This is a genomic window from Methylobacterium jeotgali, from assembly GCF_022179345.1.
Lineage (GTDB): Bacteria > Pseudomonadota > Alphaproteobacteria > Rhizobiales > Beijerinckiaceae > Methylobacterium > Methylobacterium jeotgali.
The window spans coordinates 1-42,452 of record NZ_BPQR01000051.1 but is presented as its reverse complement, the minus strand read 5'-3'; the positions used below and the strand labels follow the sequence as shown (position 1 = coordinate 42,452).

At 72.8% G+C, this 42,452-nt stretch carries 44 protein-coding genes and 1 pseudogene; 29 read left to right on the top strand and 16 right to left on the bottom strand.

The genetic code is table 11. From position 1 onward, the window contains the following. A partial coding sequence (locus tag MFF04_RS15360) for a terminase large subunit domain-containing protein (protein ID WP_238277064.1) occupies window positions 1-708 on the bottom strand: 708 nt, incomplete at its 3' end. After that, a complete protein-coding gene (locus MFF04_RS15355) occupies window positions 653-1,249 on the bottom strand; it encodes a hypothetical protein (RefSeq protein ID WP_238277062.1) in 597 nt (198 codons plus the stop codon). The genes MFF04_RS15355 and MFF04_RS15360, both read right to left, overlap by 56 nt. 248 nt (window positions 1,250-1,497) lie before the next feature. Here MFF04_RS15355 and MFF04_RS15350 point away from each other — a divergent pair, with 248 nt between their 5' ends. Beyond that, window positions 1,498-2,541, top strand: coding sequence for a sensor histidine kinase (locus MFF04_RS15350; RefSeq protein WP_238277060.1), 1,044 nt, complete (start codon window positions 1,498-1,500; stop codon window positions 2,539-2,541). Between the two features lie 70 nt (window positions 2,542-2,611). After that, complete coding sequence (locus MFF04_RS15345; RefSeq protein ID WP_238277058.1) at window positions 2,612-3,034, top strand: SufE family protein; 423 nt, start codon at window positions 2,612-2,614, stop codon at window positions 3,032-3,034. 3 nt (window positions 3,035-3,037) lie between these two features. On the opposite strand, the gene MFF04_RS15340 is transcribed toward MFF04_RS15345, so the two are convergent. The 3 genes from MFF04_RS15340 to MFF04_RS15330 all read right to left on the bottom strand — a co-directional run bounded on the left by MFF04_RS15340 (window position 3,038) and on the right by MFF04_RS15330 (window position 4,739). Beyond that, entirely contained in the window at window positions 3,038-3,904 is an 867-nt protein-coding gene (locus MFF04_RS15340) for a DUF6456 domain-containing protein (RefSeq protein WP_238277056.1), read from the bottom strand. 127 nt (window positions 3,905-4,031) lie between these two features. Further along, window positions 4,032-4,226, bottom strand: coding sequence for a hypothetical protein (locus tag MFF04_RS15335; RefSeq protein ID WP_238277054.1), 195 nt, complete (start codon window positions 4,224-4,226; stop codon window positions 4,032-4,034). A gap of 78 nt (window positions 4,227-4,304) precedes the next feature. Then, a complete protein-coding gene (locus MFF04_RS15330; RefSeq protein ID WP_238277052.1) occupies window positions 4,305-4,739 on the bottom strand; it encodes a Ros/MucR family transcriptional regulator in 435 nt (144 codons plus the stop codon). A gap of 402 nt (window positions 4,740-5,141) precedes the next feature. Here MFF04_RS15330 and MFF04_RS15325 point away from each other — a divergent pair, with 402 nt between their 5' ends. The 3 genes from MFF04_RS15325 to MFF04_RS15315 are packed head-to-tail and all read left to right on the top strand — an operon-like array spanning window position 5,142 to window position 9,400. After that, complete coding sequence (locus MFF04_RS15325) at window positions 5,142-7,313, top strand: S9 family peptidase (protein WP_373320075.1); 2,172 nt, start codon at window positions 5,142-5,144, stop codon at window positions 7,311-7,313. Beyond that, complete coding sequence (locus MFF04_RS15320; RefSeq protein WP_238277049.1) at window positions 7,310-7,750, top strand: thiol-disulfide oxidoreductase DCC family protein; 441 nt, start codon at window positions 7,310-7,312, stop codon at window positions 7,748-7,750. The genes MFF04_RS15325 and MFF04_RS15320 overlap by 4 nt, the downstream gene beginning before the upstream one ends. Window positions 7,751-7,753: 3 nt before the next feature. Further along, window positions 7,754-9,400, top strand: a complete 1,647-nt coding sequence (locus MFF04_RS15315) for a saccharopine dehydrogenase family protein (protein WP_238277048.1) — start codon at window positions 7,754-7,756, stop codon at window positions 9,398-9,400. A gap of 142 nt (window positions 9,401-9,542) precedes the next feature. Here MFF04_RS15315 and MFF04_RS15310 read toward each other — a convergent pair whose 3' ends face one another. Beyond that, entirely contained in the window at window positions 9,543-10,145 is a 603-nt protein-coding gene (locus tag MFF04_RS15310; protein ID WP_238277047.1) for a TetR/AcrR family transcriptional regulator, read from the bottom strand. 170 nt (window positions 10,146-10,315) lie between these two features. Here MFF04_RS15310 and MFF04_RS15305 point away from each other — a divergent pair, with 170 nt between their 5' ends. Together MFF04_RS15305 and MFF04_RS15300 are read left to right on the top strand one after the other, a co-directional pair. Further along, complete coding sequence (locus MFF04_RS15305) at window positions 10,316-10,717, top strand: RidA family protein (protein WP_238277046.1); 402 nt, start codon at window positions 10,316-10,318, stop codon at window positions 10,715-10,717. 284 nt (window positions 10,718-11,001) lie between these two features. Continuing rightward, window positions 11,002-14,451: an SbcC/MukB-like Walker B domain-containing protein gene (locus tag MFF04_RS15300; protein ID WP_238277045.1), complete on the top strand. Its 3,450-nt coding sequence runs from the start codon at window positions 11,002-11,004 to the stop codon at window positions 14,449-14,451. A 117-nt stretch (window positions 14,452-14,568) separates the two neighbouring features. On the opposite strand, the gene MFF04_RS15295 is transcribed toward MFF04_RS15300, so the two are convergent. Further along, on the bottom strand, window positions 14,569-14,784 hold the full coding sequence (locus MFF04_RS15295) for a hypothetical protein (protein ID WP_132254593.1): 216 nt from the start codon (window positions 14,782-14,784) through the stop codon (window positions 14,569-14,571). 443 nt (window positions 14,785-15,227) lie between these two features. On the opposite strand from MFF04_RS15295, the gene MFF04_RS15290 reads away from it, so the two are divergent. Both MFF04_RS15290 and MFF04_RS15285 read left to right on the top strand, forming a co-directional pair. Then, window positions 15,228-15,485 carry a hypothetical protein gene (locus MFF04_RS15290; RefSeq protein WP_238277044.1) on the top strand — a complete coding sequence of 86 codons (258 nt, stop codon included), beginning with the start codon at window positions 15,228-15,230 and terminating at the stop codon, window positions 15,483-15,485. A 5-nt stretch (window positions 15,486-15,490) separates the two neighbouring features. Then, complete coding sequence (locus tag MFF04_RS15285; protein ID WP_238277043.1) at window positions 15,491-16,180, top strand: J domain-containing protein; 690 nt, start codon at window positions 15,491-15,493, stop codon at window positions 16,178-16,180. Between the two features lie 138 nt (window positions 16,181-16,318). Here MFF04_RS15285 and MFF04_RS15280 read toward each other — a convergent pair whose 3' ends face one another. Continuing rightward, window positions 16,319-17,827, bottom strand: a complete 1,509-nt coding sequence (locus MFF04_RS15280; RefSeq protein ID WP_238277041.1) for a serine hydrolase — start codon at window positions 17,825-17,827, stop codon at window positions 16,319-16,321. A gap of 500 nt (window positions 17,828-18,327) precedes the next feature. On the opposite strand from MFF04_RS15280, the gene clpS reads away from it, so the two are divergent. The 4 genes from clpS to MFF04_RS15260 all read left to right on the top strand — a co-directional run bounded on the left by clpS (window position 18,328) and on the right by MFF04_RS15260 (window position 22,142). Then, the gene (gene clpS, locus MFF04_RS15275; RefSeq protein WP_238277039.1) at window positions 18,328-18,687 is read left to right on the top strand and encodes an ATP-dependent Clp protease adapter ClpS; all 360 of its coding nucleotides are present in this window, start codon (window positions 18,328-18,330) and stop codon (window positions 18,685-18,687) included. Window positions 18,688-18,758: 71 nt separating this feature from the next. Then, window positions 18,759-21,251: an ATP-dependent Clp protease ATP-binding subunit ClpA gene (clpA, locus tag MFF04_RS15270; RefSeq protein WP_238277037.1), complete on the top strand. Its 2,493-nt coding sequence runs from the start codon at window positions 18,759-18,761 to the stop codon at window positions 21,249-21,251. A 182-nt stretch (window positions 21,252-21,433) separates the two neighbouring features. Further along, window positions 21,434-21,694 carry a hypothetical protein gene (locus tag MFF04_RS15265; protein WP_238277034.1) on the top strand — a complete coding sequence of 87 codons (261 nt, stop codon included), beginning with the start codon at window positions 21,434-21,436 and terminating at the stop codon, window positions 21,692-21,694. 91 nt (window positions 21,695-21,785) lie between these two features. After that, the gene (locus MFF04_RS15260) at window positions 21,786-22,142 is read left to right on the top strand and encodes a hypothetical protein (protein WP_238277032.1); all 357 of its coding nucleotides are present in this window, start codon (window positions 21,786-21,788) and stop codon (window positions 22,140-22,142) included. Window positions 22,143-22,224: 82 nt separating this feature from the next. Here MFF04_RS15260 and MFF04_RS15255 read toward each other — a convergent pair whose 3' ends face one another. Both MFF04_RS15255 and nhaA read right to left on the bottom strand, forming a co-directional pair. Next, the gene (locus MFF04_RS15255; protein ID WP_238277030.1) at window positions 22,225-24,006 is read right to left on the bottom strand and encodes a carbamoyltransferase family protein; all 1,782 of its coding nucleotides are present in this window, start codon (window positions 24,004-24,006) and stop codon (window positions 22,225-22,227) included. A gap of 13 nt (window positions 24,007-24,019) precedes the next feature. Then, window positions 24,020-25,213 carry a Na+/H+ antiporter NhaA gene (gene nhaA, locus MFF04_RS15250; RefSeq protein ID WP_238277028.1) on the bottom strand — a complete coding sequence of 398 codons (1,194 nt, stop codon included), beginning with the start codon at window positions 25,211-25,213 and terminating at the stop codon, window positions 24,020-24,022. Window positions 25,214-25,307: 94 nt separating this feature from the next. On the opposite strand from nhaA, the gene MFF04_RS15245 reads away from it, so the two are divergent. Further along, window positions 25,308-25,661 (top strand): DUF1428 domain-containing protein, encoded by a 354-nt coding sequence (locus MFF04_RS15245; protein ID WP_238277027.1) that lies wholly within the window; start codon window positions 25,308-25,310, stop codon window positions 25,659-25,661. A gap of 7 nt (window positions 25,662-25,668) precedes the next feature. Here the strand turns inward: MFF04_RS15245 and tlpA are convergent, their stop codons facing one another. After that, the gene (gene tlpA, locus MFF04_RS15240) at window positions 25,669-26,298 is read right to left on the bottom strand and encodes a thiol:disulfide interchange protein TlpA (RefSeq protein WP_238277025.1); all 630 of its coding nucleotides are present in this window, start codon (window positions 26,296-26,298) and stop codon (window positions 25,669-25,671) included. A gap of 45 nt (window positions 26,299-26,343) precedes the next feature. On the opposite strand from tlpA, the gene argH reads away from it, so the two are divergent. The 3 genes from argH to MFF04_RS15225 all read left to right on the top strand — a co-directional run bounded on the left by argH (window position 26,344) and on the right by MFF04_RS15225 (window position 28,957). Further along, window positions 26,344-27,735: an argininosuccinate lyase gene (gene argH, locus MFF04_RS15235; protein WP_238277023.1), complete on the top strand. Its 1,392-nt coding sequence runs from the start codon at window positions 26,344-26,346 to the stop codon at window positions 27,733-27,735. 119 nt (window positions 27,736-27,854) lie between these two features. After that, window positions 27,855-28,151, top strand: a complete 297-nt coding sequence (locus tag MFF04_RS15230; protein ID WP_238277021.1) for a hypothetical protein — start codon at window positions 27,855-27,857, stop codon at window positions 28,149-28,151. Between the two features lie 116 nt (window positions 28,152-28,267). After that, a complete protein-coding gene (locus tag MFF04_RS15225; RefSeq protein ID WP_238277019.1) occupies window positions 28,268-28,957 on the top strand; it encodes an invasion associated locus b family protein in 690 nt (229 codons plus the stop codon). A 92-nt stretch (window positions 28,958-29,049) separates the two neighbouring features. On the opposite strand, the gene MFF04_RS15220 is transcribed toward MFF04_RS15225, so the two are convergent. Then, window positions 29,050-29,352 carry a hypothetical protein gene (locus MFF04_RS15220; protein WP_238277017.1) on the bottom strand — a complete coding sequence of 101 codons (303 nt, stop codon included), beginning with the start codon at window positions 29,350-29,352 and terminating at the stop codon, window positions 29,050-29,052. A 441-nt stretch (window positions 29,353-29,793) separates the two neighbouring features. Beyond that, window positions 29,794-30,540 (bottom strand): HAD family hydrolase, encoded by a 747-nt coding sequence (locus MFF04_RS15215; RefSeq protein WP_238277015.1) that lies wholly within the window; start codon window positions 30,538-30,540, stop codon window positions 29,794-29,796. A gap of 123 nt (window positions 30,541-30,663) precedes the next feature. Here MFF04_RS15215 and MFF04_RS15210 point away from each other — a divergent pair, with 123 nt between their 5' ends. Both MFF04_RS15210 and msrA read left to right on the top strand, forming a co-directional pair. Then, window positions 30,664-30,984, top strand: coding sequence for a PetM family of cytochrome b6f complex subunit 7 (locus tag MFF04_RS15210; RefSeq protein ID WP_238277014.1), 321 nt, complete (start codon window positions 30,664-30,666; stop codon window positions 30,982-30,984). 71 nt (window positions 30,985-31,055) lie between these two features. Beyond that, window positions 31,056-31,712, top strand: coding sequence for a peptide-methionine (S)-S-oxide reductase MsrA (gene msrA, locus MFF04_RS15205; RefSeq protein WP_238277012.1), 657 nt, complete (start codon window positions 31,056-31,058; stop codon window positions 31,710-31,712). A gap of 42 nt (window positions 31,713-31,754) precedes the next feature. Here the strand turns inward: msrA and MFF04_RS15200 are convergent, their stop codons facing one another. After that, window positions 31,755-32,180: an organic hydroperoxide resistance protein gene (locus MFF04_RS15200; RefSeq protein ID WP_238277010.1), complete on the bottom strand. Its 426-nt coding sequence runs from the start codon at window positions 32,178-32,180 to the stop codon at window positions 31,755-31,757. A gap of 227 nt (window positions 32,181-32,407) precedes the next feature. On the opposite strand from MFF04_RS15200, the gene MFF04_RS15195 reads away from it, so the two are divergent. The 4 genes from MFF04_RS15195 (at window position 32,408) to MFF04_RS15180 (ending at window position 36,184) form a co-directional block, all read left to right on the top strand. Then, window positions 32,408-34,276, top strand: a complete 1,869-nt coding sequence (locus tag MFF04_RS15195) for an MHYT domain-containing protein (protein WP_238277066.1) — start codon at window positions 32,408-32,410, stop codon at window positions 34,274-34,276. Window positions 34,277-34,303: 27 nt separating this feature from the next. Continuing rightward, window positions 34,304-34,738, top strand: coding sequence for a response regulator (locus MFF04_RS15190; protein ID WP_238277008.1), 435 nt, complete (start codon window positions 34,304-34,306; stop codon window positions 34,736-34,738). A gap of 13 nt (window positions 34,739-34,751) precedes the next feature. Beyond that, window positions 34,752-35,795, top strand: coding sequence for a sensor histidine kinase (locus tag MFF04_RS15185; protein WP_238277006.1), 1,044 nt, complete (start codon window positions 34,752-34,754; stop codon window positions 35,793-35,795). 230 nt (window positions 35,796-36,025) lie between these two features. Continuing rightward, window positions 36,026-36,184 (top strand): hypothetical protein, encoded by a 159-nt coding sequence (locus MFF04_RS15180; RefSeq protein WP_238277004.1) that lies wholly within the window; start codon window positions 36,026-36,028, stop codon window positions 36,182-36,184. A gap of 7 nt (window positions 36,185-36,191) precedes the next feature. On the opposite strand, the gene MFF04_RS15175 is transcribed toward MFF04_RS15180, so the two are convergent. Continuing rightward, window positions 36,192-37,142 carry a metallophosphoesterase family protein gene (locus MFF04_RS15175; protein WP_238277065.1) on the bottom strand — a complete coding sequence of 317 codons (951 nt, stop codon included), beginning with the start codon at window positions 37,140-37,142 and terminating at the stop codon, window positions 36,192-36,194. Between the two features lie 277 nt (window positions 37,143-37,419). Here MFF04_RS15175 and MFF04_RS15170 point away from each other — a divergent pair, with 277 nt between their 5' ends. Genes MFF04_RS15170 through lpxK form a run of 3 tightly spaced genes read left to right on the top strand, consistent with a single transcriptional unit; the run spans window position 37,420 to window position 40,488 of the window. Continuing rightward, complete coding sequence (locus MFF04_RS15170; protein WP_238277002.1) at window positions 37,420-38,160, top strand: lysophospholipid acyltransferase family protein; 741 nt, start codon at window positions 37,420-37,422, stop codon at window positions 38,158-38,160. Then, window positions 38,157-39,485 (top strand): 3-deoxy-D-manno-octulosonic acid transferase, encoded by a 1,329-nt coding sequence (locus tag MFF04_RS15165; RefSeq protein ID WP_238277000.1) that lies wholly within the window; start codon window positions 38,157-38,159, stop codon window positions 39,483-39,485. Before MFF04_RS15170 ends, MFF04_RS15165 begins: the two co-directional genes overlap by 4 nt. Window positions 39,486-39,504: 19 nt before the next feature. Continuing rightward, window positions 39,505-40,488 carry a tetraacyldisaccharide 4'-kinase gene (gene lpxK / locus MFF04_RS15160; protein WP_238276999.1) on the top strand — a complete coding sequence of 328 codons (984 nt, stop codon included), beginning with the start codon at window positions 39,505-39,507 and terminating at the stop codon, window positions 40,486-40,488. Here lpxK and MFF04_RS15155 read toward each other — a convergent pair. Further along, the gene (locus MFF04_RS15155; protein WP_238276996.1) at window positions 40,463-40,681 is read right to left on the bottom strand and encodes a DUF2093 domain-containing protein; all 219 of its coding nucleotides are present in this window, start codon (window positions 40,679-40,681) and stop codon (window positions 40,463-40,465) included. The two genes, lpxK and MFF04_RS15155, sit on opposite strands and share 26 nt — an antisense overlap. A 140-nt stretch (window positions 40,682-40,821) precedes the next feature. On the opposite strand from MFF04_RS15155, the gene MFF04_RS15150 reads away from it, so the two are divergent. From MFF04_RS15150 to MFF04_RS15140, 3 genes and pseudogenes are all read left to right on the top strand, one after another. Beyond that, on the top strand, window positions 40,822-41,229 hold the full coding sequence (locus MFF04_RS15150) for a cytidine deaminase (RefSeq protein WP_238276994.1): 408 nt from the start codon (window positions 40,822-40,824) through the stop codon (window positions 41,227-41,229). Next, entirely contained in the window at window positions 41,222-42,049 is an 828-nt protein-coding gene (locus MFF04_RS15145) for a purine-nucleoside phosphorylase (protein ID WP_238276992.1), read from the top strand. The genes MFF04_RS15150 and MFF04_RS15145 overlap by 8 nt, the downstream gene beginning before the upstream one ends. A gap of 2 nt (window positions 42,050-42,051) precedes the next feature. After that, window positions 42,052-42,452: pseudogene (locus MFF04_RS15140) on the top strand (deoxyribose-phosphate aldolase); the annotation flags it as partial.

The following is a 42,452-nucleotide window of genomic DNA, read 5'->3' as shown; positions in this document are numbered from 1 at the left end:
CTCGACGATCTCGCCGTCGAGCTCCTGGCGCCCGAGGCGGGTGCCGCCGTAGCGCGCCTGGACCTCGGCCAGGAACGAGGGCGCGAGGTTCTCCGCGTTGTCCCAGGTGCGCGCCCGGCCGACGCGGGTGCGCGGATCGGCGAGCAGCCGCCGCAGGACCGGGATCGGCCGGGGCGTCGTGGTGACGAGCGCCCGCGGGTGCGTCCCGAGCCGCAGGCCGAACTGAAGCATGTCCCAGGCGGCCTCGGGCCTGCGCCACTTGGCGAGCTCGTCGCACCAGGCGGCCCCGAACTGCGGTCCGCGCAAGCCGTCGGGCTCCTCCGCCGAGAAGGCCTGGGCGAGAGCCCCGTTCGGCCACTCGACCCGGCGGCGGGCGGGCGACCAGTGCGGGCGCCCGCTCCGGCCGCTCAGGCCGAGCAGCCCCGAGGGGCCTTCGATCATCACGTCGCGCACGTCGGCGAAGGTCTCGCCCACCAGGGCGATCCGGCCGACGGGCGCGGCCGTGAAGGCCGGATCGCCGAGCGCCAGGGCGCTCACCCATTCGGCTCCGGTGCGGGTCTTGCCGCTGCCGCGTCCGCCGACCACCGCCCAGGTCGACCACTCCTCGTGGGGACAGGGCGGAAGCTGGTCGGCGCGGGCGCGATGCAGCCAGTCACGATCGATCGCCCGCAGCAGCGGGGCCGGAAGGCTCTCCAGGAAGGCCGGCATCCGTCCGCTCGCCAGCGAACGCCGCATAGCGCCGCGCGATCTCCGCGCGCAGGGCGGGCAGATCGTCGGGGAACGCGTCGCCGGCATCCGCAGCCCCATCCCCGTCATCCCTCGCCGAATGGTCCTTCGCCGACTGCTCGGCGGCCCGCTCGCAGGCGGCCAGCTCGTCGAGCAGCCGCTTGAGGCCGCCGAGGTCCCGCAGCACCCGCGCCGAATCCGGCAGGCTGTCCGAATCCTCGAGCGCCGCGTCGAAGCGGGCGATCTGCCGTGCGACGTGCCGGCGAAGCGACGCCCGCAGGGCCGCCCCGTCGAGGGGCGCGTCCCCGGCCGCGGTGCGCAGGACCGGGCGGGGCTTGGCGCGCGCCTTTCGCGGCACCGGCTCTCCGGGCCTCCCCCGCCAGCGGCCCTTGCGGCTCCAGCGCTGCACCGTGGTGCGGGGCAGGCCCGTCTCGGCGGCGATCGCCGCCAGCGAGCGGCCGCTGCCGCGGACCAGGGCCTCAACCGCGTCGCGCAGGTCCCGGTGGTGGGCCACGCTCGTCATCCCGCCGCGCCCTCACACGTCTCGAGCCTGTCCCTTTGATACCCGAGGAGCGTCACGGCGTCAAGCATATATTCCTATAATAGGACTTTGTTCTGAGCGGCATTGAGTATGCAGTGGGCGCCGTCCGCCGACAGGATGCGGATGGCCTGCAACGGATGGCCGCGAACCGGAACGGCGTGTCGGACAGCACGTTGACCGGCGCCGAGCGAGCGCACAACACGCGAGGGCAACCGCGAATCGGGAGTGTCATGTCAGCGGACCTAGCAGCCGGCGGCGCCGGCCAGAACCGCGGCGGCCTGGAGGACGCGTTCCGGCGTTTCGCGGATTACGTGCCGCTGATGATGTGGCGCTCGGACGCGGAGGGACGCGCCGTCCACCACAACGAGCGCTGGCTCGCCTTCACCGGGCGCAGCGCCGAGGACGAGATCGGCGAGGGCTGGCGCCGCGGCCTGCATCCGGACGATTTCGAGCGCCACGCCGCGCTCGTGGCCGAGGCCTTCCGCGCCCGGGAGCCATTCTCCGTCGAGTTCAGGCTGCGCCGGCACGACGGTGCCTATCGCTGGCTCCTTGAGACCGGGCGTCCGCTCTCCGAGAACGGCGCCTTCCAGGGCTATCTCGGCACCTGCTTCGACATCACCGACCGCAAGCACGCCGAGGAGCATATCGAGCACGCGCTCGCCGAGAAGGAGGCGCTGCTCGCGGAGGTCTATCACCGGGTCCGCAACAACCTCCAGGTGATGGTCAGCCTGATCGGCCTCTACGGCCGGGCCGCGCCCGAACCCTGCCGGGGCAGCTTCGAGGCCCTGGGCCAGCGGGTGCGGGCGATCGCGCTCGTCCAGCACCATCTCCACGAGGCCCCCCACATCGCCTCGATCGACCTGCGCGACTACCTCCACCGCCTCGCCTCGGGCCTCGGCCAGCTGCGCCGGGCCGGCCGGATCGGGGTGACGGTCGACGGCACCGGCACCGGGCTCGTGGAGCCGCGCACCGCCAACGCGCTTGGCATGATCGTCGCCGAGGTGGTCGCCGAGTGCCTCGACGCCACCGCCGAGAGCGCCGCCTGCGGCATCCAGATCACCATCAACGCGCCGGCGGGCTCGCCGGTGCGCCTGAGCATCGTCTCCGCGAACGGGGACGCCGCCGAGGCCGGCCGGCCCGACGTGCCGAAGCTCGGGCCGCGCCTCATCGCGGCCTACGCCGCGCAGGCCGAGATCGCCGTCCACGGCACCGCCCGCCCCTCCGACCCGCTGGAGCTTCAGCTCCCCGAGACGCGGGCTGCGGAGCGGGCCTGAGTGCCCCGGTCGCGCCGAGCGGCGCCAGCCCCTATATGGCGCCTTCGACGTCCGACACCGACGAGATCGCATGCTGCCCGACATCGCCACCATCGAGGAGAACTTCGCCTTCATCGACGACTGGGAGGAGCGCTACCGCTACGTGATCGAGCTCGGCCGCATGCTGCCGCCGGCCGACGCCGCGCTGCATGCCGAGGCGAACCGGGTCCATGGCTGCGCGAGCCAGGTCTGGCTGGAGATGGCGGTCGAGGAGGCCGGCGGGACCCCGGTGCTGCGCCTGCGCGGGGACAGCGACGCGCATATCGTGCGCGGCCTCGTCGCGCTGATGGTCGCGCTCTTCGACGGCAGGACCCCGCGCGAGGCGGCGGAGACCGACGCCTTCGCGCTCTACACGAGGCTCGGCCTCGCCGAGCACCTCACGCCGCAGCGCTCGAACGGCGTGCGCGCCATGGCAGACCGCATCCACCGGGACGCGACGGCGCTCGCGGCCTGATCCTCAAAGGCCGTCGTCGCGCCACAGGCGCATGCGGCCGCTCTCCCGGCCCCGCGCCTCCCGCTCCAGCCCGTAATGCTCGGCGAGCCGCGAGAGGGCGATGCGGATCACGACCTTGGCGGAGCGCGCCGGCCAGCGGCGCTCCGCCTCGATCCGCTCAAGCCCCTTCAGGAAGCCGCACAGGTCGATCAAGAGGCCGGAGAGGTCGTCGCCGACCGCGGCGAGCGCCTGCCGGACCCGCTGCCGCGCCGCGACGATGGCATCCGATGCCGCCGCGGGATCGCGGGGGCCGCCGCCGTCGACCCGCGCCTCGCCGAACCGCGCTCCGAGCCGCGGGACCAGGGCAGCGGTTGTCAGGTCGCGCCGCAGCCGCTCTCCTGCCTCGAAGCAGGCGGCGTCGATCAGCGGCTCGCCGTCCCGGCCGCGGCGGCGGGCCATCCAGGCGAGCGGGCTCTCGGAGGCGTCCCGCAGGGGCCGATCCTCGCCCTCGCGCCCCTCGATGTCGGTGTGCTGGGCGAGGAAGCGCAGATTGCTGTGATGGCCGCCCCCGGAGGCCTCCTGGCGCCGCAGCCGCGCCCGGCCGGCGGCCGAGAGGGTCAGGCGCGCCCGCGGCCCGCCCCCGGCCTCGGCGAGATCGGCGGCCAGCAGCGCTTCTCCCGCCATCGCCGGAAAGCGGCCCGCGCCGAGCGAGACGCCGGAGCCGCCGGTGCGTGCCACGAGGCAGGTCTCGTCCAGTGGATCCCGGATCGCGTAGGCGCCCGCCTGGCCGAGGATGCGCAGCAGGCGCGCGGCATCGGCATCGAGGGTCGCGGCGCGGGCATGAAACACCGGCGGACGAATCGGGCTGGACGTCGCAGATTGTTTGTTCATGATATGTTCCATGCGTGGTTGCAGGCCCCGCGCCAGGAACGACAGCTATACGAATAAATTCCTATTACAAGACTTGACCCGGACTCTGCACAGCAGCGTCACGGTGCGTCGCGGACGGGTTCGGAGGCTAGGCCGGTGGACGCGTCGGCGGATGGCGGAGCGCCTCGGCAATCTCGTCCTCGGACTTGCCGCGCAGGGCGTAGCCCATCGCCTCCAGCCGCTCGACGAGCGCCTCGCTGTCGACGGCCGAGCGGGCGGCCCATGCGGCGAGGCGGGCATTGGCCTTCTCGAGATCGTCGGTGGGAATCTTCGGATCGCTCATCGGTCCGCTCTCCCTTCGAGGCTCCGGGGCGGGCGGCGGGCCGGTCGCCCGGCGCCCCGGTCCCCGGAGCCGATGGCCTCAGGCGGCCTCGTCGTAGTCTCCGCCGCGGGTCTGGCCGAGGCCGATCGCCTTGGCGAGGTCGGAGCGGGCCTTGGCGTAGTTCGGGGCGACCATCGGATAGTCCGGCGGCAGACCCCACTTGGCACGGTACTGCTCGGGGGTGAGGTCGTACTTGGCGCGCAGGTGCCGCTTCAGCGACTTGAAGGTGCGGCCGTCCTCGAGGCAGACGATGTGATCCGGCGTCACCGACTTCTTGATCGGCACGGCCGGCTGCTGCGGGGCGGACGGCACCGCCGCCTCGGCCGGACCGCCGGCGATCTGCAGCAGCGCGGCATGAACCCGCGCGATGAGCTGCGCGAGCTCCCCCGGCGGCACGGGATTGTTGCTCACATAGGCCGACACGATCCCGGCCGCGAGTTCGACACGATCGATCGACGTTTCTATTTCGTTCATGATTGCGACATGCCCCTTGACGCATTGCGGGCAGAAACGGCCGGACCGGAAAATTCTCCCGATGCCGCGGCGCGATTCAGATGGTTGAACTCGGGCAGCTTACGCAGCCCGGCCCGCAAGTCCTCTTCGATAAGCGGCGGCCCCTCACGCCGCGACATCGCTTTAGGACATCCGAAATCCACTCGCAAGACATCCGAGGCATGCACGGATACGTGAGATCATCTTTCGTGCAAAATATTTCACCCTTCTCGTTTATCTCGGCGGAGGTGCCTTCTTAGGACCGTCGCAGACCGCCCCGAGCCCGGAGCCTTGCCACCGCGGCGGCGGCGCGTCACATCCCTCGCCGGGCCGGGGGCGTCGCGCCGCCTGTCCCGCCTCACGATCGAAGGGTCTTCCCACGCGATGGCGCCTGCCCGTTCCTTGTTCCCGTCCCTCCCCGACGCCCCCCGGGCGGCGGTGCGGCCCCGAGAGACCACGGTTCACGGCCGCACCCTGAGCGATCCCTATGCCTGGCTGAAGGACCCGAACTGGCGGGAGGTCCTGAAGGATCCGGCGGCCCTCGACCCGGAGATCGCCGCGCATCTGAAGGCGGAGAACGCCTACGCGGAGGCGGGGTTGGCGGGCACCGCCGACCTACGCACCCGGCTCGTGGCCGAGATGCGCGGGCGCATCCGCGAGGACGATGCCGGCGTGCCGGAGCCCGACGGGCCCTTCGCCTACTACACCCGCCACCGGCAGGGCGGGCAGCACCCCCTCGTCTGCCGGCGCCCGCGCAACCTCTCCGTGGTGACGGGGATGCCGGTCGAGGCCGCCTCGGACGGCGGCAGCGACCTCTCCGAGGAGATCCTGGTCGACGGCGACCGGGAGGGCGAGGGCCTGCCCTTCTTCGAGCTGTCCGCGGCGGTTCACTCGGACGATCACGCCCGCCTCGCCTGGGCGGCCGACACCAAGGGCTCGGAGCTCCACACCATTCGCGTGCGCGACCTCGCCAGCGGCGCCGACCTCGAAGACCGGGTCGAGAACACCTCCGGCGAGGCGGTCTGGAACGCCGACGCGACGGCCTTCTGGTACGTGGCGCTCGACGCCAACCACCGCCCGGCCCGCGTCATGCGCCACGTCGTCGGCGAATCGCAGGACCGCGACGCGACGGTCTACGAGGAGGCGGACGCCGGCTACTTCGTCCATATCGGCACGACTCAGTCGCGCGACTACCTGACGATCACCGCGAGCGATCACGAGACCTCGGAGGTCCGCCTGATCGACCGGCGTGAGCCTGGCGCCGAGCCGGTGTTGATCCAGCCGCGCACGCCGCTGCTGATCTACTCGGTGGAGAACTGGGGGCCGCACCTCTTCATCCTCACCAACGCAGGCGGCGCCGAGGATTTCAAGATCGTCTCGACCAGGCTCGAAGCGCCGGGTCTCGAGACCTGGACCGACGTGGTGCCCTACCGGCAGGGCGTGATGATCCGGCATCTCCACGTCATCGGCCGGCACATCGTACGGCTGGAGATCGAGGATGCGCGCCCGCGCATCGTGGTGCGCGACACCACCGGCACCGACCACGCGGTCGCCTTCGCCGAGGAGGCCTACTCGCTCTCCCTGCATCCGGGCCACGAGTTCGAGACCTCGCTGATCCGCTTCACCTACTCGTCGATGACGACGCCGGCCGAGACCTACGACTACGACTGCGTCACCCGCGCCCGGCAGCTGCGCAAGCGCCAGGAGGTGCCGAGCGGGCACGATCCGGCGGCCTACGTGACGCGCCGCCTCTTCGCGACCGCGCCGGATGGCGAGCAGGTGCCGATCTCGCTGCTGCACCGGCGCGACACGCCGGTCGACGGCACGGCGCCGCTGCTGCTCTACGGCTACGGCTCCTACGGCACGCTGATGCCGGCGAACTTCCGCACCAACCTGCTCTCGCTCGTCGACCGGGGCTTCGTCTACGCCATCGCCCATGTCCGAGGCGGCACCGAGAAGGGCTGGCGCTGGTATCTCGACGGCAAGCGCGAGAAGAAGCCCAACACCTTCACCGACTTCATCGCCTGTGGACACGCGCTCGCCGAGGCCGGCTACACGGCCCCCGGCCGCATCGTCGCCCATGGCGGCAGCGCCGGCGGCATGCTGATGGGCGCGGTCGCCAACCGCGCGCCGGAGCTCTTCGCGGGCATCGTCGCCGACGTGCCCTTCGTCGACGTGATGAACACCATGCTCGACGCCGAGCTTCCCCTGACGCCGCCGGAATGGCCCGAATGGGGCAACCCCGCCGAGAGCGAGGCCGCTTTCGAGACGATCCTCGCCTACTCGCCCTACGACACGGTCTCCGCGCAGGACTATCCGGCGATCCTGGCGCTCGGCGGCCTCACCGACCCCCGCGTGACCTACTGGGAACCGGCGAAGTGGGTCGCGAAGCTGCGCGCCACCATGACCGGGGGCGGGCCGGTGCTGATGCGCATCAACATGGAGGCCGGCCACGGGGGCGCCGCCGGGCGCTTCGACCGGCTGGAGGAGGTGGCGCTGATCTACGCCTTCGCGCTCCTCGCCGTCGGCCGGGCGGAAGGCACCGGGGCGGCGTGAGCGGCGCGCCGGCCCCGGACCTGCCGGACGCCCTCGTCGTGTTCGACGGGGCCTGCGCGTTCTGCTCCGGATGGGTGCGCCTGCTGCTGCGCCTCGACCGCGAGGGGATCTTGCGCTTCGCGCCCGTGCAATCCGCGGTCGGCCGCGCCGCCTGCCGGCGCTCCGGCGTCGACCCGGACGACCCCTCGACCTTCCTGTTCCTCGACCGCGGCCGCGCCTACGCCCGGAGCGACGCCTTCGCCGCGCTCCTCGGCCGGCTGCCGGCGCCATGGCGAGCCTTTCGCGGACTTCGCCACCTGCCCCGGCCACTCCGGGACGGGCTCTACGGGGTCGTCGCCCGCAACCGCTACCGGCTCTTCGGCCGCCGCGACGACTGCATGATGCCCTCGCCGGAGGTGCGCGCCCGCTTCCTCCTCGATCCGCCTCAGGGGACCTGATCCGTGCGGCGGGTCGTCGTCGTCGGGGCGACCGGCGTGTTCGGGAGCCGGCTCTGCGGGATGCTCGCCGGCATCGCGGGGCTGGAGATCGTGCTCGCCGCACGGACCCGCACCGCCCTCGATGCGCTCGCCGCGCAGCTCCGGCCGGCGTATCCCGAGGCGCGGATCGAGACCGCGCTCCTCGACCGGGCGCGCCCCGAGGACCTCGCGCGTCTACGCCCCTGGGCGGTGGTCGACGCCGCCGGCCCCTTCCAGGGATCCGGCACCGATCTCGCCCGGGCGGCCTGCGCGCTCGGCGCCCACAGCATCGACCTCGCCGACGGGCGCGCCTATGTCGCGGGCTTCCCCGCCGCCCTCGACGCAGCCGCGCGGGCGGCCGGCGTCCTCGCGGTGACGGGCGCGAGCTCGACCCCGGCCCTCTCCCACGCCGCCCTCGAACCCCTCGTCGCCGGCTGGCGGCGGCTCGATACGGTGGCGGTCGCGATCTCTCCGGGCGCGCAGGCGCCCCGCGGCCTCTCGGTGATCCGTGCGATCCTCTCCTACACGGGGCGTCCGGTGCGGGTCTTCGCCGGCGGCGGCTGGACCGAACGCAGCGGCTGGTCGGGCAGCCAGCGCCGCCCCATGCCCGGCCTCGGGCGGCGCTGGCTGGCGCTCTGCGAGACCCCGGATCTCGACCTCCTGCCAGCCCGCTTCCCCATCCGCGAGGAGGCGCTGTTCCTGGCCGGGCTCGAGCTCGGCGCCATGCATCTCGGCCTTGCCGCCCTGGCCATGCCGGTGCGCGCCGGCCTCGTTCCCACTCTCGTGCCCCTGGCGAAGCCGCTGAGATTCGCCGCCGACATCCTCGCGCCGCTCGGCACCGACCGGGGCGGCATGACCGTCGAGGCGCGGGGGCTCGACGCCGAGGGCCGAAGGGCCGCCGCCCGCTGGTTCCTCACCGCCCGCGACGGCGCCGGCCCGAACGTCCCGGCCGCCGCCGCCGCCGCCCTGGTCCGGGCGCTCGCCGAGGGCCGCGAGACCCGCAGCGGCGCCTTCGCCTGCGCCGGGCTCATCGGCCGCGACGCCATCCTGCGCGAGCTGGCTGGCTTGCCGATCCGCACCCGCACCGAGGAGCGGCGCCCGGACGAGGCCGCCCTGTTCCCGCGCATCCTCGGGAGCCGCTTCGATGCCCTGCCCGCCCCCGTCCGCGCGGTGCACGGGGCGGCGGCCGGGGTCCGGCTTTCCGGGCAGGCGGTCGCGCGGACCGGTCGCCACCCCCTCGCCCGGCTCGCGGCATCACTGATGGGCCTGCCGCCATCCGGCTGCCACGAGACCCGCGTCGCGATAGAGGCCGCCGGCACCGGCGAGCGCTGGACCCGCCGCTTCGGCACCGCCCGCTTCGCCTCGACGCTCTGCGACGCCGGCGATTTCGGCCGTTTCGAGGAGCGGATCGGCCCCCTGCGCTTCCGCTTCCGCGCCGAGGCTGAGGCCGCCGCCCTAGTCTGGCACTGGGAAGGCTGGAGCCTCCTCGGCCTGCCCCTGCCGGCCCGCCTCGCCCCCCGCATCCGCGCCCGAAGCTGGGCTGACGGTCCCCGCTACCGCTTCCGCGTCGCCGTCGCCCACCCTTGGACCGGGCTCGTCTTCGCCTACCGGGGACGCTTGGCGCCGGGATGAAGGGCCGCTCTCACGTCGGGTCCCGGCGAGCGGGGAGAGCCTGCTTCCGACCCGACCGGCCGTTCGGCCGTGGCCCCACCATCTCGAACGCAGTCGTTCGGGCTTGAGGGCTCGTCTCGTGCGATGAGTCGACCGCTCGGCGTCATCCTTGGGCTTCTTCGCGCAGCAGCCCGCGCGCCAACTGCCGGAACGCGCCAACGGCCTTCTCGAGGACCACGGACGGATCGTCGGAGGCGGCGACCCAGAGCGCCGCGCTCAACGCCGCGCCGTTCAACAGACGCCCGGCCGCCTCGACATCGATCGCTTGCACGACGCCCTCGTCGATCAGCGACCGGATCGTGCGCATCGTGATCTGCAGGCACGCGTTCTCGCCGGGCCACTTCGAGGGATCGCCGAGGACGGCGGGCCCATCGAGGAGCATGATGCGCTGGATCTCGGGTTCGACCGCCATCTCGATGTAGGCCGTGCCTTCGTCGAGGAGACCATGCCACCGGTCTCGCGCGCGCTCGCGGACCTCGCGCAGCCGCTCGGCCATCTCGCCGTCGATCTGCGCGATCACGGCCCAGAGCAGGCCCTTCTTGTCCCCGAAGTTGTGGTAGAGCGCGCCGCGCGTCAGGCCGACCGAAGCGGTGAGTTCATCCATCGACGCTGCGGCATAGCCTTGGGTCGCGAAGGCCCGACGCGCCGCGCTCAAAAGCTTGCCACGCGTCTCGGCCATCGTCTCGGCCCGCCTTACCGTCGCCATGCACCTGTCCCCGATGCGCCGCCAAGCGAGTTGACATACGCCTCGTATGCGAGGCATCGACTGACATACGCGGCGTATGTCAGTTTGTCTCCGGGATGGGAAACATCTCGAACGGCGATGCAGAACGACGCCCGCGTCCGCCAGGCCCGGCACACGAGAAGGTTTCGACCATGTCCAAGCGCGACGCCGTCACGCCCGCCGCCCGTCATGCCCTGTATGCCGCGCACCGCTACTCAGCCGCAATCCGTTCGGGAGATCTGCTCTTCGTCTCGGGACAGGTCGGCAGCCGGGAGGACGGTTCGCCGGAGCCCGAGTTCGAGGCTCAGGTCCGGCGCGCCTTCGCCAATCTGCGCGCCGTGCTGACGGCGGCGGGATGCAGCTTCGACGACGTGGTCGACGTCACGACCTTCCACACAGACCCGCAGGCACAGTTCGAGACGATCATGGCGGTGCGCGACGCTGAGATCGGGGCGCCGCCCTACCCGAACTGGACGGCCGTCGGGGTGACGTGGCTTGCGGGCTTCGACTTCGAGATCAAGGTCATCGCACGCATCCCCACGACGGCGACGTGAGGCCATGGTGATCCGAAGCCGCTGGCGACGGGAACCCACGCCGGATGGCGAGCCGCTATCGAGAGCGATGTCCGCTTCGAAACCTTGACCGCTCACCAGCGGACCGTCGCAAGGTCCACCCTCTGCGAACCGATCGCCCGGCTCTCGATCCCCGCCCCGCGCTCGCCCCCCGGCTTGTATCCCCGCGCGAGTGCGGCCAAAGCTGCCGGCTCGATCGGCGCCCCGCGATGGACCCCTGAGGTCCCGAGGAAGCGGCAGGCGCCGGGGTCCCGGACCGTGCCAAGGTGTATCGCCTCACCGACATCGCCCTGTCGAACTGGTACCTGATCCGGACCCAGCAGATCCGGATTCGGGGCGCGGCGGCGCTCGTCGGGCCGACCGGGGCGGGCAAGTCCACGATCTTCGACGCGGTGGGCACGGTGCTCGCCGGCAACAACGCCAGCCGGCTGGCGCTCAACGCCTCGGCCTCGGGGCGCAGCGCGCGGACGGTGCGCGACTATTGCCTGGGCTGGATCAGCGACCCCGCCGAGGGCGGCCGCCCGACGCGGGAGGCCTGCGAGACGATCCTGGCGCTGGTCTTCGAGAACGCCGCCACCGGACGGGTCGTCTCCTTCGGTCTGGCGCTCGCGGCCCGCGCCGACGAGCAGCGGGAGGAGGTGCTCTCGCGCTTCCTCTGCGTCGGCCACCGCTTCGAGATCGGCGACTACGAGCGGGTGACGCCGGAGGGCCGCTTCACCGCCCCTTGGAGCGAGGTCGCCGCCGGCCTGCGGAGCAAGGCCGAGCGTTTCGAGGAGTTCCGGGCCTCCGGCGAACGCTTCACCGCGGAAGTGCTGGCGTGCTTGCGCGAGGGCGCGCCGGTGCCGGAGCCCCGCCACTTCCTGCGCAGCTTCGCCAACGCGGTGGCCTTCAAGCCGATCTTCGATTCGAGCGCCTTCGTGCGCAGCTTCGTCCTCGACGCCGAGCCCCTCGACGTCGCCCGCATCCGCCTCTCCGTGGAGAACTGGCGCCGCCTCGTCGAGACCATCCGCGAGCTGGAGGAGAAGCTGACGCGCCTCAAGCGCCTCGCCGGCCGCTACGAATCCTGGGCAGACGCGGTCCTGGCGAGCGCAGGGCACGAGCTGCGCGCCGCCACCGCCGAGCTGCGCCGCCGGGTGATCGATCTCGCCGCGATCCGCGGCCGGCTCCGAGAGACGAGCGAAGCCCTGCGCATCGCCCGCGAGAGCGTCGCCGCGAGCCACGGCTTCGTGCGCGACATCGACGGCGAGATCGCCGAGCGCAAGGCGCTGCTCTCGGGGACCGCCGCGCAGGGTCGCCTCGCCGCGGCGGATGCCGGCCTCGCCATGCTGGAGCGGGACCGGCGCGATCTCGCCGCCCGCGTCTCCGATCTCGTCGGGCTGACGCAGGAGATGGGCAAGCTCCAGGCCGTTTCGGGCCACCTGCGTGGGATCGCGCCAGAGGTCGGGCGGCTCGCCGACCGCTGCGCCCGCTCGGGGCTGCGGCGGGAAGCACCCTTCGCCGAGACGCTCCGCGCCGACGGCCCCCTCGGCGGCCTCGTCGACGGGCTGATGCGCCTGCCGGAGGATGACGGCGCCCTCGATCGCGCAGCGGAGGACGTGGCGCTGAAGGCCCGCGCCCAGGAATCGGAGGCCGAGCGCCTGAGCCCGACGCTCGGTGCCGGACAGGCCGCGCGGCTCTCGCCGGACACGGCGGCCTTCCGGGCCGAGCTCGCCCGCATCGGCATCGAGGCGGTGCCGGTCTGCGAGCTGGCCGACGTCTCCGACCCCGCCTGGGGTCCGGCGATCGAGGGGCTGCTCGGCCGCGCCCGCGAGGCGCTGGTGGTGCCGCCCGACCAGCTTGAGGACGCCTTCGCAGTCCTCCAGGCCAAGCGCAGCCAGTTCTACCGCTGCCTGTTGGTCAAGACGACCGACACCGGCAGCCGGGGGGCGCGGCGCTACGACGACGGCGCCATGTCGGTGATCGAGACGAGCGACCCCCACGCCGAGGCGTTCCTGGCCGCGCGCATCGGCGGCTTCGACCTCGCCCCCGACGACGCGGCGCTGCGCCGGATGAGCCGGGCCGTGGCCCCGAGCGGACGCTCGACCGCCGGCATGGCCTATTCCGTCGTCCGACCCGTCGACCTGATGATGACGCGCGGCCAGCGCGGCCCCACCGCCGAGAGCCGGCGCCTCCACGAGACCGCCGTGACGGAGGCCCGCCGCCTGCGCCAGGAGGCGGTGCTGCTGCGCGAGGCGGCCCGCCTCGTCGCCACCGTGCGCGCCCGCATCCAGCGCGATCCTCCCGATCTCGACGCGCTCCGCGCCGAGGCCGACGGCATCGAGGGCCGCCGCCGCACCCTCCAGACCGAGCGCAGCGCCGCCGAGAGCCGCGACGGCGACGGGCTCGCCGAGGAGATCAAGGCTCTTCAGGCCGAGCGCACCGCCTACCTGCGCGAGCTCGCCGAGGTGCTCCAGCCGAAGCAGGACAAGCTCCTGAGCGAGGCCGCCCAGCTCGACGCGCGGCTCACCGCCGCCCGCGAATCCTTACGCGCGGCGCTGGCCGGGAGGCGCGGCGCCCTCCATCGCCTGCGCTCCGGCGAGGTGCAGCGGGTGCGCCTGCTGAAGGGCGTCGTGCCAGAGGCCGGCGAATCGGCGGGGGGCCGCGTCGAGCTGCGGGGCCTGGAGCCGCGGGAGGTTTCCGCCGTCGCGGCCCGCGAGCGCGACCTCGCCAAGGAGGCGTCCGAGGCCGCTCGCTCCCACAACCGCGCGGCGGAACGGGATCTCGCCGAGTACTGCGCCCAGTGGCGCGTCGAGAACCCGCTCGGGCGGCTCGATGCCCGCGGCGAGGCGCCCGCCGCCTTCGGCTACGACTGGGCGCTGCGCGAGCGCGACGAGGTCGAGGCCCATGCGCTGCGCCGCTACCGCGCCCAGGCGGAGCGGGCCGAGGGCGAGATGCGCCGGCTGATGACGGAGGACCTGCTGACGCGCTTGGCCGACAAGTTCGAGCGCGTCCACGCCAAGCTGGAAGCCTTGAACGAGCGCCTCGCCTCGCAGACCTTCACCGGCCAGACCTACGCCTTCGAGGCGAGCGTCGACCGCCGCTACGCCGCCGTCCACGCGCTCGCCATGGAGGTCGCCCGCTCGCCCGATGCCGCGCAGGAGGTTCTGCTGCAGGACGGCGAGGGACCGATGAACGCGGCGCTCGAAGAAATCTCGGCGCTCATCGCCGGCTCGGAGGAGGCGGCACGGCTCTCCGACTATCGCAACTACTTCACCTACGAGATCGGCATGCGCGACCGGGCGGGCAACCGCACCACCATGTCGAGCCGGGCCCTGCGCGGCTCCGGCGGCGAGGCGCAGGCCCCGTTCTACGTGGCGATCGCCGCCTCGCTCGCCAGCGCCTACTACCCCGGAGACCGGCCCGGCGACGAGAATCCGGGGCTCGGCCTCTGCCTCCTCGACGAGGCCTTCTCGAAGCTCGACGTGAGGAACAGCCAGGCGCTGGTCGACCTCTACCGGGCCTGGGGTTTGCAGCTTCTCATCGCCGCACCCGAGGACAAGCGCACCACGCTCACCGAGGTGATGGACACCATCGTCACGGTCTACAAGAGCCCCGACCTCGCCTCCGTGCGCATCGAGGCGGAGCACCCCTTGGAGGCGGCCAAGCGCGCGCTCGCCGCGATCAACCCGGAGCGGGTCGGGATCGAAGGGTTTCGCGGGCGCGACGCCGCCGAGTAGGCGGGACCCAAACGGCCGCGGGCCCGCGCGGTCGCTCACATCGCCGCCGGGCCCGCCGGACGTCTCTCGCGGGACGCGGGACGGCGCGACGCCGTCCCCGCAATCCTCGTCGTCGGATCAGTTCAGGTAGGTGCGGATCCAGTTGGGGGAGAGGATCTCGCCCTCCTCCGTGATGATCCAGGGCTGCTTGGCGGGGTCGGTCAGCGCGCCGGCGGCGGCCGCGATCGCCTCGCGAAGGGTGTCGAACCGCTCCGGCTGGGCCAGAGGGGAGCTCGCCGGCACGGTGCGCCAGATCGTGAGATCGGCGGGTCGTTCGAGAGCCTCGGTTTCCATTTCCAGATGTTCCTTCCGAACAGTGTCCGTCCGCTCAGGCCCAACCCACCGGCCGAAGCGCCGTGCGAGCTGGAGCGGATCGTAGTTGCCTGCGAATGGAAGCATTCCTAGGGCGACTTTGCGCATCGTCCCGCCTCATTGCTGGTGCCGGACATGATTTCGACGCAATCGATACGCGATGCGCCCCATGCTTTCCGCACAGCGCGCCCCGCAGCCGCTCCGGGATGCTCTCCGTTCCTTCACGAAGATTGTCCCGTCGAGGGATGACCATTTCGTTAGCTCGACGATACGACCGGCTCGGTGCGTTGCCGCACCCCGCCGGTCTTGCGAGAACAAGGCTTGATGCCCGGATGCTGAACGGTCAGTTAAGGGCGCGCGGCGCCGCGCGAGAGCGGGCGGCTTGTGTGTCGCACGCGCCATCGCAACGTGAGGGAGGAGCGGGTTTGAGAGCGTATCCGGCCGCGATCGGCCTCGCCCTCCTGATGGGACTCGGCGGAAGCGCCGGGGCCGCCGAGCGCCCCGTCTCCCGCCTCTGCCCGGAGGATGCGCCGGAGGGCGTGCGCCTGCCGCCGCGGCCGGGGTGCCGGGACGAGGCCCTGCGCGCCGCGCCCCGTGACGGGGAAGGCTTCGTCGATCTCGGAAACGGCACCCACCTGCGCGTCGGCGGCCGCACCCGGCTCGACGTCGGCAACGGACGGTAGCCGGGATGACGCTTCTCGCCGCGGGCCTCCTCGGGCTGATCGCCTGGTGGTACTGGTCGCGCTCCGGCGCCCGCGGGCTCGTGCCCGGCGACCTGCTCTCCAAGGCGCCGGGCTGGGTCGCGCTCGCGCTGGCGCTGATCTGCGTGCTGCGGGGACGCCTCGACTTCGCGCTGGTGCTCGGCGCCGGGGCGCTCTGGTTCCTCGAAGGCCCCGCCGGCATCGGCCGGCGCCTGCGCGGGCTCTTCGGGAAGAGGAGCGAGACGGGCGCGGTCGCCTTCGACGCCGCCGGCGACGGCGCCCCCCTCGATGGAACCGTGCGCGCGGGTTCGCTCGGCGGCCGGCGCCTGTCGAGCCTGACAGCCTCCGATATTGCGGCCCTACGCGCCGGCCTCGCCGTTCGCGACCCCGCCGCGGCGCGTGGCCTTGAAGCTTATCTCGACCGCCGGCATCCCGGCTGGCGTGAACACGCTGAGCGCGACCGTGACCCGCGGGCGCGCCGCCCGGCGCAGCCAGGGGCGATGACGCAGGAGGAGGCCTATCAGGTCCTGGGGCTTGAGCGCGGGGCGTCCCCAGAAAGCATCCGGGCGGCGCACCGGGCGCTGATGAAGCGCATTCACCCCGACCAGGGGGGCAGCGCCGAGCGTGCGGCGCGGGTCAATGCGGCTCGGGACAGGCTGACGGACCGACATCGCTGATACTCCACGCGCGTTGTCAGAGACTTTGGACGCACGGCGGCCTTCACGCCTGGAACGCGGGCGCGGGCTCTTCGTCTCGTGCGGGGGTGGTCCTCCCGCGCCCGCCGGAACGGGCGGACGCCGGAGCGTGCCGGAGGCTCAGCTCCGGGTGGCGAAGCAGTTGAAGCCGCTGCGCTTGAGGGCCTTGCAGGCGTCCTGGGCGGTGTCCTGCTCGGAGAAGCCGGAGAAGCGTGCCCGGTAGAGCGTGGCGCCGCCGTGCTCGACCTTCACCGTGTAGGGCGCGGCCTTGGCGAGCGCTCCGCCGGCCTGGGCGCGGGCCTGGGAGAGCATGGAGCGGGCCTTGTCCTCGTCGTCCATGGCGCCGAGCTGGATCACCCAGGGGGTCGGCACGACGCGGGGACCGGATGCGAGAGCCTTGGGCGCCTCCGCCTTGGCAGGGTCGGTCTTGGCGGGCGCATCGACGGAGGCGAGGCGCGCCTCGGTCTTGCCGGAGGGCGAGCGGGCGGCGGGCGCCGGGAACGGAGAGGGCGCGGCGGAGGCGGCGTAGGCCTGGGCGGCCTTCGGCAGGGCGGCCCGGCCGGCGGCGCTGCCCGGCGTCGTGGTGCCGGCGCGGCCCGGCAGGATGTCGAGGGGCTCCGCGCCTCCGGTCGAGGCGGTGGTCTCGACGTCCTCCTCGGCGCTCGCCACCTGGGTGCGGGTCCGCGAGACCGCGTCGGCGACGACCGCCGGACGGGTCCGCTCGGCGATCTCCGTCGTCGGCGCCGTCTGGCGGGCGCCGGCATAGGCGCGGGGCAGGTTGGCGCGCACGAGGTCGGCCATGATCCGGTCGCGGCTCGCCCCCGACTTGCCGCCGAGCACGATGGCGACGATCTGGCGGTCGTCGGACTTCGCCGCCGTCATCAGGTTGAAGCCCGAGTCGCGGGTGTATCCGGTCTTGATGCCGTCGACGCCCTGGACGTTGCCGAGCAGCCGGTTGTGGTTGCCGATGACCCGGCCGCGGAAGGCGAAGGAGCGGGTCTGGAAGTACTTGTAGTAGCGCGGGAAGCGGTCCTGGATCGCGCGGGCCAGCACCGTGAGGTCGCGGGCCGTCGTCACCTGATCGGCGTCGGGCAGGCCGGAGGCGTTGGCGAAGTTGGTGCGGCTCATGCCGAGCGCACGGGCCTTGGCCGTCATCAGCTCGGCGAACCGCTCCTCCGAGCCGGCGATGTTCTCGCCGATGGCGCAGGCGACGTCGTTGGCCGACTTCGTGACGATGGCCTTGATCGCGTCCTCGACGGAGATGGTCGCGCCGGGGCGGAAGCCGAGCTTCGAGGGCGCCATGGCGGCGGCGCGCGCCGAGACCGTGAGGTCGGAATCGAGGGCGAAGCGGCCCCGCTCCATCTGCTCGAAGAGCATGTAGAGCGTCATCACCTTGGTGATCGAGGCCGGGTGGCGCAGGCTGTCCTCGTTGACGGCGTGCAGGACACGACCCGACTTCACGTCCACGACCATGGCCGCGTAGGGCGGGTTGTAGCCGCCGCCGCGGGCGTGCTTGTGGCCGCGGCGCGCGTCGGCCGGAACCGTCAGGGCGGCGAGGACGGCCGCCGCGGCGATGGCGGCGGGAAGGGATCGGGACGCGAGAACGGCTCCGCTCGACACGCTACGCATCACGACCGACAGCCCCCGCACTCCCGGCACCCGCCGGACGTCGCCGCACCTCGCGGGCGGGGGAGCGCCGAGTGCGCACCGTGTCCCCGCCACGTCTGTCAAACACGGTAGGTCGGTGCGGTTACGCGGGGGTTAATGGATCTGGGCGCTTTCGCGGCATTTGCGGCGGCGCAACAGTCCGGCTGCCGGCAGCGCGGGCGGTCGTGGCGAGGCCGCGACCGGGCGGGCGGCACCGCCGTCATGTCCGCGAGACTGCTCGCTTTTCCGGATCGCGGGCGTGCGCGGGCGCACATCGGCGCCCGGACTATTTCGGCCCCGCGGACGTTTCCGCGCAGCCGTCTGGCGAACCGCCGGGGCAGCCTATAGATTGGCGCCTTGCGGGTTCGCCGCCCCGGCCGCGGCCCCCGCGTCGGGGGCCCCGCCGCAGGATCGGTTCGGATCAGATGTCACAGGCCACGGAGGGTCGCGGGGAGGCATCGCGCCCCGCCCCGCGTCAGAACATGGAACCCGCGCCGATCCCGGTCGTCGCGGCCTCGGAGCCGCGCGGGCCGGGCGGGGACGACCGCGCCAACACCGCCATCATCACCCGCACCAAGCCGCGGGCGAAGCGGCCGAGCCTCTACCGGGTGCTGCTCCTCAACGACGACTACACGCCGATGGAGTTCGTCGTGCACGTCGTGGAGCGGTTCTTCAACAAGTCCCACGACGACGCCTACCAGATCATGATGCACGTCCATCAGAACGGCGTCGGCGAGTGCGGGGTGTTCACCTACGAGGTCGCGGAGACCAAGGTGACGCAGGTCATGGACTTTGCCCGCAAACATCAACATCCTCTGCAGTGCGTCATGGAAAAAAAGTAGGCCGAGAACCCTAGGTCCGCACCGACACAGGCCCTCAGGCCGAGACAGGCCCTCAAGCAAAGGCTCCTGCATTGCCCAGCTTCTCCCGCAGCCTGGAACAAGCCCTCCACCGCGCTCTGGCGCTCGCCGGCGAGCGCCGCCACGAGTACGCGACGCTCGAGCACCTGCTCCTCGCCCTCGTCGACGACCAGGACGCCGCCGCCGTGATGCGGGCCTGCAACGTCGAGATCGACGCCCTCAAGCGCAGCCTCGTCGAGTACGTCGACACGGAGCTGTCGAACCTCGCCGGCGACGGACGGCAGGACGCCAAGCCCACCGCCGGATTCCAGCGGGTCATCCAGCGGGCGGTCATCCACGTGCAGTCCTCCGGCCGCGAGGAGGTGACGGGCGCCAACGTGCTGGTGGCGATCTTCGCCGAGCGCGAGAGCCACGCCGCCTACTTCCTGCAGGAGCAGGACATGACCCGCTACGACGCGGTCAACTACATCAGCCACGGCATCGCCAAGCGGCCCGGCGCCTCCGAGTCGAAGCCCGTGCGCGGCGCCGAGGAGGAGAGCCCCTCCGAGCGGCCGAGCGGCGAGGAGGGCGAGGCGCGGGGCACCAAGAAGAAGGGCGACGCGCTCGACGCCTACTGCGTCAACCTCAACAAGAAGGCCCGCGACGGCAAGATCGACCCGCTGATCGGCCGCCACGCCGAGGTCGAGCGCACCATCCAGGTGCTCTGCCGCCGCCAGAAGAACAACCCGCTCCTCGTCGGCGACCCCGGCGTCGGCAAGACCGCGATCGCGGAAGGGCTCGCCCGCAAGATCATCCAGCACGAGGTGCCGGAGGTCCTCGAGGACGCGACCGTGTTCTCCCTCGACATGGGCACGCTGCTCGCCGGCACCCGCTACCGCGGCGACTTCGAGGAGCGCCTCAAGCAGGTGATGAAGGAGATCGAGGCCCACCCCAAGGCGGTGCTCTTCATCGACGAGATCCACACCGTGATCGGCGCGGGCGCCACCTCGGGCGGCGCCATGGACGCCTCGAACCTCCTCAAGCCCGCGCTCGCGGCGGGCACGCTGCGCTGCATCGGCTCGACCACCTACAAGGAGTACCGCCAGTACTTCGAGAAGGATCGCGCCCTAGTGCGCCGCTTCCAGAAGATCGACGTCAACGAGCCCTCGATCCCCGACACGATCGAGATCGTGAAGGGCCTGCGGCCCTATTTCGAGGAGTTCCACAAGCTCAAGTACACGTCGGACGCCGTGAAGGCGGCCGTCGAGCTCTCGGCGCGCTACATCAACGACCGCAAGCTGCCCGACAAGGCGATCGACGTCATCGACGAGACCGGCGCCTCGCAGATGCTGCTGCCCGAGAGCCGGCGCAAGCGCACCATCGGCGTCAAGGAGATCGAGGCGACCATCGCCACGATGGCCCGCATCCCCCCGAAGACCGTCTCGAAGGACGACGCCGTCGTCCTCAAGAACCTCACCGAGAACCTGTCGCGGGTCGTCTACGGCCAGAACAACGCCATCGAGGCCCTGACCTCGGCGATCAAGCTCGCCCGCGCCGGGCTTCGCGACCCGGACAAGCCGATCGGTTCGTACCTCTTCGCCGGCCCGACCGGCGTCGGCAAGACGGAGGCCGCCAAGCAGCTCGCCTCCTCGCTCGGCGTCGAGATGCTGCGCTTCGACATGTCGGAGTACATGGAGCGCCACACCGTGAGCCGCCTCATCGGCGCGCCCCCCGGCTATGTTGGCTTCGACCAGGGCGGACTGCTCACGGATGGGATCGACCAGCACCCGCACTGCGTGCTGCTGCTCGACGAGATCGAGAAGGCGCACCCGGACCTGTTCAACATCCTGTTGCAGGTGATGGACCACGGCAAGCTCACCGATCACAACGGCAAGCAGGTCGATTTCCGCAACGTGATCATCATCATGACCTCGAACGCGGGCGCCGCGGATCTCGCGAAGTCGGCCTACGGCTTCACACAGTCGAAGCGCTCGGGCGACGACGTCGAGGCGATCAACCGGCTGTTCGCGCCGGAATTCCGCAACCGCCTCGACGCGATCATCTCCTTCGGCCACCTGCCGAAGGAGGTCGTGGCCAAGGTCGTCGACAAGTTCGTCCTCCAGCTCGAGGCGCAGCTCGCCGACCGCAACGTCACCATCGAGCTCTCCGACGAGGCCCGCGACTGGCTGGTGGAGAACGGCTACGACGACGCCATGGGCGCCCGTCCAATGGCCCGGCTGATCCAGTCGACCATCAAGACGCCGCTCGCCGACGAGGTGCTGTTCGGGCGCCTTAAGGACGGCGGACTCGTGCGGGTCGTGCTCAAGAAGCCGGAGGACGCCGAGGCCAAGGCCGGCCGCAAGGACAGCCTCGGCTTCGAGTTCCCCGACGGCCCCGTCACGCCGAAGCCCGAGAAGGACGTCGCGAGCGCCGCCCGCAAGAAGCGCGCGAAGCCCCGCGCTGCGGCGCGCAAGAAGACGCCCAAGGACAAGGGCGGCGGAGGGGGCGGCAGCGGCGGCTCCGGCGGCGTCCGCACCGTACCGAAGGTGCCGCTCGTGCGGGCGTGAAACCTGCGCCCCGCAGGACACGCCTGGCCGCCGATCGCGCCCCGGCATGCTCCTCGGCGCTTCCGCCCCGGGGCGCGAGGCGCTAGAGGTCCCCTCGCGCGGGCCGCCTGCCAGGGGACACCCGCGCTTCGACGGACACCCCCGCGGCTCCGGGCCGCGGGCGGCGAGACGGGGGCGCCCCGATGAGCGATCTTCAGGAGGGGCCCCTCAATCCCGTGGGGCCGGCCCCCGCACCGAAGCCGAGCCGGCGCGACGAGCGCCGACGCCGCCGGATGCGCCGACGCCGGGGCGAGGAGATCCTCGGCTGGGTGCTGGTGCCGGTGATCGTGCTCGGCCTCTACTGGGGCGTGAGCAGCGCCTTCGACATGCTCAACACCTCCCCCGGCCAGGTCTGGGACCAGCTCATGCAGGTCAAGGCGATGATGGAGAAGCGCGGCGTCTGAGCCTTGCGGCCGTGCGTATCCGTTCGTTTCCGTTGGCGGTTTGTTAAGCACCCTGGCGTGTAGTCCCGAGACCATTCGGGAGACATCATCCGTGCGCGCGATCCCCTCGTTCGACTGGGCCCGGAGCGGCCTTTCCGCAGCCGCCCTCGCGGCGGCGCTTCTTTCAGCCGGCGGCCAGGGCGCCTTCGCCCGCGACGGCATGAACGCGGCGATCATCGGCGGCGCCGCGGCCGGCGTCGTCGGCGGGCTCGCGGCCGGCGCCCTCATGAACGGCGCCCAGCCCGCCCCTCCGCCGCCGCCCGCCTACCGGCCGCGCCCGGTCTACGTCGAGGAGCAGCCGGTGATGGTGGTGCGCCCCCGCCGCGAGCCGATCTGCCACTACGAGCGCCGCAAGGTCTGGCTCGACGAGGTCGAGTTCACCTACAAGCGCGTCGAGGTCTGCGAGTAAGACCGTTTCCGGGCGATCGGCTCGGTGCGAGGGCAGGCGTCGCGATGGCGTCCTGTCCCTGACCACTGACCGCTCAAGCATCTCACGGTCGCCGCGCCGGTGCAGCCTGTTTCGTGACGATCCAGTCCTCGACGACTACCGCGTCGAGGCCGGTGGTGCAGAACATCACGATCGCGTCCTCCGCCCCGTGGAGGATCGGCCGGCCCATCACGTTGAAGCTCGTGTTCAAGAGGATCGGCACGCCGGTCCGCTCTGCGAAGGCGGCGATCAGCGCGGCGAAGGCCGGGTTGCGCTCGGCCGTCACGCTCTGGAGCCTTCCGGTGCCGTCGGCGTGGACGACCGCCGGCACGCGCGACCGCACCGCCTCCCGCCAGACCAGGGTCCGCTCCATGTAGGGGCTGTCGGCGTAATCCTCGAACCAGTCCGGCCCGGCCTCGGCGAGGATCGCCGGGGCGAAGGGGCGGAAGCCCTCGCGGTACTTCACCTTGGCGTTGAGGATGTCCTTGGCGTCCTCGGGCCGCGGGTCGGCGAGGATCGAGCGGTTGCCGAGGGCGCGGGGCCCGAACTCCGCCCGCCCCTGCACCCAGCCGACGAGCCCGCCTTCGGCGAGGATGCGCGCGGCCTCGCTCGTCACGCCGGCATGTCCCAGGCGCCGGGCGCGGGGCTCCCAGGCGGCCATCCGCGCCATCGGCTCCGTCGAGACGCGGGAGCCGAGATAGGGGGAGAGCGGCCGGCTCCCCCACTCCGGACCCGTCCAGCCCGGATTGTCCTCCGCGTAGGCGAGCCACGCGGCGCCGACCGCGTTGCCGTCGTCGGCGGGCGCCGAGGGCACGTGCAGGCGCTCGAACCCCGAACGGCCGAGCACCCGGCCGTTGTAGGAGGAGTTGAGCCCGCAGCCCCCACTGATGACAAGATTCTGGCTCGGCGCCAGCCTCCAGGCCTCGGCGACGAGCACGTCCATCACCTCGGCGAAGAGGTCCTGTCCGCAGCGGGCGAGGTCGGCCCAGCCCTCGCCGTCCGGGTCCGGCGGGCGCCGGGCAACGATCTCGCTGGCGACCGCGCGGATGGTCGCCTCGTCGGGGAAGCGCAGGCGGCCGTCCGCGACGCCGTAGAGGCGCCGGAGCAGGCCCATCAGCTCCGGGTCGCTGCGGCCGTAGGGGGCGAGCCCCATCACCTTCCATTCCTCGCCCTTGATCTGGTCGAAGCCGGCGAGATCGGTGACGAGCCCGTAGAGGAAGCCGACCGAGCCCCGGCCCCGGTGGCGGCGCACCTCCTCGATCCGGCCCTCGCGGGTCAGGCGGTAGATCGCGGCGGCGCCGGTCTCGCCCATGCCGTCGACGATCAGCGCGGTGGCCTCCTCGAAGGGGCTGCCCCAGAGGCCGAGGGCGGCATGCGCGAGGTGGTGCGGGTAGCGGCGCTGCGAGACGATTTTCGCCCGCGGCCTCCCGCCGTCGCGGACATCCTGGTTGAGGGCCTGGAGCGTGCCGTAGCCCGCCCGCGCCTGGGCCTGGGCGAGCTCGGCGACGAAGATGCGCTCGGCCCGCTCCGGCACGAAGGAGCGGTTGAGCGCCGTCGAATGCCGGGCGAGCGCTTCCAGGGCGAAGGCGCCGGCGGCGGCCTGGGCGGCGAGGAACTCGGTGAAGGGGGCGCTCCAGCTCGAGGCGACCACCAGTTCGGAGCCCGGCGGGACGTGCTCCTTCAGGAGGCCGACCATCCGGCCGGCGGGATCGGGCTCGCAGTTCGGGGCGCGCTTGACCTGGAGCGGGCGCTCGGCGGCCTCGGCGAAGAGCACCGCGCCGTCCGGTCCGACGAGGGCGAGCGCCGGATCGTGGAAGGTGGTCGCGAGGCCGAGGGTGTAGCGCATCGTCCCTCCCGTCCTATCCGGTCGCCGACCCCGCCCGGCGCGCCGGGTCGGCGGAGAGCAGGATCAGCGCCCCCAGCACGCCCGAGGCCAGGGAGCCCGCGAGCACGCCGAGCTTCACCTCGGTCTCGTTGAGTCCCGGCGCGAAGGCGAGCCCTCCGATGAACAGGCTCATGGTGAACCCGATCCCGCAGAGCACGCCGACGCCGTAGACCTGCGTCCAGCTCGCCCCCGCCGGCCGCGCCGCCAGCCCTGCGGCGACGGCGAGCCGGACGCTCGCGAAGACACCGGCCTGCTTGCCGAGGAACAGTCCGAGGGCGACGCCGAGCGTCACGGGGTGGAGCAGCGCGGAAGGCGAGAGCCCGATCAGGGTCACGCCGGCATTGGCGAAGCCGAAGACCGGCACGATCGCGTAGGTGACGAAGGGCGTCAGGGCATGCTCCAGCCGGTGCAGGGGCGAGGCCGCATCCTCGGGCCGTCCGGGGCTCGGTCGGATCGGGATCGTCAGCGCCAGGAGCACGCCCGCCACCGTGGCGTGGACGCCGGAGCGCAGCACCAGCACCCAGAGCACGAGGCCAAGCAGGAGATAGGGCGGGAGCGCACTCACGCGGGCCCGGTTCATGGCGAACAGGACGGCGAGCAGCGCCCCCGCGAGGCCGAGCATCCAGGGGTCGAGCCCGCCGGTGTAGAACAGGGCGATGATGATCACGGCGCCGAGGTCGTCGACGATGGCGACCGCGCTCAGGAACACCTTCAGCGAGACCGGCGCCCTCCGGCCGAGGAGCGCCAGCACGCCCAGCGCGAAGGCGATGTCGGTGGCCGACGGGATCGCCCAGCCCCGCAGCGTGTCGCCCCGGTTGAGGGCGACGTAGACGAGGGCCGGCACCGCCATGCCTCCGAGGGCGGCGATGCCGGGCAGCGCCCGGTCCGGCCAGGTGCGCAGGCGCCCGTCGAGGGCCTCGCGCTTGATCTCGAGCCCGACGAGCAGAAAGAACGCCGCCATCAGGCCGTCGTTGATCCAGTGCAGCACGCTCAGGGGGCCGAGATACGCGTGGAGCGCCCGGTTGTAGGCATCGGCGGCGCCGGAATTCGCGACGACGAGCGCCAGCGCCGCGGCCGCCATCAGCACGAGCCCGCCTCCGGCCTCGCCGGTGAGCACGGCACGCAGGGCGGAGGCCGGACGGGTCGGTCGAATCGGTCGGTGCTCCATGGGGTTGGGTTGCCCAGCTTGTCCGCGCATCTCAAGCCTGGATGAGGTCGCGCCCGGCGCGCGTTATTGGCAACGAGGACCGAGGGAGGGTGCGATGGCCTACGTGGACGGGTTCGTGGTGGCGGTGCCGAAGGCCAAGCTCGACGCCTATCGCGAGATGGCGGAGCACGCGGGCGCGATCTGGATGGAGCACGGCGCCCTCTCCTTCGTGGAGTGCGTCGCCGACGACGTGCCCTACGGCACCCTGACCTCCTTCCCCCGCGCCGTTCAGGCGAGCGAGGAGGAGACCGTCGTGTTCTCCTGGATCACCTACGCATCGCGGGAGAGCCGCGACGCCGTCAACGCCGCGGTGATGGCCGACCCGCGGCTGAAGGAGACCACGGAGCAGGCGATCTTCGACGGGAAACGGATGATCTACGGCGGCTTCCGAAGGATCGTGGATCTCTGATCCGGCCTCAACCGGGGCGGCCGAGCGCCGCCCGGATCAGACGGCGGGCGTCCGCGCCCGCCCAGTCCGCCGGGCCCTTCATGACGCCGATCGTGCAGCCGGCGGCGTCGACGAGGAGCGTGGTCGGCAGGCCCGTCGAGCCGGTGTCCCGCTGCACCGCCGGCAGCACCCGGCCGCCGGGGTCGGCGTAGAAGGCGAGCCGGTCGATGCCGTTCTCCGCGAGCCAGCGGGGCGGCCGGTCGAGGTTGCGGGTGTCGACGTTGATCGCCACCACCGCGAAACCGGCGCCCCCTTCCTCGGCCTGCAGCTTGTCGAGGGCCGGCATCTCGGCCTTGCAGGGGGCGCACCAGGTCGCCCAGAGGTTCACCAGCAGCATCTTGCCCTTGAGGTCCGAGAGGGCGACCTCCGCCCCCTCGCGATCCTTGAAGCTCAAGGTCGGCGCCGGGCGCGGGGCCACCGCCTGCATCGCCGCGACCTCGCCGCGGGCCGCCCCGTCGACCCGGTGGGCGGCGGGCTCCGAACCGGCGCAGGGCTGGGACGCGGCCGGCCCGTTGCCGCCCGGCGGCCGCGCGTATAGGGCAAGCCCCGCGATCGCTCCGGCGAGGACGAGCCCTCCGACGGCGAGCGCGGCCCTCACGAGCGCGGCTCCGGGGACGGCTGAGCGGGAAGGATGAGCTGAGGCATGAGCAACCGGATGTGGGGCGGGCGCTTCGCGAGCGGTCCCGCCGAGATCATGGAGGAGATCAACGCCTCCATCGGATTCGACAAGCGCCTCGCCCCCCAGGACATCCGCGGCTCGCTGGCGCATGTGGCGATGCTGGGGACCTCCGGCGTCCTGCCGGCCGCCGATGTGGACGCGATCACCGCCGGGCTCAAGTCCGTGCAGGCGGAGATCGAAGCCGGCACCTTCGCCTTCCGGCGGGAGCTGGAGGACATCCACATGAACGTGGAGAGCCGGCTCACCGAGATCGTCGGCCCGGCCGCCGGGCGCCTTCACACGGCGCGCTCCCGCAACGACCAGGTCGCCACCGACATGAAGCTCTGGGTGCGCGACACCCTGGATGGGCTCGACGCCCAGGCCGCCGCGCTGCAACAAGCCCTCGCCGAGAAGGCGCTCCGGCACGCCGGCACGGTGATGCCGGGCTTCACGCACCTGCAATCGGCCCAGCCCGTCACCTTCGGCCACCACATGATGGCCTATGTCGAGATGCTCGGCCGCGACCGGGGCCGCTTCCGGGACGCGCGGGCCCGTCTCAACGAGTGCCCGCTGGGCGCGGCCGCGCTCGCCGGCACCGGCTTTCCCATCGACCGGCACGCCACGGCGGCGGCGCTCGGCTTCGACCGGCCGACCGCGAACTCCCTCGATTCGGTGGCCGACCGCGACTTCGCGCTGGAGGCGCTCTCGGCCGCCTCGATCTGCGCGGTGCACCTCTCGCGCTTCGCCGAGGAGCTGGTGGTCTGGACCTCGGCCCAGTTCGGCTTCGTGCGCCTGTCGGACGGCTACACCACCGGCTCCTCGATCATGCCGCAGAAGCGCAACCCCGACGCCGCCGAGCTGGTCCGCGCCAAGGCCGGACGCATCGTCGGCGCGCTCACGGGGCTGCTCATCGTCATGAAGGGGCTGCCGCTCGCCTATTCGAAGGACATGCAGGAGGACAAGGAGGGCACCTTCGACGCGCTCCAGGCCCTGTCCCTGTGCCTCGCCGCGATGACCGGCATGGTCCGCGACCTCGAGCCCGTGGCGGAGACGCTGGCGAAGGCCGCGGGCTCCGGCTACGCCACCGCCACCGACCTCGCCGACTGGCTGGTGCGGGAATTGAACCTGCCCTTCCGCGAGGCGCACCACGTCACCGGCCGCCTCGTCGGCGCCGCCTCGGCCAAGGGGGTCGGACTGGAGGCATTGTCGCTGGAGGAGATGCAGGCCGCCGAGCCCCGCATCACGGACGCCGTCTACGCGGTGCTCGGCGTCGAGAACTCGGTGGCGAGCCGGATCAGCTACGGCGGCACCGCGCCGGGCAACGTCCGCGCCCAGGCCGAGCGCTGGCTGGCGCAGCTCTCCGGCGGGGAGGGCTGAGCGCGGCCTGTGGAGGAGTTTCGGGAAAGACCAGGGAAACTTTGCTTTGTGCAGTGCGTTCACTGCCCAGCTAGGTAAGCGTCGCTAGAGATCCGGCCGGTTCACTCGGAGCGCACGGGATGCCCCTCGACAGTTCGATCCAGCCGGAGGACACCTCCGCGCTGGCCGCGGCCGCCTCGCAGATGATCGACGCCGTGCTCGACGCGCGCGGCGCGATCGGGCGGGAGGCCTTCTGGGCCACGATCCGCAAGGCCTACAACACCCCCTACAACGATCCGCCGCCGAAGGCGCGCCCGGCCCCCGCTCCGGAGGCGCCCGCACCCCAGCCGATGCCGGCCGAGATCGCTGCCGTGCTGCCCCTGCCGGAGCTCGCCGCGCTGAGCCTCGCCGGCAGCGCCGACGCCCACGCCGCCTGAGGCGGGCCCGCCGGCTTGCGGAAGCCGTGCCCAAGCTTCAAACAGGGGCCGGCCCGCTCTCGCGGGCGTCCGCGCTTCGGGCAGCCAGCCGTCCGGAGCCCGCTCCAGGATGGTCGATGCGCTCGAAGCCCCGGTTCCTTCCCGCCACCCTCGCAGTTCTTCTCCCCGCGCTGACCGGACCGCAGATGCTGGTGCCTGCGACCGTCGCGGGGCTGTGGAGCGGGGCGACCCTCGCCCAGGAGGCGGAGGAGGCGCCCCCCTCGCGCAAGCGCCGCGGGCACGGCAGGGCCACGGAGAAGAAAGCCGCGCCGACGCCGCCGGGCATGCAGCAGGCGACGCCGCTCGCGATCTTCGGCGATTGGAACGTCTTCGCCAACGGCCAGGGCAAGACCCGCATCTGCTACGCGATCGCGCAGCCGCAGACGCGCTCGCCCAAGACCCTGAAGCGCGATCAGGCCTATTTCTTCGTCACCGTGCGCAAGGCCGAGAACGTCGCCAACGAGGTCGCGGTGATGCTCGGCTTCCCCTCGAAGCCCGCCGCCTCGCAGACCAAGCCCGGTGCCGCGGCCGCGCCCGGCGATCCCGTGCTCATCCTCGGCGCCTCGCGCTTCCCCCTCGTCGTCAAGGACGGCAACGCCTGGGTCCAGAATCCGGCCGAGGAGACCCGCGTCGTCACGGAGATGAGCGGCCGCACCCCGACGCTCGCCGTGACCACGACCTCGCTGCGCGGCAACCCGACCCGCGACGAGTACGCTCTCGGCGGCTTCGCGGAGGCGATGAAGCGCGCCCGCGACGAGTGCAAGTAGAGGCCCGGCGCCTCCTCCCCGATACAAAAAGGGCGGTCGCCGGAAGCGACCGCCCCTGAAGCCGGTGACGCCGCTCGGACGCGCAGCTCTCCTCAGACCGCCGCGAGACGGCGGCCGGCCGGGCGCAGGCTGCGGAAGCGCTCGCGGGCGGCGCGGGCGGCTTGCTCGACGCTCGGGAACACCGTGCCGTCGAGGGGGAAGAACGCGTCCGAGGAGGCGAAGAAGCGCACGCCCCGGTGCTCCGGCACGGCGATGCCGGCGGCGACCTCGCCGATCTCGATGATGCGGGCGGGCGGCGGCTCGGCCTTCGCGGGGCGCTCGGGCTTGGCGAGCGTGTCGGGGAGGAGCGCGAGCGGCGCCTCCGCCTGGCTGACGGGAATCTCTGTGCGGGACATGGGTCGGTTCCTGAACCTGGGCCGGCGGTCGCAAGAGCGATGCCGAAGCGCGGCCTGTGCTGACGGGGCGTTGAGGGGCTCGCGGGGAGCCGGTGTCTCAGCGTCGACAACACCCCTGGAGCGGAAGCAGGGAACCGGGAACCAAAAGAGTTCTGGGATCGTAATGGGCGGCCACGGCAGTCATCCCTTGTTGAAGGACCACGAGGCACGAGCGCTTCGCGGTGCTTTAGCGTTTGATGACGCGGCGCAAGCTACTCTCGTCAAATCACCGCGGCTGGGACGGCGCGGGAGCACCTCGCCAGCCCTTAAAATCTGCCAGCGGATTGCTTGTCCGTCAACGGATGGATCTTCCGAAGTGCAGCGCGAACGGGGCAGGAACCGCGCGTCCGGATGCACGCCGGGAGCCGCTTCTTCGGCGGCTCAGGAAAGCCTCGCGAGGGCTCAGGCCGCGGCGACGAGGGGCGCGAGGTCGCGGTGTCCGCGCAGCACGCGCTCCGCGCCGGCGGCGAGGAGATCGGCGCCAGTCCGGTCGTGGGCCCAGTGGCCGCCGCCGGTGAAGCCGAGCACGCCCATGCCCGCCGCCCGCGCCGCCCGGATGCCGGGCACGCTGTCCTCGATGACCAGGCAGGATTCGGGCGCGGCGCCCATCCGCGCGGCCGCGTGCAGGAACAGGTCCGGGAAGGGCTTTCCGCGGGCGACCTCGCTCGCCGAGAACACCTGCCCGTGAAACAGCGGCCACAGGCCGGTGAGGTCGAGCGAATGGCGCAGCCGCACGGGATCGCTGCTCGAGGCGACGCAGAACGGCACGTCGAGCCCCGCCAGCGCCTCCGCGATGCCGGGCATCGCCGTCAGCTCCCGGTCGAAGGCCGCGAGCGTCTCGGCCTTGAGGGCGTCCAGGAAGCCGTCCGGCGCCACGATCCCGTCCTCGCGAGCGACCGCCGCCATGATCGAGGCCATCGACATGCCCGCGAAGCGGATTCGCACCCGGTCGACGTCGATGGGCAGGCCGATGCGGTTGAGCCCCCCCGTCAGCCGGCCGAGGCTGATCGGCTCGCTGTCGATGAGCACGCCGTCGCAATCGAAGATGATCAGCGCCGGCCGCTCCACGGCGCCGCGGGGCGCGCCCGGATCGTCCGACGGGCTCGCCGCCGCGCCGTGGTCCGTCGCCTCTTGGATCTCGTCCTTCATCGCGGCGCCCCTCTGCCACGGCGGGGCAATGCGGCGCAACACGGACGCGCCTTGCACCCGCCCGCCGTCGCCCCTACTGCCGAGCGGAGGGCGCACCGGAGTGGATGGGGACAGGAACCGCCGATGATCCGTTTCCTGCTGCGCGCCCTCGGGATGCTGCTGATCGCCGGCGGCTTCGTGGCCCTCGTCTATGACGGGGCCCGCTCCATCGCCAACAACGGCCTGCGGGTGACGCCGCTCAGCGAGCTGATCCTCGCCCTGTTCAAGGACAAGGCCAGCGCCCTGCAGGCGAGCGTCGAGGGCGTGGCGCCCTGGCTCTGGCAGGTGCTGGTGCTGCCGCTGACGCTGGCGCCCGTGGCGGTGATCGGCATCGGCCTCGGGGCGGTGCTGCTCTGGCTCGGCCAGCCCGGCCGCGAGCCGATCGGCTTCCAGACGCGGCCCTGACGGGACCGCTTCATAACCGGGGCCCGGCACCCCATATTCGGACCATCCCGAGTCGAGCCCGAGGTCCCGCGATGTTCCTCTTCCGCAAGCGCGCCGTCATGCCCTCCCCCGAGGACACGCTGCCCGGCCGCCCGAACCCGATCCCCACCGCCGAGCGCCACTTCGTCAACGGCCGCCCCCTGAAGGGCCCCTACCCGGACGGCGTCGAGACGATCGTGCTCGGCCTTGGCTGCTTCTGGGGCGCCGAGCGCAAGTTCTGGCAGCTGCCGCAGGGCGTCCACGTCACCGCGGTCGGCTACGCCGCCGGCACCACGCCGAACCCGACCTACGAGGAGGTCTGCTCGGGGCTGACCGGCCATAACGAGGTGGTGCTCGTCGCCTACGATCCCGCGGTGCTGCCGCTGGAGGAGGTGCTCAAGGTCTTCTTCGAGAGCCACGACCCGACGCAAGGGATGGCCCAGGGCAACGACGTCGGCACGCAGTACCGCTCCGGCATCTACGTGTCGGACGAGGCGCAGCGGGCCGTGGCGGAGCAGGTGCGCGACGCCTACGGGCGGGCGCTGTCGGCCAAGGGCTACGACCCGATCACCACGGAGATCGAGAGCCTCGGGCCGTTCTACTTCGCCGAGGACTACCATCAGCAGTACCTCGCCAAGAACCCGGGCGGCTACTGCGGCCTCGGCGGCACCGGCGTCTCCTGCCCAGTGGGGACGGGCGTCGCGGCTTAAGGCAAGGGGCGGACGCGGGAGACCGCGCCCGCCCTTTCCATGTCAGACGAGGGTGAGGCCGACGTCGACGTTGTTGCGGGTGGCGTTCGAGTAGGGGCAGACCTGGTGCGCGGCGTCGACGAGGCGCTGCGCGTCGGCCTTGTCGAGGCCCGGCAGGCTGATGGCGAGATCGGCGGTGATGCCGAAGCCGCCCTCGGAGCGGGGGCCGATGCCGACCGTCGCGGTGACGGTGGTCTCGGCCGGCACCTTCAGCTTCTGCGAGGGCGCGACCGCCTTCATCGCGCCGAGGAAGCAGGCGGAGTAGCCGGCCGCGAAAAGCTGCTCGGGGTTGGCGCCCTCGCCGCCGGCGCCGCCGAGCTCCTTCGGGGTCGAGAGGCGCACCTCGAAGCTGCCGTCCTCGGTGCGGGCGGAGCCGTCGCGGCCCCCGGTGGCGGTGGCCTTGGTGCGGTACTTCACGTCGACGGGCATGGTCGGTCTCCTGTGAGGGCCGGGATCGGCGTCGAGGCGCCATATGGTCCCTCCGGTGCCGCAGGCCATACCCCGAAATGTAGATTGTGCACAATTTATTTCATCCCGCCTCGGCTCGGGCCCGGCATGCCCGTCGAGCAATGCTCGATGGCGCGCCGAGGCGAGGGAGGCTAGCGTGGCGGCGTCCGCTCCGCCGGGACCGGACCGAGCCTCGAGTGTCCTCCGCGATGGTCCATACCGGCTACGATCCGGCCCTCGTCACCCTCTCCATCGCCATCGCGGTGCTGGCCTCCTACACGGCGCTGGAGCTCGGCGCCCGCGTGCATGGGCATGTCGGTGCGGCACGCTGGGGCTGGGTCGCCGCGGCGGCGATCGCCATGGGCGGCGGCATCTGGTCGATGCATTTCGTCGGGATGCTCGCCTTCGAGATGGGCGCCGCGACGACCTACGACGTGCCCGGCACGCTGCTTTCCCTCGCCATCGCCGTCGCCGCCACGGGGGCGGCCTTCGCCTGGGTCGGCCGTCCCGGCGCGCGGCGCCGGGACGTGGCGGCCGGCGGCGTGCTCATGGGGACCGGCGTCGCCGGGATGCACTATGCCGGCATGGCGGCGATGCACCTTCCCGGAGGCGTCGCCTACAGCGTGCCGATCGTGGTGCTATCGGTGGCGATCGCGGTGGGTGCGGCGAGCGTCGCCCTGTTCCTCGCCTTCCGCCGGACGAGCGTGACCCAGAAGCTCGTCGCCTCCGGGGTGATGGGCCTGGCGGTGGCCGGGATGCACTACACCGGCATGGCCGCGGCCACCTTCACGCCGGGCGGGCACGCCCACGCCGGGACCGCCGGCCTCGGCGGCCAGACCCTCGCCCTCTACGTGGCCGGGGCGACCTTCGTGGTGCTGTTCCTGGCGATGCTCGCCACCTCCCTGGAGCAGCAGCGGATCCAGCGGGAGCTGCGCGCCAGCGAGGAGCGCTTCCGCGCCGCCGTGCAGGCGGTCGGGGTGCTCTGGACGAACGACGCCGAGGGCCGGATGGTCGGCGAGCAGCCCGGCTGGGCCTCGATCACCGGGCAGACGCGCGAGGAGTACCAGGGCTACGGCTGGGCCGACGCCGTGCATCCCGACGATGCCCAGGCGAGCGTGGACGCCTGGAACGAGACGGTGCGGGAGCGGCGCACCTTCGTCTTCGAGCACCGGGTGCGCGCCCGCGACGGGTCCTGGCGGCACTACGCGATCCGCGCCGTGCCGGTGCTCGACGCGGGGGGCGCCATCCGCGAATGGGTCGGGGTCCATACCGACATCACCGAGCGGCGCCTGGCGGAAGCCGAGCTGCGCGAGTCGAACGAGGAGCTGCAGCGCTACGCCTACATCGTCAGCCACGATCTCCGGGCGCCGCTCGTCAACATCATGGGCTTCACGAGCGAGCTCGAGGCGACGCGGCAGGACATCGGGGAGGCGCTGCGCGGCAGGCCGGAGGCGGAGCGGATCGACGCCGATCTCGGCGAGGCGCTCGGCTTCATCGGCGCCGCCGTCACCAAGATGGAGCGCCTCATCGCCGCCATCCTGCGCCTGTCGCGGGAGGGACGCCGCACCTTCCAGCCCGAGCCCCTGGCGATGGCGTCCGTGATCCAGGGGCTCGCCGACGCGCAGCGCCATCAGGCGGAGAGCGTCGGCGCGCGGGTGAGCGTCGATCCTCTGATGCCGGAGATCGTCGCCGACCGGACGGCCGTGGAGCAGATCTTCGGGAACCTGATCGACAACGCGCTGAAGTATCTCGATCCCGCCCGGCCGGGGCAGATCACGATCAGCGCCCGCCCGCTCGCCGGCAACCGGGTGCGCTTCCTGGTCGAGGACAACGGCCGCGGCATCGCCGAGCGCGACCATGCCCGCATCTTCGAGCTGTTCCGCCGCTCCGGCGTGCAGGACAGGCCGGGCGAGGGCATCGGCCTCGCCCACGTCAAGGCGCTGGTGCGCAGCCTCGGGGGACGGATCGACGTCGTCTCCGAGCTGGGCAGGGGCACGACATTCGGCGTGACGCTGCCCCGCGGGACGGCTACAGGTCGATCCGCCGCCCCCGAGGCCGCCCGCCTCGCCGCCGAGTGAGCGTGAACAGAGAGCGGAGCTCCGCGGATGCAGCCCGTCACCATCGTGATGATCGAGGATGACGAGGGTCACGCCCGTCTCATCGAGCGCAACATCCGCCGCGCCGGCGTCAACAACGCGATCGTGCCCTTCCGGGACGGCGGCTCGGCCCTGGGCTACCTGCTCGGCCCCGACGGGACCGGCGAGGCGAGCGCCGGGCGCCCGCTCCTGATCCTGCTCGACCTCAACCTGCCGGACATGACCGGCATCGACATCCTGGAGAAGGTGAAGGCCAATCCCCACACCCGCCGCTCGCCGGTGGTGGTGCTGACGACCACCGACGACAGCCAGGAGATCCAGCGCTGCTACGACCTCGGCGCCAACGTCTACGTGACGAAGCCGGTGAACTACGAGGGCTTCGCCAACGCCATCCGCCAGCTCGGGCTGTTCCTGTCGGTGATGCAGGTGCCCGAGAACCCATGAGCGGCAAGACGCCATGAGCGCGCAGCCGCCCGCCGCCCGCGTCCTCTACATCGACGACGACGCGGGGCTCTGCCGCCTCGTCCAGCGCGCCCTGACCGCGCGGGGCTACGCCGTGGAGCTGGCCGAGGGCGGCGAGGCGGGTCTGGCGCGGCTCGGGCAGGGCGGCATCGACCTCGTCGCCCTCGACCATCACATGCCCGACCGGACGGGCCTCGACCTGCTGCCCGAGATCCGCGCCCTGCCCGACGCTCCGCCGGTCGTCTACGTGACGGGCTCCGAGGACAGCCGCGTGGCGGTGGCCGCGCTCAAGGCCGGCGCCGTCGACTACGTCTGGAAGGACGTGCAGGGCCAGTTCCGGGAGCTGCTCGGCGAGGCGATCGGCACGGCGCTGCGCGGGGAGGCGATGCGCCGGGACAAGGAGCGCGCCGAGCAGGAGGTGCGCGCCGCCCGCGACCGGGCCGAGATGATGCTGCGCGAGGTCAACCACCGGGTCGCGAACTCGCTCGCCCTCGTCGCGGCGCTGACCCACATGCAGGCGAACGCCGTCTCCGACCCCGCCGCCAAGGCGGCGCTGGAGGAGATGCAGGCGCGCATCTCGGCGATCGCCGGCATCCACCGCCGCCTCTACACTTCCGACGACGTCGAGACCGTGGAGCTCGACGCCTACCTCGCGAGCCTCGTCGAGGAGTTGCAGGCCGCCATGCGCGCCTCCGGGCGCGACCACGCCATCCGCCTGCACGCCGAGCCGGTGCGGGTGCCCACCGACAAGGCGGTCTCGGTCGGCGTCGTCGTCACCGAGCTCGTCACCAACGCCTACAAGTACGCCTATCCCCCGGAGACGGTGGGCGAGATCCGTGTCGAGCTGCGCCGCCCGGATGCCGGCTCCCTCGAGGTCGCCGTGGAGGATGACGGCATCGGCTGGACCGGCAAGGGCCAGCCACGGGGCACCGGGCTCGGCTCGCGCATCGTGCGGGCCATGGCCGCGAATCTCCAGTCCGCGCTGGTCTACGGCACGGGCCGCCAGGGGACCCGCGCGAGCCTCTCCTTCCAGGGCTGAGCCGCGAAGAACCGCTGCTGCGGCGCACCCTGCGCCGGTCGAAAAAACCGGACGCCCTCTCAAGGACTTCGCGGGCAGCCTCCCATCCCATGCGCCGGACGCTGCCGCAGCGCGGCGGAAATACTTACGTATACAGTCGCCGCAGGTCTTGCGTCCTGCCGCGTACGGTCTACCGTCCGCCCCCGGCGTAAAGCGTTCGACGATCCACATCACAAGACAAGGTGACAGCCATGTCCGAGATGATTCGTGTGAAGCCGACCCACGACGGCACCTACACCGTCTACCGCGGACCGGTGGCGCTGATTTCGGGGCTGACCCGTCTTCAGGCCGAGCGGTACGAGGCGAGCATCGCCAGCCAGCGCCGCCCGTCGCTCCCCCCGGAGATCTGACGCGCGCTCACGGGGACGCGGCCCGCGCTGCGCCCCCGCCCCAGACATGGGACGCTCCGAAGGCGAGGCGCCCCGCCTCGACCACGCGCCCGTCCGGCTCCACGGCCCGGCCGGACATCGAGATCGCGTAGCCGCCCCCGTCCCGCACGAAGCCGAACAGCCCGTAGGCCGCCCGCCGCGTCGCGAGGCCGCGATGGTTGCCGAGCTGCGCGGAGGCCGAGGAGCCGCCGACGACCGGCACCAGCGCCCCGGCGGGGCCCGGCAGGAAAGCCGTCGTGGCGATGTGGTTGTGCCCGTGCAGGATCAGCTCCGCCCCGGCCCGCGCGATCATCGCGGTGAAAGCCGCCGCGTCGGTGAGTTCGCGTCCCGGGGTCGCACCGCCGGGATGGGGCGGATGGTGGATCATCACCACCCGGCAGGGCGGCTCCGGCTCGGCGGCGAGCGCCTTGAGCAGGGCCTCGGCAGCCTCGATCTGGGGCGGCCCGAGCCGTCCGCTCGCCACGAAGGGCTTCGTCGGGATCGCCGAGGACAGGCCGACCAGCGCCAGCGGCCCCCGCCGCCGCAGGTAGGGGAAGCGCCCGCTGCGCCCGTCGTCGCCCGCCGTCCAGGGCGCGCAGAGCCCGAGCAGCCCTTCGAGCGAGCCGCGCACGTAGGCGTCGTGGTTGCCCGGCACGAAGCTCACCCGCTCGGGCGCGCCGAGCTCGCCCAGGAACTGGCGGGCCGTCTCCCACTCGCTCGGCAGGCCGATGTTGCAGAGGTCCCCGGTGCAGGCGACGTGGTCCGGCGCCTGCGCCCGGAGATCGGCGACGAGGGCCGAGAGCACGCTCATGTCGTGGCTGCGCGAGCGGCCCCGGCGCCAGTTGGCGTAGCCCGTGGCACGCTTGCCGAGGAGCTGCTTCAGGCGCGGCCTCGCCAGCGGCCCGACATGCGGGTCCGTGAGATGGGCGAGCCGGAACACGGCGCCGGCCTCAGCGGCCATGGCGCGGCTCCGGGATCGGGATTCGGTCGGGCAGGGGCGGCGCCATCCGCGCCTTGAACCCCCTCCGACGGCGGCAGGTCAAGCGCCGCGGGAGCGTCCGAGCGGGGCGCCCGCATTGCGCCGCCCGGGTCATCGGGGATAGACAGCCCGCCGGCCGCTTCGGGTGCCGCGTGCGCCGCGCATCGTGTCGGCAGGCTCGTCGATGCGAAGCCCGCCGCGGGCCGCACCGGCCACCCGGCGATGGGACGAGGGAGCGATGAGCTTCGGCAAACGGGTCCTACGGCACCGCCTCGTGGAACGCCTGCTCGCACGCCTGGCGGCGGGGTACCTGCGGCTGGTGCGGGCGACGAACCGCTTCACGGTCGTGCCTGCTGCGCCCGACGCCTGGCTCGACGCGCAGACCCCCTTCATCGCCGGCATGTGGCATGGCCAGCACATCATGGTGTCCTTCGCCCGGCGCCCCGGCGACCGGGTGGCGACCATCATCTCCCGCAACCCCGACGGCAACATCAACACCCGAGCCCTCGAGCATCTCGGCGTGCGCGTGATCCGGGCCTCCGGCGCCCGAGGCCGCGTCGTGCGCGATGCCAAGGCCAAGGGCGGCGCCGAGGGCCTGCGCGCCATGCTCAAGGCCCTGAAGCAGGGCGAGATCGTCGCCTTCAGCGCCGACGTGCCGAAGATCTCCCGCAGGGCCGACGACGGCATCGTGACGCTGGCGCGCCTCTCCGGACGGCCGATCGTGCCGACGGCGGTGGTGACGAGCCGGCACCTGCGCTTCAACTCCTGGGACCGGGCCTGCCTCGGCCTGCCCTTCGGGCGGGGCGCCATCGTCTTCGGGGAGGCGATCCATGTCCCCCGCGAGGCCACGCCCGCCGAGCTTGAGGCCCTGCGCCTGCGGGTCGAGGCGGAGATGAACCGCGTCCACGACGAGGCCTACGCGCTCGTCGGCCGGCCGGACCGGGTCGGCCTGCGCAGCCCCGTCGAGGCCGCCGCGTGAGGGCGCCTCCCCTCACCCTGGCGCTGCGGGCCTACCGGACCGGCCTGCGACTCGGCGAGCCCGCCGTGGCGGGGCTCCTCGCCTGGCGCACCCGGCGCGGCAAGGAGGACCCCGGCCGGGTCGGCGAGCGCCGCGGCCTGCCCGGACGGGCCCGGCCGACCGGCGCTCTCGTCTGGATGCACGGGGCCAGCATCGGGGAGGCACTCTCCCTGATCGGGCTCGTGGAGGGCATGATCGCCCGCGGCTTCTCGGTGCTCCTCACCACGGGCACCCGCAGCGCCGCCGAGCTCGTCGGCCAGCGCCTGCCGGCGGGCGCCGTCCACCAGTACGTGCCCCTCGACGCCCCGCGCTGGGTGGAGCGCTTCCTCGACCACTGGCGCCCGGACCTCGCCCTCGTCGCCGAATCCGAGATCTGGCCCAACACGATCATGGCGCTGCACGCGCGCGGCGTGCCGCTCCTCGTCGTCAACGCCCGCATGTCGGAGCGCTCCTTCCGGGGCTGGGAGCGCTCGCCGCGCACCGCCCGGGCGCTGCTCTCTCGGATCGCCGTGTGCCTCGCCCAGACCAAGGCCGACGCCGAGCGCTTCGCACGCCTGGGGGCGCCGCGCATCAGCGTGTCGGGCAACCTGAAATACGACGCCGCCATCCCGCCTGCGGACCGGCAGCAGCTCGAGCATCTCGGCGCCATGCTCGCCGGGCGCCCCGTCTGGGTCGCCGCGAGCACGCATGCGGGCGAGGACGAGTTCGCCGCCGAGGCCCATGCCGCCCTGCGGGAGCGCCTGCCGGGGCTTCTCACCATCGTGGTGCCGCGCCATCCCGAGCGCGGCGCCGACGTGGCCGCACGCGCCGCAGCCGGCGGCCTGCGCACCGCCCGCCGGGCCGCCGGAGGCCGCCCGCACGGCGCCGTCGAGTTCTACGTCGCCGACACGCTCGGCGAGCTGGGGCTATTCTATCGCCTCAGCCCGCTGGTCTTCCTCGGCGGCTCCCTGGTGCCCCGCGGCGGCCAGAACCCGATCGAGCCCGTGCGCCTCGGTGCGGCGATCCTGCACGGCCCACACGTGCACAACTTCGCCGAGGTCTACCCCGCCCTCGACGCGGCGGGCGGCGCAAGAAGCCTGCGCGAGGGCGCCGGACTCGCGGAGGCGGTGGGCACCCTGCTCGCCGATCCGGAGGCGCTCTCGGCGATGGCCGAGGCCGGGCAGCGGGCGCTCCTGCCCTTCGAGGGCGCGGTGGCACGCACCCTCGGCGTGCTCGACCCGTTCATCGCCCAGATGAAGCTGTCGGCCATCGCGCCGAAGCGCGTGGCGGCCAAGACCGAGGCCTGATGCGCGCAAGGCCGCATCGGTGAGGGCGCCCCGCTTCTGGTCCCTGGCGCCGGATCAACCGGCCGCGCGGCTGCTGGCGCCCCTCGGGCACCTCTACGGAGCCCGGGCCGCGGCGCGGATGGACCGGCCCGGCGCGCGCGCCGCGCTCCCCGTGATCTGCCTCGGCAACCTCACGATGGGCGGCGCCGGCAAGACCCCCGCCGCCCTGGCGCTCGCCCGGATGCTGATGGAGCGCGGGCACCGACCCGCCTTCCTCAGCCGCGGCTACGGCGGGCGGCTGCAAGGGCCCGTCGCCGTCGATCCCGCCCGGCACGGAGCGGCCGAGGTCGGCGACGAGCCGCTGCTCCTCGCCCGACTCGCCGCGACGGTCGTCTCGCGGGACCGGCCTGCCGGGGCCGCGCTCTGCGCCGGGCTCGGCGCGGACGCGATCCTGATGGATGACGGGCTCCAGAATCCGAGCCTCGTGAAGGATCTCGCCTTCGCGGTGGTCGACGGGGGTGCCGGCATCGGCAACGGCCTGACCTTCCCCGCCGGGCCCCTGCGGGCGCCGCTCCACCGCCAGTGGCGGCACATCCACGGGCTGATCCTCGTCGGCGCGGGCGCGCCGGGCGAAGCGGTCGCTCGCGAGGCGCTGGCGCGGGGGCTTCCCGTGCACCGGGCGACGATCGAGGCAGACGGGCAGGATTTCACCGGGCGCCGCTGGCTGGCCTTCGCCGGCATCGGGCGGCCGGAGAAGTTCTTCGCGACGCTCCGCGAGATCGGCGCCGATCCGGTCGCGACCCATGCCTTCCCGGATCACCACGCCTATCGGCCGGGCGAGCTCGAAGGGCTGGCGCGCGAGGCCGACCGGCTCGGGGCCGAACTCGTCACCACCGAGAAGGATCGCGTGCGTCTTCCGCCCGCCTTCGCGGCACGGGCGCTGCCCGTGCGGCTGCGCCTGGCTGACGAGGCGGCGCTGTGGGCGGAGGTCGAGCGGGCTATCGCCCGGCCCGCTCCTCCTTGAGGCGGCTCATCACCGCGTCCGGCGAGCTGTAGGCCTCCTGGCGGGCGACGCTCCAGTAGCGCAGATCGTCGAGCGCGATGGGCTCGCCGGTGACGGCGCAGCGCACGAAGCGGCCGGGCTTGACGATGCGCATGGTGCCGTCGCCGTACTCGACGACTGCCTCGCCGTTCCCGCGCTCGAACCGGCCCAGCATTCCCGCCACTCCCCGATCACGTCCACCCGTCGCGCGGGTATAGGAAGCGGGAGGCGCCCTGTCGATCCGGCCTCGACGGCCGGGGACCATGGTGCCAAACATCGTGGGATGCGCGGCCCCCGACCGACGATCTGCTTCCCGTGAGCCCGGACCTCGCGGCCCTGTTCGAGACCGCCCGCGCGGCGCGGGAGCGGGCCTATGCGCCCTATTCCGGGTTCCGCGTCGGCGCGGCCATCCGCGACGAGGGCGGCGCGCTCCATGCCGGCTGCAACGTCGAGAACGCCGCCTACCCGGTCGGCACCTGCGCCGAGGCCGGGGCCGTCGCCGCCATGGTCGCGGCGGGCGGGCGGCGGATCGCGGCGATCCTCGTCGTCGGCGCGGGCGCGACACCGGTCACGCCCTGCGGCGCCTGCCGGCAGCGCATCCGCGAGTTCGCGGGGCCGGACACGCCGGTCCACGCCGCCGACCCGGGCGGGCGCGTCGAGAGCTTCACCCTGGAGGCGCTGCTGCCGGCCTCCTTCGGACCGGAGACGCTCTCCCGTGGCTGAGGGCGCCGACGAGAGGACGGCCAAGGCCGTCGCCTTCCTCGAAGCCGAGGGCTTTTCCGGGCCCTACGCCTGCGCGATCGTCACCGGCACCGGCCTTGGGCCCCTCGCCGGGGGCTTGAGCGAGGCCACCCACCTCCCCTACGCGGCGATCCCCGGCTTTCCCCGCGCCGGCGTCAGCGGACATGCCGGGCGCCTGCACCGGGGCCGGCTCGCCGGGCGCCGCGTCCTCGTCTTCGAGGGCCGCGTCCACGCCTACGAGACGGGCGACGCCGCCGCGATGCGCGTGCCGCTGGCGGCGGCGGGGCGGCTCGGGGCGGGCTGCCTGCTGCTCACCAACTCCTGCGGCTCGCTGATGGTGGAGGCCGGTCCCGGCAGCCTCGTGACGCTCGCCGACCACATCAACCTTTCCGGCCTGAACCCGCTCGTCGGCGAGGCGTCCGAGGCCCGCTTCGTGCCGATGACCGGCGCCTATGATCCCGCCTTGCGGGCGCTGCTCGCGCAGGCCGCCCGCGCCGAGGAACTGGCGCTTCACGAAGGGGTCTACGCCTGGTTCCTCGGCCCGAGCTTCGAGACGCCCGCCGAAATCCGCATGGCGGGGCGGCTCGGCGCCGATCTCGTCGGCATGTCGACGGTGCCGGAGACCATCCTCGCCCGCTTCCTCGGGATCCCCGTCGCCGCGGTCTCGCTCGTCACCAACCACGCCGCCGGCCTGAAGGGCGGCGACCCGCATCACGCCGAGACCAAGGCGGTCGCCGCCCGCGCCGGGGCCGATCTCGCCCGGCTCGCCGCCGCCTTCGTCGCCCGCCTTCCGGAGCCATGACCATGACCGACACGCCGGACCCCGGCTTCGACGTGGGCGCCGTCGCCCGCCGGGCCCTGCCGCTCCTCGATCTCACCGATCTCTCGGATACCTGCACCGAGGCGGCGATCGACCGGCTCTGCCGCGACGCGCGGGAGGCCGGCGTCGCGGCGGTCTGCGTCTGGCCGAGCTTCGTCGCACAGGCCCAAGGCCTCCTCGACCGCGCCCCGGTGCGGATCGCGACCGTGATCAACTTCCCCGCCGGCGGCGAGGACGTCGACCGCGCGGTGGAGGATGCCCGCGCCGCGATCCGCCACGGGGCCGGCGAGATCGACCTCGTGCTGCCCTATCGCGCCTTCCTGCGCGGCGACGAGACCCTCGCCCGCGACATGGTCGAGGCGGTGCGCGCACAGATGTCGCGCAC

Coding starts and splice junctions, on each gene's coding strand:
- MFF04_RS15355 (WP_238277062.1), bottom strand. CDS start 1,249: ATGACGAGCGTGGCCCACCACCGGGACCTGCGCGACGCGGTTGAGGCC.
- MFF04_RS15350 (WP_238277060.1), top strand. CDS start 1,498: ATGTCAGCGGACCTAGCAGCCGGCGGCGCCGGCCAGAACCGCGGCGGC.
- MFF04_RS15345 (WP_238277058.1), top strand. CDS start 2,612: ATGCTGCCCGACATCGCCACCATCGAGGAGAACTTCGCCTTCATCGAC.
- MFF04_RS15340 (WP_238277056.1), bottom strand. CDS start 3,904: ATGAACAAACAATCTGCGACGTCCAGCCCGATTCGTCCGCCGGTGTTT.
- MFF04_RS15335 (WP_238277054.1), bottom strand. CDS start 4,226: ATGAGCGATCCGAAGATTCCCACCGACGATCTCGAGAAGGCCAATGCC.
- MFF04_RS15330 (WP_238277052.1), bottom strand. CDS start 4,739: ATGAACGAAATAGAAACGTCGATCGATCGTGTCGAACTCGCGGCCGGG.
- MFF04_RS15325 (WP_373320075.1), top strand. CDS start 5,142: ATGGCGCCTGCCCGTTCCTTGTTCCCGTCCCTCCCCGACGCCCCCCGG.
- MFF04_RS15310 (WP_238277047.1), bottom strand. CDS start 10,145: ATGGCGACGGTAAGGCGGGCCGAGACGATGGCCGAGACGCGTGGCAAG.
- MFF04_RS15305 (WP_238277046.1), top strand. CDS start 10,316: ATGTCCAAGCGCGACGCCGTCACGCCCGCCGCCCGTCATGCCCTGTAT.
- MFF04_RS15295 (WP_132254593.1), bottom strand. CDS start 14,784: ATGGAAACCGAGGCTCTCGAACGACCCGCCGATCTCACGATCTGGCGC.
- MFF04_RS15285 (WP_238277043.1), top strand. CDS start 15,491: ATGACGCTTCTCGCCGCGGGCCTCCTCGGGCTGATCGCCTGGTGGTAC.
- MFF04_RS15280 (WP_238277041.1), bottom strand. CDS start 17,827: ATGCGTAGCGTGTCGAGCGGAGCCGTTCTCGCGTCCCGATCCCTTCCC.
- clpS (WP_238277039.1), top strand. CDS start 18,328: ATGGAACCCGCGCCGATCCCGGTCGTCGCGGCCTCGGAGCCGCGCGGG.
- MFF04_RS15265 (WP_238277034.1), top strand. CDS start 21,434: ATGAGCGATCTTCAGGAGGGGCCCCTCAATCCCGTGGGGCCGGCCCCC.
- MFF04_RS15255 (WP_238277030.1), bottom strand. CDS start 24,006: ATGCGCTACACCCTCGGCCTCGCGACCACCTTCCACGATCCGGCGCTC.
- nhaA (WP_238277028.1), bottom strand. CDS start 25,213: ATGGAGCACCGACCGATTCGACCGACCCGTCCGGCCTCCGCCCTGCGT.
- MFF04_RS15245 (WP_238277027.1), top strand. CDS start 25,308: ATGGCCTACGTGGACGGGTTCGTGGTGGCGGTGCCGAAGGCCAAGCTC.
- argH (WP_238277023.1), top strand. CDS start 26,344: ATGAGCAACCGGATGTGGGGCGGGCGCTTCGCGAGCGGTCCCGCCGAG.
- MFF04_RS15230 (WP_238277021.1), top strand. CDS start 27,855: ATGCCCCTCGACAGTTCGATCCAGCCGGAGGACACCTCCGCGCTGGCC.
- MFF04_RS15225 (WP_238277019.1), top strand. CDS start 28,268: ATGCGCTCGAAGCCCCGGTTCCTTCCCGCCACCCTCGCAGTTCTTCTC.
- MFF04_RS15220 (WP_238277017.1), bottom strand. CDS start 29,352: ATGTCCCGCACAGAGATTCCCGTCAGCCAGGCGGAGGCGCCGCTCGCG.
- MFF04_RS15215 (WP_238277015.1), bottom strand. CDS start 30,540: ATGAAGGACGAGATCCAAGAGGCGACGGACCACGGCGCGGCGGCGAGC.
- MFF04_RS15210 (WP_238277014.1), top strand. CDS start 30,664: ATGATCCGTTTCCTGCTGCGCGCCCTCGGGATGCTGCTGATCGCCGGC.
- msrA (WP_238277012.1), top strand. CDS start 31,056: ATGTTCCTCTTCCGCAAGCGCGCCGTCATGCCCTCCCCCGAGGACACG.
- MFF04_RS15200 (WP_238277010.1), bottom strand. CDS start 32,180: ATGCCCGTCGACGTGAAGTACCGCACCAAGGCCACCGCCACCGGGGGC.
- MFF04_RS15195 (WP_238277066.1), top strand. CDS start 32,408: ATGGTCCATACCGGCTACGATCCGGCCCTCGTCACCCTCTCCATCGCC.
- MFF04_RS15190 (WP_238277008.1), top strand. CDS start 34,304: ATGCAGCCCGTCACCATCGTGATGATCGAGGATGACGAGGGTCACGCC.
- MFF04_RS15185 (WP_238277006.1), top strand. CDS start 34,752: ATGAGCGCGCAGCCGCCCGCCGCCCGCGTCCTCTACATCGACGACGAC.
- MFF04_RS15180 (WP_238277004.1), top strand. CDS start 36,026: ATGTCCGAGATGATTCGTGTGAAGCCGACCCACGACGGCACCTACACC.
- MFF04_RS15170 (WP_238277002.1), top strand. CDS start 37,420: ATGAGCTTCGGCAAACGGGTCCTACGGCACCGCCTCGTGGAACGCCTG.
- MFF04_RS15155 (WP_238276996.1), bottom strand. CDS start 40,681: ATGCTGGGCCGGTTCGAGCGCGGGAACGGCGAGGCAGTCGTCGAGTAC.